At 53.3% G+C, this 52,191-nt stretch carries 73 protein-coding genes, 1 tRNA gene, 1 rRNA gene and 3 other annotated features (1 of these 78 running past the window's edge); of the genes, 62 read left to right on the top strand and 13 right to left on the bottom strand.

From position 1 onward, the window contains the following. The 3 genes in view from L384_RS17090 to L384_RS17100 are tightly spaced (at most 30 nt apart) and all read right to left on the bottom strand, a layout consistent with a single transcriptional unit that may run on beyond the window. Positions 1–422, bottom strand: partial view of a phosphoribulokinase gene (locus L384_RS17090; protein WP_003861663.1) — the 5' portion only. 448 nt of this gene lie to the left of the window's left edge; the window shows 422 of its 870 coding nt (coding positions 1–422); its start codon is at positions 420–422; its stop codon lies beyond the left edge, outside the window. Between the two features lie 30 nt (positions 423–452). Continuing rightward, complete coding sequence (locus tag L384_RS17095; RefSeq protein WP_003861664.1) at positions 453–671, bottom strand: YheU family protein; 219 nt, start codon at positions 669–671, stop codon at positions 453–455. Further along, positions 671–1,690, bottom strand: a complete 1,020-nt coding sequence (locus L384_RS17100) for a hydrolase (protein WP_017693875.1) — start codon at positions 1,688–1,690, stop codon at positions 671–673. Before L384_RS17100 ends, L384_RS17095 begins: the two co-directional genes overlap by 1 nt. A gap of 228 nt (positions 1,691–1,918) precedes the next feature. Here L384_RS17100 and mdcA point away from each other — a divergent pair, with 228 nt between their 5' ends. The 8 genes from mdcA to mdcH all read left to right on the top strand — a co-directional run bounded on the left by mdcA (position 1,919) and on the right by mdcH (position 8,965). After that, a complete protein-coding gene (gene mdcA, locus L384_RS17105; RefSeq protein ID WP_003861669.1) occupies positions 1,919–3,574 on the top strand; it encodes a malonate decarboxylase subunit alpha in 1,656 nt (551 codons plus the stop codon). Beyond that, on the top strand, positions 3,574–4,431 hold the full coding sequence (locus L384_RS17110) for a triphosphoribosyl-dephospho-CoA synthase (RefSeq protein ID WP_003861671.1): 858 nt from the start codon (positions 3,574–3,576) through the stop codon (positions 4,429–4,431). The genes mdcA and L384_RS17110 overlap by 1 nt, the downstream gene beginning before the upstream one ends. A gap of 9 nt (positions 4,432–4,440) precedes the next feature. Then, complete coding sequence (gene mdcC / locus L384_RS17115; protein ID WP_000411786.1) at positions 4,441–4,740, top strand: malonate decarboxylase acyl carrier protein; 300 nt, start codon at positions 4,441–4,443, stop codon at positions 4,738–4,740. Next, positions 4,733–5,566 carry a biotin-independent malonate decarboxylase subunit beta gene (locus tag L384_RS17120; RefSeq protein WP_023323818.1) on the top strand — a complete coding sequence of 278 codons (834 nt, stop codon included), beginning with the start codon at positions 4,733–4,735 and terminating at the stop codon, positions 5,564–5,566. The genes mdcC and L384_RS17120 overlap by 8 nt, the downstream gene beginning before the upstream one ends. Continuing rightward, the gene (mdcE, locus tag L384_RS17125; protein ID WP_032610140.1) at positions 5,566–6,366 is read left to right on the top strand and encodes a biotin-independent malonate decarboxylase subunit gamma; all 801 of its coding nucleotides are present in this window, start codon (positions 5,566–5,568) and stop codon (positions 6,364–6,366) included. Before L384_RS17120 ends, mdcE begins: the two co-directional genes overlap by 1 nt. Before the next feature lie 123 nt (positions 6,367–6,489). Beyond that, positions 6,490–7,449, top strand: coding sequence for an AEC family transporter (locus L384_RS17130; RefSeq protein ID WP_023323816.1), 960 nt, complete (start codon positions 6,490–6,492; stop codon positions 7,447–7,449). Between the two features lie 2 nt (positions 7,450–7,451). Continuing rightward, positions 7,452–8,069, top strand: a complete 618-nt coding sequence (locus L384_RS17135) for a malonate decarboxylase holo-ACP synthase (RefSeq protein WP_023314937.1) — start codon at positions 7,452–7,454, stop codon at positions 8,067–8,069. Then, positions 8,069–8,965: a malonate decarboxylase subunit epsilon gene (mdcH, locus tag L384_RS17140; RefSeq protein WP_003861680.1), complete on the top strand. Its 897-nt coding sequence runs from the start codon at positions 8,069–8,071 to the stop codon at positions 8,963–8,965. The genes L384_RS17135 and mdcH overlap by 1 nt, the downstream gene beginning before the upstream one ends. A gap of 39 nt (positions 8,966–9,004) precedes the next feature. On the opposite strand, the gene L384_RS17145 is transcribed toward mdcH, so the two are convergent. Next, entirely contained in the window at positions 9,005–9,937 is a 933-nt protein-coding gene (locus tag L384_RS17145) for a LysR substrate-binding domain-containing protein (protein ID WP_023323815.1), read from the bottom strand. Positions 9,938–9,952: 15 nt separating this feature from the next. Beyond that, complete coding sequence (locus L384_RS17150) at positions 9,953–11,857, bottom strand: ABC transporter ATP-binding protein (RefSeq protein ID WP_003861684.1); 1,905 nt, start codon at positions 11,855–11,857, stop codon at positions 9,953–9,955. Positions 11,858–11,986: 129 nt separating this feature from the next. Here L384_RS17150 and kefG point away from each other — a divergent pair, with 129 nt between their 5' ends. From kefG to slyD, 4 genes are all read left to right on the top strand, one after another. After that, on the top strand, positions 11,987–12,541 hold the full coding sequence (kefG, locus tag L384_RS17155; RefSeq protein WP_059288194.1) for a glutathione-regulated potassium-efflux system ancillary protein KefG: 555 nt from the start codon (positions 11,987–11,989) through the stop codon (positions 12,539–12,541). Then, positions 12,541–14,346 (top strand): glutathione-regulated potassium-efflux system protein KefB, encoded by a 1,806-nt coding sequence (kefB, locus tag L384_RS17160; RefSeq protein WP_003861688.1) that lies wholly within the window; start codon positions 12,541–12,543, stop codon positions 14,344–14,346. The genes kefG and kefB overlap by 1 nt, the downstream gene beginning before the upstream one ends. A 13-nt stretch (positions 14,347–14,359) precedes the next feature. Further along, positions 14,360–14,560, top strand: a complete 201-nt coding sequence (locus tag L384_RS17165; protein ID WP_003861689.1) for a YheV family putative zinc ribbon protein — start codon at positions 14,360–14,362, stop codon at positions 14,558–14,560. 94 nt (positions 14,561–14,654) lie between these two features. Further along, entirely contained in the window at positions 14,655–15,245 is a 591-nt protein-coding gene (slyD, locus tag L384_RS17170; protein ID WP_003861691.1) for a peptidylprolyl isomerase, read from the top strand. 51 nt (positions 15,246–15,296) lie between these two features. Here slyD and L384_RS17175 read toward each other — a convergent pair whose 3' ends face one another. Next, a complete protein-coding gene (locus L384_RS17175) occupies positions 15,297–15,515 on the bottom strand; it encodes a protein SlyX (protein WP_003861693.1) in 219 nt (72 codons plus the stop codon). A 238-nt stretch (positions 15,516–15,753) separates the two neighbouring features. On the opposite strand from L384_RS17175, the gene fkpA reads away from it, so the two are divergent. The 11 genes from fkpA to bfr all read left to right on the top strand — a co-directional run bounded on the left by fkpA (position 15,754) and on the right by bfr (position 23,955). Beyond that, on the top strand, positions 15,754–16,572 hold the full coding sequence (gene fkpA, locus L384_RS17180; RefSeq protein WP_003861695.1) for an FKBP-type peptidyl-prolyl cis-trans isomerase: 819 nt from the start codon (positions 15,754–15,756) through the stop codon (positions 16,570–16,572). A 167-nt stretch (positions 16,573–16,739) separates the two neighbouring features. Further along, positions 16,740–17,462 carry a helix-turn-helix transcriptional regulator gene (locus L384_RS17185; RefSeq protein WP_003861697.1) on the top strand — a complete coding sequence of 241 codons (723 nt, stop codon included), beginning with the start codon at positions 16,740–16,742 and terminating at the stop codon, positions 17,460–17,462. Next, entirely contained in the window at positions 17,462–17,848 is a 387-nt protein-coding gene (gene tusD, locus L384_RS17190; RefSeq protein ID WP_023323814.1) for a sulfurtransferase complex subunit TusD, read from the top strand. The genes L384_RS17185 and tusD overlap by 1 nt, the downstream gene beginning before the upstream one ends. After that, on the top strand, positions 17,848–18,207 hold the full coding sequence (gene tusC / locus L384_RS17195; protein ID WP_023323813.1) for a sulfurtransferase complex subunit TusC: 360 nt from the start codon (positions 17,848–17,850) through the stop codon (positions 18,205–18,207). The genes tusD and tusC overlap by 1 nt, the downstream gene beginning before the upstream one ends. Positions 18,208–18,214: 7 nt before the next feature. Beyond that, positions 18,215–18,502, top strand: coding sequence for a sulfurtransferase complex subunit TusB (gene tusB / locus L384_RS17200; protein ID WP_015571409.1), 288 nt, complete (start codon positions 18,215–18,217; stop codon positions 18,500–18,502). A gap of 124 nt (positions 18,503–18,626) precedes the next feature. Next, positions 18,627–19,001 carry a 30S ribosomal protein S12 gene (rpsL, locus tag L384_RS17205; RefSeq protein ID WP_000246815.1) on the top strand — a complete coding sequence of 125 codons (375 nt, stop codon included), beginning with the start codon at positions 18,627–18,629 and terminating at the stop codon, positions 18,999–19,001. A gap of 96 nt (positions 19,002–19,097) precedes the next feature. After that, a complete protein-coding gene (gene rpsG / locus L384_RS17210) occupies positions 19,098–19,568 on the top strand; it encodes a 30S ribosomal protein S7 (protein ID WP_003861706.1) in 471 nt (156 codons plus the stop codon). 96 nt (positions 19,569–19,664) lie between these two features. Beyond that, positions 19,665–21,779, top strand: a complete 2,115-nt coding sequence (gene fusA / locus L384_RS17215; RefSeq protein ID WP_022651946.1) for an elongation factor G — start codon at positions 19,665–19,667, stop codon at positions 21,777–21,779. A 69-nt stretch (positions 21,780–21,848) separates the two neighbouring features. After that, the gene (tuf, locus tag L384_RS17220; protein WP_022651945.1) at positions 21,849–23,033 is read left to right on the top strand and encodes an elongation factor Tu; all 1,185 of its coding nucleotides are present in this window, start codon (positions 21,849–21,851) and stop codon (positions 23,031–23,033) included. 178 nt (positions 23,034–23,211) lie between these two features. Next, complete coding sequence (bfd, locus tag L384_RS17225; RefSeq protein WP_003863268.1) at positions 23,212–23,406, top strand: bacterioferritin-associated ferredoxin; 195 nt, start codon at positions 23,212–23,214, stop codon at positions 23,404–23,406. A 72-nt stretch (positions 23,407–23,478) separates the two neighbouring features. Then, a complete protein-coding gene (bfr, locus tag L384_RS17230; protein WP_003863270.1) occupies positions 23,479–23,955 on the top strand; it encodes a bacterioferritin in 477 nt (158 codons plus the stop codon). On the opposite strand, the gene L384_RS17235 is transcribed toward bfr, so the two are convergent. Beyond that, positions 23,939–24,412 carry a prepilin peptidase gene (locus tag L384_RS17235; protein ID WP_023323812.1) on the bottom strand — a complete coding sequence of 158 codons (474 nt, stop codon included), beginning with the start codon at positions 24,410–24,412 and terminating at the stop codon, positions 23,939–23,941. The genes bfr and L384_RS17235 overlap by 17 nt on opposite strands. A gap of 380 nt (positions 24,413–24,792) precedes the next feature. Here L384_RS17235 and rpsJ point away from each other — a divergent pair, with 380 nt between their 5' ends. The 31 genes from rpsJ to L384_RS17380 all read left to right on the top strand — a co-directional run bounded on the left by rpsJ (position 24,793) and on the right by L384_RS17380 (position 39,622). Next, the gene (gene rpsJ, locus L384_RS17240) at positions 24,793–25,104 is read left to right on the top strand and encodes a 30S ribosomal protein S10 (protein WP_001181005.1); all 312 of its coding nucleotides are present in this window, start codon (positions 24,793–24,795) and stop codon (positions 25,102–25,104) included. Between the two features lie 32 nt (positions 25,105–25,136). Next, complete coding sequence (gene rplC / locus L384_RS17245; RefSeq protein WP_003863274.1) at positions 25,137–25,766, top strand: 50S ribosomal protein L3; 630 nt, start codon at positions 25,137–25,139, stop codon at positions 25,764–25,766. Between the two features lie 10 nt (positions 25,767–25,776). Next, a complete protein-coding gene (rplD, locus tag L384_RS17250) occupies positions 25,777–26,382 on the top strand; it encodes a 50S ribosomal protein L4 (protein WP_000424395.1) in 606 nt (201 codons plus the stop codon). Beyond that, complete coding sequence (rplW, locus tag L384_RS17255) at positions 26,379–26,681, top strand: 50S ribosomal protein L23 (protein ID WP_000617546.1); 303 nt, start codon at positions 26,379–26,381, stop codon at positions 26,679–26,681. The genes rplD and rplW overlap by 4 nt, the downstream gene beginning before the upstream one ends. A gap of 17 nt (positions 26,682–26,698) precedes the next feature. Then, positions 26,699–27,520, top strand: a complete 822-nt coding sequence (gene rplB, locus L384_RS17260) for a 50S ribosomal protein L2 (protein ID WP_000301859.1) — start codon at positions 26,699–26,701, stop codon at positions 27,518–27,520. A 16-nt stretch (positions 27,521–27,536) separates the two neighbouring features. Continuing rightward, positions 27,537–27,815 carry a 30S ribosomal protein S19 gene (gene rpsS, locus L384_RS17265; protein WP_001138117.1) on the top strand — a complete coding sequence of 93 codons (279 nt, stop codon included), beginning with the start codon at positions 27,537–27,539 and terminating at the stop codon, positions 27,813–27,815. Between the two features lie 14 nt (positions 27,816–27,829). Beyond that, on the top strand, positions 27,830–28,162 hold the full coding sequence (rplV, locus tag L384_RS17270; RefSeq protein WP_002919773.1) for a 50S ribosomal protein L22: 333 nt from the start codon (positions 27,830–27,832) through the stop codon (positions 28,160–28,162). Between the two features lie 17 nt (positions 28,163–28,179). Then, positions 28,180–28,881, top strand: coding sequence for a 30S ribosomal protein S3 (gene rpsC, locus L384_RS17275; protein WP_000529945.1), 702 nt, complete (start codon positions 28,180–28,182; stop codon positions 28,879–28,881). Positions 28,882–28,893: 12 nt separating this feature from the next. Then, positions 28,894–29,304, top strand: coding sequence for a 50S ribosomal protein L16 (gene rplP, locus L384_RS17280; RefSeq protein WP_002919759.1), 411 nt, complete (start codon positions 28,894–28,896; stop codon positions 29,302–29,304). Further along, positions 29,304–29,495, top strand: coding sequence for a 50S ribosomal protein L29 (gene rpmC / locus L384_RS17285; protein WP_003863282.1), 192 nt, complete (start codon positions 29,304–29,306; stop codon positions 29,493–29,495). Before rplP ends, rpmC begins: the two co-directional genes overlap by 1 nt. Then, positions 29,495–29,749, top strand: coding sequence for a 30S ribosomal protein S17 (gene rpsQ / locus L384_RS17290; RefSeq protein ID WP_002438707.1), 255 nt, complete (start codon positions 29,495–29,497; stop codon positions 29,747–29,749). Before rpmC ends, rpsQ begins: the two co-directional genes overlap by 1 nt. Before the next feature lie 166 nt (positions 29,750–29,915). Then, positions 29,916–30,287 carry a 50S ribosomal protein L14 gene (gene rplN, locus L384_RS17295; protein WP_002919748.1) on the top strand — a complete coding sequence of 124 codons (372 nt, stop codon included), beginning with the start codon at positions 29,916–29,918 and terminating at the stop codon, positions 30,285–30,287. Positions 30,288–30,297: 10 nt separating this feature from the next. Then, a complete protein-coding gene (gene rplX / locus L384_RS17300) occupies positions 30,298–30,612 on the top strand; it encodes a 50S ribosomal protein L24 (protein ID WP_003863287.1) in 315 nt (104 codons plus the stop codon). A 14-nt stretch (positions 30,613–30,626) separates the two neighbouring features. After that, a complete protein-coding gene (gene rplE, locus L384_RS17305) occupies positions 30,627–31,166 on the top strand; it encodes a 50S ribosomal protein L5 (protein ID WP_003863290.1) in 540 nt (179 codons plus the stop codon). 14 nt (positions 31,167–31,180) lie between these two features. Then, the gene (gene rpsN / locus L384_RS17310; protein ID WP_003863291.1) at positions 31,181–31,486 is read left to right on the top strand and encodes a 30S ribosomal protein S14; all 306 of its coding nucleotides are present in this window, start codon (positions 31,181–31,183) and stop codon (positions 31,484–31,486) included. Positions 31,487–31,516: 30 nt separating this feature from the next. Beyond that, positions 31,517–31,909 (top strand): 30S ribosomal protein S8, encoded by a 393-nt coding sequence (rpsH, locus tag L384_RS17315; protein ID WP_006178918.1) that lies wholly within the window; start codon positions 31,517–31,519, stop codon positions 31,907–31,909. Positions 31,910–31,921: 12 nt separating this feature from the next. After that, positions 31,922–32,455 (top strand): 50S ribosomal protein L6, encoded by a 534-nt coding sequence (gene rplF, locus L384_RS17320; RefSeq protein WP_003863296.1) that lies wholly within the window; start codon positions 31,922–31,924, stop codon positions 32,453–32,455. A gap of 9 nt (positions 32,456–32,464) precedes the next feature. Then, complete coding sequence (gene rplR, locus L384_RS17325; protein WP_003863297.1) at positions 32,465–32,818, top strand: 50S ribosomal protein L18; 354 nt, start codon at positions 32,465–32,467, stop codon at positions 32,816–32,818. Positions 32,819–32,832: 14 nt separating this feature from the next. Further along, on the top strand, positions 32,833–33,333 hold the full coding sequence (gene rpsE, locus L384_RS17330; RefSeq protein ID WP_003863299.1) for a 30S ribosomal protein S5: 501 nt from the start codon (positions 32,833–32,835) through the stop codon (positions 33,331–33,333). A 6-nt stretch (positions 33,334–33,339) separates the two neighbouring features. Continuing rightward, a complete protein-coding gene (gene rpmD / locus L384_RS17335; protein ID WP_003863301.1) occupies positions 33,340–33,519 on the top strand; it encodes a 50S ribosomal protein L30 in 180 nt (59 codons plus the stop codon). Positions 33,520–33,522: 3 nt separating this feature from the next. After that, the gene (gene rplO / locus L384_RS17340; RefSeq protein WP_003863304.1) at positions 33,523–33,957 is read left to right on the top strand and encodes a 50S ribosomal protein L15; all 435 of its coding nucleotides are present in this window, start codon (positions 33,523–33,525) and stop codon (positions 33,955–33,957) included. A 7-nt stretch (positions 33,958–33,964) separates the two neighbouring features. After that, positions 33,965–35,296, top strand: coding sequence for a preprotein translocase subunit SecY (gene secY / locus L384_RS17345; RefSeq protein WP_003863305.1), 1,332 nt, complete (start codon positions 33,965–33,967; stop codon positions 35,294–35,296). Positions 35,297–35,327: 31 nt separating this feature from the next. Beyond that, positions 35,328–35,444, top strand: coding sequence for a 50S ribosomal protein L36 (gene rpmJ / locus L384_RS0120935; protein WP_000868187.1), 117 nt, complete (start codon positions 35,328–35,330; stop codon positions 35,442–35,444). 146 nt (positions 35,445–35,590) lie between these two features. Further along, the gene (gene rpsM / locus L384_RS17350; RefSeq protein ID WP_003863308.1) at positions 35,591–35,947 is read left to right on the top strand and encodes a 30S ribosomal protein S13; all 357 of its coding nucleotides are present in this window, start codon (positions 35,591–35,593) and stop codon (positions 35,945–35,947) included. A 16-nt stretch (positions 35,948–35,963) separates the two neighbouring features. Beyond that, complete coding sequence (gene rpsK, locus L384_RS0120930; RefSeq protein WP_003863312.1) at positions 35,964–36,353, top strand: 30S ribosomal protein S11; 390 nt, start codon at positions 35,964–35,966, stop codon at positions 36,351–36,353. A gap of 32 nt (positions 36,354–36,385) precedes the next feature. Beyond that, positions 36,386–37,006 (top strand): 30S ribosomal protein S4, encoded by a 621-nt coding sequence (gene rpsD, locus L384_RS17355; protein WP_003863314.1) that lies wholly within the window; start codon positions 36,386–36,388, stop codon positions 37,004–37,006. A gap of 25 nt (positions 37,007–37,031) precedes the next feature. Beyond that, complete coding sequence (gene rpoA, locus L384_RS17360) at positions 37,032–38,021, top strand: DNA-directed RNA polymerase subunit alpha (RefSeq protein ID WP_002919219.1); 990 nt, start codon at positions 37,032–37,034, stop codon at positions 38,019–38,021. Between the two features lie 40 nt (positions 38,022–38,061). Continuing rightward, on the top strand, positions 38,062–38,445 hold the full coding sequence (rplQ, locus tag L384_RS17365; protein WP_001216368.1) for a 50S ribosomal protein L17: 384 nt from the start codon (positions 38,062–38,064) through the stop codon (positions 38,443–38,445). Positions 38,446–38,552: 107 nt separating this feature from the next. Beyond that, positions 38,553–38,921: a DnaJ family domain-containing protein gene (locus L384_RS17370; RefSeq protein WP_023314932.1), complete on the top strand. Its 369-nt coding sequence runs from the start codon at positions 38,553–38,555 to the stop codon at positions 38,919–38,921. 2 nt (positions 38,922–38,923) lie between these two features. Then, positions 38,924–39,349, top strand: a complete 426-nt coding sequence (gene zntR, locus L384_RS17375; protein WP_003863328.1) for a Zn(2+)-responsive transcriptional regulator — start codon at positions 38,924–38,926, stop codon at positions 39,347–39,349. 57 nt (positions 39,350–39,406) lie between these two features. Beyond that, positions 39,407–39,622, top strand: a complete 216-nt coding sequence (locus L384_RS17380) for an alternative ribosome-rescue factor A (RefSeq protein ID WP_003863329.1) — start codon at positions 39,407–39,409, stop codon at positions 39,620–39,622. On the opposite strand, the gene mscL is transcribed toward L384_RS17380, so the two are convergent. From mscL to def, 5 genes are all read right to left on the bottom strand, one after another. Further along, entirely contained in the window at positions 39,623–40,036 is a 414-nt protein-coding gene (gene mscL, locus L384_RS17385; protein ID WP_003863335.1) for a large-conductance mechanosensitive channel protein MscL, read from the bottom strand. A 145-nt stretch (positions 40,037–40,181) separates the two neighbouring features. Beyond that, positions 40,182–41,558, bottom strand: coding sequence for a Trk system potassium transporter TrkA (gene trkA, locus L384_RS17390; RefSeq protein WP_003863337.1), 1,377 nt, complete (start codon positions 41,556–41,558; stop codon positions 40,182–40,184). A 22-nt stretch (positions 41,559–41,580) separates the two neighbouring features. Beyond that, positions 41,581–42,867 (bottom strand): 16S rRNA (cytosine(967)-C(5))-methyltransferase RsmB, encoded by a 1,287-nt coding sequence (gene rsmB / locus L384_RS17395; RefSeq protein WP_032610139.1) that lies wholly within the window; start codon positions 42,865–42,867, stop codon positions 41,581–41,583. 52 nt (positions 42,868–42,919) lie between these two features. Continuing rightward, positions 42,920–43,867, bottom strand: a complete 948-nt coding sequence (gene fmt / locus L384_RS17400; RefSeq protein ID WP_023323811.1) for a methionyl-tRNA formyltransferase — start codon at positions 43,865–43,867, stop codon at positions 42,920–42,922. 24 nt (positions 43,868–43,891) lie between these two features. Continuing rightward, entirely contained in the window at positions 43,892–44,401 is a 510-nt protein-coding gene (gene def / locus L384_RS17405; RefSeq protein WP_006812188.1) for a peptide deformylase, read from the bottom strand. Positions 44,402–44,528: 127 nt separating this feature from the next. Between def and dprA the strand changes: the two genes are divergently transcribed. The 6 genes from dprA to L384_RS17435 are packed head-to-tail and all read left to right on the top strand — an operon-like array spanning position 44,529 to position 48,312. Continuing rightward, positions 44,529–45,653 (top strand): DNA-protecting protein DprA, encoded by a 1,125-nt coding sequence (gene dprA / locus L384_RS17410; protein WP_003863350.1) that lies wholly within the window; start codon positions 44,529–44,531, stop codon positions 45,651–45,653. Next, entirely contained in the window at positions 45,625–46,098 is a 474-nt protein-coding gene (gene smg / locus L384_RS17415) for a DUF494 family protein Smg (protein WP_000460665.1), read from the top strand. The genes dprA and smg overlap by 29 nt, the downstream gene beginning before the upstream one ends. Positions 46,099–46,124: 26 nt before the next feature. Continuing rightward, positions 46,125–46,679, top strand: a complete 555-nt coding sequence (locus tag L384_RS17420; RefSeq protein WP_023323810.1) for a DNA topoisomerase family protein — start codon at positions 46,125–46,127, stop codon at positions 46,677–46,679. Then, positions 46,672–47,244: an L-threonylcarbamoyladenylate synthase type 1 TsaC gene (gene tsaC, locus L384_RS17425; RefSeq protein ID WP_003863353.1), complete on the top strand. Its 573-nt coding sequence runs from the start codon at positions 46,672–46,674 to the stop codon at positions 47,242–47,244. Before L384_RS17420 ends, tsaC begins: the two co-directional genes overlap by 8 nt. 4 nt (positions 47,245–47,248) lie before the next feature. Continuing rightward, positions 47,249–48,067 carry a shikimate dehydrogenase gene (gene aroE, locus L384_RS17430; protein ID WP_023314927.1) on the top strand — a complete coding sequence of 273 codons (819 nt, stop codon included), beginning with the start codon at positions 47,249–47,251 and terminating at the stop codon, positions 48,065–48,067. Then, positions 48,064–48,312 carry a DUF1488 family protein gene (locus L384_RS17435; protein WP_003863356.1) on the top strand — a complete coding sequence of 83 codons (249 nt, stop codon included), beginning with the start codon at positions 48,064–48,066 and terminating at the stop codon, positions 48,310–48,312. The genes aroE and L384_RS17435 overlap by 4 nt, the downstream gene beginning before the upstream one ends. Here L384_RS17435 and L384_RS17440 read toward each other — a convergent pair. Beyond that, entirely contained in the window at positions 48,288–48,842 is a 555-nt protein-coding gene (locus L384_RS17440) for a gamma carbonic anhydrase family protein (RefSeq protein ID WP_003863357.1), read from the bottom strand. The genes L384_RS17435 and L384_RS17440 overlap by 25 nt on opposite strands. Before the next feature lie 477 nt (positions 48,843–49,319). Here L384_RS17440 and L384_RS17445 point away from each other — a divergent pair. Continuing rightward, a 16S ribosomal RNA gene (locus tag L384_RS17445) occupies positions 49,320–50,861 on the top strand. An 84-nt stretch (positions 50,862–50,945) separates the two neighbouring features. Further along, positions 50,946–51,021 (top strand) — tRNA-Glu (locus L384_RS17450). A 196-nt stretch (positions 51,022–51,217) separates the two neighbouring features. Next, positions 51,218–51,727, top strand: a sequence feature (23S ribosomal RNA rRNA prediction is too short). A 61-nt stretch (positions 51,728–51,788) separates the two neighbouring features. After that, positions 51,789–52,009: a sequence feature (23S ribosomal RNA rRNA prediction is too short), on the top strand. Positions 52,010–52,021: 12 nt separating this feature from the next. Then, positions 52,022–52,187: a sequence feature (23S ribosomal RNA rRNA prediction is too short), on the top strand. The last annotated feature ends 4 nt before the right edge of the window (positions 52,188–52,191 follow it).

Below are 52,191 nucleotides of genomic sequence, written 5' to 3'. Positions count from 1 at the left end.
TGCTGAGGCGTCACCACGCCACCGTGCAATCCTTCGTAAAACAGCACGTCAGTCGGTTCCGGCAGCGGCTGCCAGGGCGTGAACGTGCCGGGGACCTGGTTCCAGGGCACGGCTTCATCGTAGGTGTGGAGATACTTGCGGGACTGCCCGGTACCGCTTTGCCCGTATTCACGGAAGGTTTGCTCCAGCAGGCCGAAGTCATTGGCCTCCGGGCCGAAGTAGCTGATGTGTTTACCCAGATCGCGCGCCTTGCGGATGGCCATATCCATCTCCGGGCGCGTGTAGCGGTGAAAGCTGTCGCCTTCTACCTCGGCCGCCCGTAAGTTAAGCTGGGCGAAGATCTTGCGGAAGGCGAGGCTGGTGGTAGTGGTTCCCGCCCCACTCGAACCCGTAACGGCAATAACCGGATGTCTGGCAGACATAGCAACTCCCTGACTGTAAAAGTGTAAAGATCAGCCGTGAAACGCGTTGCGGGGCATGATATTGACCGTCTCATGCAGTTCGGACCATACCAGCACCACGTCGCCGCTTTTAAGCTGGCGCTTAACATCGTTGACCTTTTGTTCAAGCGAACGTTCATGTTCACCATAATCGGTGCCTTCGCGCAAGACAAAGCTTTCAATCAGATTATCGAGCGTTTCGGGAGAGAGATCCTGCCAGGGAATAATCATTATTTACCGTCCAGATAAGCCGTTAACCAGTCGGGTATACGCGTCTCAAGCCACATTTTTGGCCGACGCAGCGTGCCGCCGACAAAGCCGACGTGTCCCCCGAATTGGGTGAGCTGATACTCCACGTTGGCCGGCAGATGATCGGGCGCCGGGATCGAGTGATGATCCATAAACGGATCATCTTTGGCGTGGATAATCAGCGTGGGTTTCGTGATTTGATTCAGTAAAGGCATGGCGCTGCACTGACGGTAATAGTCAATCGCATCGGCAAAACCGTGAATTTTCGAGGTGATCAAATCATCAAACTCGCGCAGGCGCTTCACGCGTTTGAGCTGTTGCAGCGTCACAGGCAGCGTATCCGGATAGGCCTTCAGCTTGCGCGCGGCGTTGGCTTTCAGCAGGTTGAGCAGGTAGCGCTGGTACACTCGCGAAAAGCCCTTTTCCATATGATAGCTGCACTGCTCCAGCATAAACGGCGCAGAGACAATCACCGCCGCATCCAGCGGTACGGCGTCGCTCTCCTTCGCCAGCAGACAGGCCAGCATATTGCCGCCCAGCGAATACCCCACCGCTGCCGTTGGCGCCTCGCCGAAATTGTCTCTTAGCCAGCGCAGGAACCAGGTGCCGTCCTCGGTTTCACCCGAGTGATAAATGCGTTTCTGACGATTAGGCTCGCCGCTGCATCCGCGGAAATGCATCACCACCCCAAGCCAGCCGCGGGCTTTCGCCGCCTCAATGAGTCCGTGTGCGTAAGGGCTGTGCAGGCTGCCTTCCAGACCGTGAAACACCACCAGACGGGGTTTATGTCTGGCCCGATCCGGATCTTCGCTCCAGGCGAGATCCAAAAAGTCGCCATCCGGCAAATCCAGGCGTTGCCAGTGCGGGGTGAACTGTACCTTGCGGCGGATCAGGCGCGGCAGCATGGTTTGCAGGTGAGGGTTAGCCACACCGCGCATGGGCACGAACTCTGCGCTCTCTTCGGCTGCAATGTCGAAGTCTGAGGGAATGATTTGGGTCATAAGGGCGATGCTGATTCTTGTCAGAAATTAACTATACCTTCCGAATTGTACCCCGTTTAGCCCGTTTTTCCGAAACATGAACTGATCCCGATCACAAATATTTACCTTGATTATTACTCTCAGGCTAATGATTTGCCTCTACGCTTAATTGATGCCTTTCTCACCAGAGCGCACACTTTACTCAACGTTAAGCAAATCAGAATGATGTGCTGAATCAGGAGGTTAATAATGTTATCTGGGCAAACACCCACCCGGCAATGGAACACCCGACGCAGTGAGAAAGCGCGTCGTCTGGCGTCCGTACCGGTGCAGGGCAAGGTACTGCCAACCGGCGATCTTGTCGCCATGCTGGAAAAACTGATCGCACCAGGCGACAAAGTCGTTCTGGAAGGCAACAACCAGAAGCAGGCGGATTTCCTTTCCCGTTCACTGGCGGAAGTGAACCCGCAAATCGTGCACGATCTGCATATGATCATGCCGAGCGTGGGCCGCAGCGAACATCTGGACATCTTTGAGAAAGGCATCGCCCGCAAGCTGGACTTCTCCTTCTCCGGTACGCAAAGCCTGCGAATCTCCCAACTGCTGGAGGATGGTCAGCTCGAAATCGGGGCGATTCACACCTACATCGAACTCTACTCACGTTTATACGTCGACCTTTCGCCAAACGTGGCGCTGATTGCCGGTTTTAAAGCGGACCGCAAAGGCAACCTCTATACCGGGGCGAGTACCGAAGATACCCCGGCGCTGGTGGAAGCCGCCGCGTTCCACGACGGCATCGTCATCGCGCAGGTGAACGAGCTGGTGGATGACGAGTGCGACCTTCCGCGTGTGGATATTCCGGGCTCGTGGATTGATTTTGTGGTGGTTGCCGATAAGCCGTTCTTTATCGAACCGCTTTTCACCCGCGACCCACGCCTGATCAAACAGGAACACATCCTGATGGCGATGATGGCGATTAAAGGCATCTACGCCGAACACCAGGTGCAGTCCCTGAACCACGGGATTGGCTTTAACACCGCAGCGATCGAGCTGCTGCTGCCAACTTACGGCGAACAGCTCGGACTCAAAGGCAAAATCTGTAAACACTGGACTTTGAACCCGCATCCAACGCTGATCCCGGCCATCGAAAGCGGCTGGGTGGAGAGCGTCCACTGCTTCGGCGGCGAGCTGGGGATGGAAGAGTACATCCGCGCCCGTCCGGACGTGTTCTTTACCGGTGCTGACGGCTCCATGCGCTCTAACCGCGCCTTCTGTCAGCTGGCTGGTCAGTACGCGGTCGATATGTTTATCGGCTCCACGCTACAGGTTGATGGTTACGCTAACTCCTCAACCGTGACTCGCGGCCGTCTTTCCGGCTTCGGCGGCGCGCCAAACATGGGCCACGATCCGCACGGTCGTCGCCACGCCACACCGGCCTGGCTGAACATGATCACCGAGCCTGACCCGATGCAGCGCGGTAAAAAGCTGGTTGTGCAGATGGTGGAAACCTTCCAGGCGGGCGTGAAGCCAACCTTCGTGGAAAAACTCGACGCTGTTGACGTCGCGAAAGCCTCCGGTATGCCGCTCGCGCCGGTCATGATTTACGGCGATGACGTCACCCACGTGCTGACGGAAGAGGGGATTGCTTACCTCTACCGGGCGAAAGATCTGGAAGAGCGTCGCGCCATGGTCGCCGCCGTGGCGGGTATCACCGATATCGGTCTGGGCGTTGACGCCAAACGCGTGGCGGAACTACGTCAGAGCGGCAAGGTTGTGTATCCGGAAGATATGGGCATTCGTCGTACCGATGCCACTCGCTCTCTGCTGGCTGCGGGCAGCGTGGCTGATCTCGTTGAGTGGTCCGGTGGTCTGTATAACCCACCTGCGAAATTCCGGAGCTGGTAATGAAACTTCTGCCACAGATCCAGGTTGAAGGCGGTGCCGAATGGCTGGCGCGAACCGCCACGCAGTGTCTGATTGACGAAGCACGTTTAAGCCCGAAACCCGGTCTGGTGGACAGCCGGGGGAACGGCGCGCACCACGATTTATCGCTTGCGCTGATGGAGCGCTCCGCTCGCAGCCTGACCCCCACGTTTCAGGCGCTGGCACAGCAGAGCTGGCAGCGTCCGGCGGATATTGCCCTCCGGCAAACCGTTGGCCGCCTGGGTCGCGAAGGTGAACGGCAGATGATGGCCGCTACCGACGGCGTGAACACGCACCGTGGCGCGATCTGGGCGCTGGGATTGCTGGTGAGCGCGGTGGCGATGCTGGGCGGCGATGCCCGTGCGCAAACCGTCGCGAACACCGCCGCTCAGCTGGCGAAGCTGCCGGATGACGTGGCGCCGAAAGTGTTCAGCAAGGGGTTACGCGTCACGCACCGCTACCGTGTACCGGGTGCGCGTGAAGAGGCTCAGCAGGCGTTTCCGCACATCATGCAGCGCGCGCTGCCGCAGCTTCGCCTCAGCCGTCTCAACGGCAGCAGCGAAACGCAGGCCAGACTCGACGCGCTGATGGCGATCATGACCTCGCTCACCGACACCTGCGTGCTGTCGCGCGCCGGCATGGAGGGGCTGGACGCCATGCAGAACGGCGCCCGTGCAGTGCTGAACGCCGGAGGATGCGCAACGCTCGCCGGGCAGCAGGCGCTGGCGCGGTTAGACCGTCAGATGCTGGCGCTTAACGCCTCGCCGGGCGGAGCCGCAGACCTGCTTGCCGCCACGCTGTTTCTTGACCGCGTCGAAACGCCCTATTCAAAGCATTAAGAGGATGTTATGGAAAAAATCACATTGACCGTGCCCGCCAGCCGCGAAGTAAGCGGCAGGGCGCTGGCAGGGGTAGTCGGTTCCGGGGATATGGAGGTGCTTTTCACCGCCGAACCGGGCCAGACCTTAACCATTGATATCACCACTTCCGTCGACAACAGCCGCGGGCGCTGGGAGGCGTTGTTCAACCGCCTGCAAACCGTCAGCAGCCTGCCCGCAGGTAAGCTGACCATCCACGACTTCGGCGCGACGCCGGGCGTGGCACGCATTCGTATCGAACAGGTCTTTGAAGGGGTGAATCATGCGTGATGACAGCAGCTTTATCGAACTAAAAGCGCGCCAGCGTGCACAGGCGCTGCTCGACGACGGCAGCTACCGCGAACTGCTGGATCCGTTTGAAGGCATTATCTCTCCGTGGCTTGGGCCACAGGGGATTGTTCCTCAGGCCGATGACGGCATGGTGGTCGCGAAAGGGACCATCAACGGCCAGCCTGCGGTGGTGGTGGCGATTGAAGGCACCTTCCAGGGCGGCAGCATGGGCGAAGTGTCCGGCGCCAAAATGGCGGCGGCGCTGGAGCTGGCGGCGGAAGATAACCGCAACGGCATTCCGACTCAGGCGGTACTGTGCCTCGAAACCGGTGGCGTACGTTTGCAGGAAGCCAACCTTGGCCTGGCGGCGATTGCCGATATCCACGCCGCGATCGTTGACCTGCGTCGCTATACCCCGGTCGTCGGGATTGTCGCCGGGACCGTAGGCTGCTTCGGCGGGATGTCTATCGCCGCGGCGCTGTGCAGCTACCTGATTGTGACCCGCGAAGCGCGTCTTGGCCTCAACGGTCCGCAGGTTATCGAGCAGGAAGCGGGCATTGAAGAGTATGACTCCCGCGACCGTCCGTTTATCTGGAGCATGACCGGCGGCGAAGTACGCTTTGAAAGCGGGCTGGTGGACGCGCTGGTGGGCGACGGCGTGAACGCGGTGAAAGCCGCGATGAACGAGGCCATCGCCAAAGGCGTACCGGGGAAACATCGCACCGATAACTACGACGATTACCTGAGCCGTCTGACGAATTTCGACACCCGCAAACAGGCCGATGCCGAACAGATTAAAGCGCTTTTTGCCCGGGAGGTGAAATGATGAGTACTTCAATAAGCCGTGGCGAACTCTGGCTGGAAACCCTCGCCCCTAACGCCAAACGTCTGGAAGGGTTATGCCCGTCCGTGCAGGCCGCAGACGGCGAGCTGAACGGTGAAACGGTGCGTTTTGTCGCCGTGGTGCCGGACGCTAACAACCACTTCCCGCGCGCGGCGCAAGGGGAAGTCGGCCTGCTGGAAGGCTGGACGCTGGCAAAAGTGGTCAGCGAAACCGTCGCCGCTGACGCAGATAAAGCCGTGAAGCGCCCGATTGTGGCGGTAATCGACGTCCCAAGCCAGGCCTATGGCCGTCGCGAAGAGGCGTTTGGCATTCACCAGGCGCTGGCCGGCGCCGCTGCCGCCTACGCTAATGCGCGGCTGGCAGGTCATCCGGTGATTGGTCTTATCGTCGGTAAGGCCATGTCCGGCGCGTTTCTGGCGCACGGCTACCAGGCTAACCGTCTGATTGCCTTCAACGATAAAGGCGTGCTGATCCACGCCATGGGCAAAGAGTCTGCGGCGCGCATTACGCTGCGTACCGTTGAGGCGCTGGAAAAACTGGCGGCAACCATCCCGCCAATGGCGTACGACATCAGCAACTACGCCACGCTGGGGCTGCTTTCCGACCTGCTGGATATCAGCAATCCGGATGCCCCTTCCGAAAGCGATCTGACGCGGGTGAAAACCACCCTGCAACAGGCCATCAGTGACGCTCGTCAGGACACCACGTTGAAAAACCGTCTGGGTGCTGACAACCGCCGCAGCTCAGCGCTCGTACGTGAACGTATGCGAGCCAGCTGGTAAGTAAAAAGAGACCTGCCAGATGCATCACCCCGTGGGCGCGCCCGTTGCGTCCACGCGGGAACCTGCATCCTGAAAATAATAAACATCGCGCCAGTGCTTAAACTTTTTTACTACAGGTGATTTATGACTTACGTAATTGTTCATGCTCTTGCACCGATTTTCGTCATCATGCTGCTGGGATTCTGGGCCGGTAAGGCAAAGATGGTCGATAACAAAAATGTTTCCCTGCTGAATATCTTCGTGATGGATTTTGCACTCCCGGCCGCGCTATTCAGCGCCACCGTGCAAACCTCGTGGACCGGCATCGTGGCGCAGTCGCCGCTGATCCTGGTGCTCACCCTGGCGATGTGGATCACCTATGCGGTCATCTACTTCCTCGCGACAAACGTATTTAAAAAATCCCCGCAGGATGCGGCCGTGCTGACGCTTACCGTCGCCCTGCCAAACTACGCGGCGCTTGGCCTGCCGATTCTGGGCAGCGTGCTGGGCGAAGGCTCTTCAACGTCGCTGTCCGTGGCGGTCTCCGTCGCCTGTGGTTCAGTGCTGATGACCCCGTTCTGCCTGCTGATTCTGGAGCGTGAGAAAGCCCGCGCCGAAGGCAATAACTCCGGTTCAACGCTTTCCATGCTGCCGGTGCTGATGTGGCGCTCCATTAAAAAACCGATCGTGATGGGCCCGCTGCTGGGTGTGATCCTGTCCGCTATCGGCATCAAAATGCCGGAGCTGGTGCTGGCGGCGATTAAACCGCTGGGACTGTCTGCGACCGCTGCGGCGCTGTTCCTGACCGGGGTGATCCTCTCCGCGCGTAAACTTCAAATTAACACCATGGTGATCACTTCCACTCTCGCCAAGCTGCTGATCCAGCCAGCGATCGCCTGGGGTATCGTTTTAATCTTCGGTCTGCACGGCTCCGTGGCGATCACCGCCATCCTGATGATTGCGCTGTCTGCGGGCTTCTTCGGCGTGGTGTTCGGTAACCGCTTTGGCGTGCAGTCGCCGGATGCTGAAGCCGTGCTGCTGTTAAGCTCCGTACTGTGTATCCTGTCGCTGCCGCTGTTTATCTCGCTGACTTCAGGAATGTAATCATGACCACAACATTACGCCCACATGACCTCATCTGGCTTACCGCGCGCGACGCCCTGGAAGGGATTACCGAATCCTGGGTGGACGCGGCCTGGCATACCGGGCTACCGGTAGTGGTACGGCGTGATGTTGATAATGAAGGCCGTATTCCCGTTGGCGTGCGCGGATTGCGCCGCGACCAGCGGGCGGCCGGATGGGTGAAGCCTGAGAACGTGTTGCGCGTGGTGTCGCCCGAAGATTTGAGCGTTGCCGCCGACCTGCTGCGTTCGCCGTTTATCACCCAGCCGCCGGTTCAGGTGGCGCTTCAGCTTGCGCAGCAGTCATGGCCGTGGACGTGGGGGATAACCGGCAGTACGGGTTACGCGCTGGCGACCGGCATTCCGGTGATCCACGCCGACAGCGATCTCGATCTGCTGATCCGCGCCCCGCGTACCGTTTCCCCTGAGGCGTTTACTGACTGGCAGGCTCAGCTCAGTCGTGCGTTGTGCCGGGCGGATACACAGGTGGATACGCCCGAGGGCGGATTCGCGCTGGCGGAATGGTTACGCGACGGCAAAACGCTGTTAAAAACGCAATATGGGCCGCGCCTGGTGGCGGATCCATGGCACAGGGAGGAGTAATGAAAATACTGTTTACCTTTCCAGGGCAGGGCACACAGCATGAAGGTATGCTGCAAAACCTGCCGGGAACAGAGCTGGAGCAGGCCCGTGCTGTGCTGGGGGCGGAAGTTGATACCCTGGACAGCGCATCCTCGTTAACCCACACCCGCGCGGTTCAGCTTTCGCTGTTGATTGCAGGCGTGGCTTGGGCGCGCGAGCTGGAACGTCGCGGCGTGTCGCCGGATATCGTCAGCGGGCTGTCCATTGGCGCTTATCCTGCGGCGGTTATCGCCGGTGCGCTGGACTTTACGGACGCGCTGAAGCTGGTGGCGCTACGCGGCGATCTGATGGAGCAGGCGTATCCCCACGGCTACGGCCTGACGGCGATAATGGGGTTGACCCTGCCCCAGGTGGAAAACCTGATTCAGGGGACAGGAACCTATATCGCTAACCTGAACGCCGAAACGCAGATCGTGATTGCCGGAGCCGATGACGGCATGGCGCAGGTAGCCGAACGCGCGCTGGCGAAGGGCGCGAACAAGGCCAAACGGCTGGCGGTAAGCGTACCGTCGCACTGTGAACTGCTGGCGGAACCGGCGCAGAAGCTGGCCGCAGCGTTTGAATCAGTCACGCTTTCACGCCCCCGCTGCGCGTACCTGAGCGGCAGTACCGGGCGCGTGCTTTGGCAGCCAGAGAAAATTGCCGACGACCTGGCGATGAATATGGCGCGAACCGTGCGCTGGCAGGAGGCGGTGATTTCCGCTAACGAGCGCGAAGCACGTCTGGCGATTGAGATGCCGCCAGGGGGTATTCTGACCTGTCTGACGCGGCAGGCGGCGTGGGAAGGCGAATCCATTTCGCTGGAGCGCAGCGGAGTGGACGTGGCGGTGCATCTGGCGGGTCGGCTTCAGCGGTGACTTTTTGCCCGGTAAGCGTAGCGCCACCGGGCAATAACATCAGGCACTATCCTGCAAACTTCTGGCATACATCCGCCCTTCCGCGGCCAGCGCCCGCAGGCTCGGATCCTGCTCGCGGTTGCGGGCAAAGACGATCGCAATCAGCTGCTGCATCTGGTACGGCTGCGCCAGCTTCAGTAGCTGCACCGAATTTTCGTACACTTTCTTCATCCTGCCCGGCATCAGCGTAAACCCGACCCCCGCCTGCACCAGGCTCAGCATCGAGAAGATATCGTTCACGCGCGTCACAATCTCCGGCTCGAAACCGGCGATATGAAACGCTTCCTGAAACCCGGCGTAAGTGGCGAACCCTTCCGCGAGGGCGACAAACTTCTGATCTTTATAATCACGCAGATCGGCGGGGCCGCTGGTATTCAGCGTGGCAGAAGCCGGTGCGGCAAGGAAAATATCGTCATGGAACAGAGGAAGCACTTCGAGGCTGTTACGGTCGATATCGCTTTCGGAAATAGAGATTAAAATCGCATCCAGCGATCCCTCATCCAGCATATGGAGCAGGGTTTCGTTCGAGCCCATCGTCAGATCCATCTCCAGATCCGGACGGCGCAGCTTCATGCCCATTATCAGGCGCGGCACGGTTTCCAGCGTCAGCGAGTAGAGCGTGCCGACGCGCAACCGTCCCTGGCCGATACCGGCGATCTTGCGCGACTCTTCCAGCCCGCGCTCCATCACCTGCATCACCTCCTGACAATACTCCAGCAGCGTCCATGCGGAGGGGAGGGCAATCAGGTTACGCCCTTTGTGAGCAAAGAGCGGGCAGCGGACGTTCTCTTCGAGGGTATGCAGCGCGCGGTGCACGCTGACACCGCTCAGGCCGAGCGTTTCGGCGGTACGTGCGATATTGCCCTTCTCCATGAACGTCATGAAGATGCTGAGCTTACGGAATGTAATCTCGCTCGTGGTATCGAAGCTCATAACCCTCCCGGCGTGTTAGTCGGCTTGCAGCATCGCTTCCAGCTGTTCCTGCGCGTCCAGCCATGCCATTTCGCACTCTTCGAGGCTGGATTTGGTTTTCGCCTGAGTTTGCAGACAGTCCGTCAGCTCCGCTTTGCGGCTCTGATCGTACAGTTCGCTGTCGCCCAGCTTCTCTTCGACGGCAGCAAGCGTGGCGTTGAGCTTTTCCATCTCTTTTTCGAGGCGGGCAATCTCTTTACGCAGCGGTTGCGTCTGGGTGCGCAGCTCCGCTTCACGGCGCTTCTGGTCTTTACGCGCCTGGGCGCTGTTGGCGTTGTCTTTCGCTGACTCTTCCGGCTGGTTTTCCTGCTTCTGCACGTCCGTCAGCCACTGCTGGTAGTCTTCCAGGTCGCCGTCAAACGGTTCGACTTTGCCGCCGTGTACCAGATAGAGATCGTCGGTGGTGGAGCGGATCAGGTGGCGATCGTGCGACACGACAACCAGCGCCCCTTCGAACTCAATCAGCGCTTCGGTCAGCGCCTGACGCATGTCGAGATCGAGGTGGTTGGTTGGTTCATCAAGCAGCAGCAGGTTTGGACGCTGCCAGACGATCAGCGCCAGTACCAGACGCGCTTTTTCACCACCGGAGAAACGCGCTGTATTTTCAGTCACCTTATCGCCCTGGAAGCCAAAGCCGCCGAGGTAGTCGCGCAGCTTCTGCTCCATTTCCTGCGGCGCCAGGCGCGCCAGGTGCTGGATCGGCGATTCATCCGCGCGTAAAAATTCCAGCTGATGCTGGGCGAAGTAGCCAAGCTTGATGCCTTTCGCCAGGCCGATTTCGCCGCTGACCGGGTTAAGCTCGCCCGCCAGCAGCTTGATCAGCGTCGATTTACCGGCGCCGTTACGCCCCAGCAGGCCAATGCGTGAACCTGGCACCAGGTTGAGCTTGATAGAGTCGAGGATAATGCGATCGCCATAGCCCGCGCTCACTTTTTCCATTTTCAGCAGCGGGTTCGGCAGGCTCTCCGGCTCGCGGAAACTGAAGTGGAATGGGTTATCCACATGCGCGGGAGCGATCATCTCCATGCGTTCCAGCATCTTGATGCGGCTCTGCGCCTGCTTGGCTTTTGACGCCTTGGCCTTGAAGCGATCCACAAAGCTTTGCAGGTGCGCCACGCGCTGCTGCTGGCTTTCATACATCGCCTGTTGCTGGGCAAGGCGCGTCGCGCGCTGGCGCTCGAAAGAGCTGTAGTTGCCGGTGTATTCGAACATGCTTTGCTGTTCGATATGAATGATTTTATCCACCACCGGATCGAGGAAGTCGCGGTCGTGGGAGATCAGAATCAGAGTGCCCTGATAGCTCTTGAGCCACTTCTCCAGCCAAATAACCGCATCGAGATCGAGGTGGTTGGTGGGTTCATCGAGCAGCAGGAGGTCGGAGCGGCAGATCAGCGCCTGCGCCAGGTTAAGGCGCATACGCCAGCCGCCGGAGAAATCGCTCACCGGGCGTTCAAGCTGTTCGTTGCTGAAACCCAGGCCGTGCAGCAGGCTGGAGGCGCGGGAGCGAATGGTCCAGGCATCGATGGCGTCCAGCTTGCCGTGGACGGTGGCGATGGCGTGGCCGTCGTTGCGTTCGTTGGCGGCGTTGAGCTCTGCTTCGAGCTTGCGGTATTCACGGTCGCCGTCGATAACATAGTCGAGCGCGGGTTCGCTCAACGCGGGCGTCTCCTGGTTCACCCAGGCGAGCTGCCAGTTGCCCGGGAAGGTAAAGTTACCGCCATCCGCGCTTATCTCGTTTTTCAGCAGTGCCAGCAGGGTGGATTTACCGCAGCCGTTTTTGCCGACCAGCCCCACTTTCTGGCCCGGGTTGATGGTAGCAGTCGCGTTATCCAGCAGGACGCGCACGCCGCGACGAATTTGTAACGAGGAGAAAACAATCATAGAAGCGCCGTATGTTCCGACTATGTTAATTTGTCATTATGATAATGTAAGGTGTGGGCCATTTTCCCCACCGGGCCGCCATGGTAGCCCAAAACGACAACAATACACAAAAACAGAACCGGGAGGGGAATGATGTCTCAGACAGCGAAAGTGCTGCTGCTGTATGCCCATCCGGAATCACAGGACTCGGTGGCGAACCGGGTGCTGCTTAAGCCGGCCACACAGCTCAGTAACGTAACGGTGCACGATCTCTACGCGCACTATCCCGATTTTTTTATCGATATTCCTTACGAGCAGGAACTGCTGCGTCAGCACGACGTGATTGTGTTCCAGCATCCGCTTTATACATACAGCTGTCCGGCATTGCTGAAAGAGTGGCTGGACCGCGTGCTGAGCCGGGGCTTCTCCAGCGGGGTGGGGGGCAACCAGCTGGCGGGAAAGTACTGGCGGAGTGTCATTACCACCGGTGAGCCGGAAAGCGCTTACCGTCACGACGGGCTGAACCGTTACCCCATGAGCGACATTCTGCGGCCGTTTGAGCTGACGGCGGCGATGTGCCGTATGCACTGGATGAGCCCGATTATTATCTACTGGGCACGGCGGCAGGATCCGAAAGCGCTGGCGAGCCATGCCAGGGCCTATGGCGAATGGCTGGCGTCACCGATTCCGGCGGGAGGACGCTAATGGACGGTTCGAATTTACTCCTTGCCGGGGTGCTGTTTTTGTTCGCCGCCGTCGTCGCGGTCCCGCTTGCCGCGCGTCTCGGCATTGGCGCGGTGCTGGGTTATTTGCTGGCGGGGATAGCCATTGGCCCCTGGGGGCTTGGGTTTATCAGCGATGTGGATGAAATTCTCCACTTCTCTGAACTGGGCGTGGTCTTCCTGATGTTCATCATTGGCCTTGAGCTGAACCCCTCCAAGCTGTGGCAGCTGCGGCAATCTATTTTTGGCGTCGGGGCGGCGCAGGTGTTACTCAGCGCGGCCATTCTCGCGGGACTGCTGATGTTGACGCAGTTTTCCTGGCAGGCCGCGGTGATTGGCGGGATCGGTCTTGCGATGTCGTCGACGGCGATGGCGCTTCAGCTGATGCGCGACAAAGGGATGAACCGCAACGAGGCGGGGCAACTGGGCTTTTCGGTGCTGCTGTTCCAGGATTTAGCGGTGATCCCGGCGCTGGCGCTGGTGCCGCTGCTGGCGGGATCCGGAGACGATCATTTCGACTGGATGAAGATCTCCATGAAGGTGCTGGCCTTCGCGGGGATGCTGATCGGCGGACGGTTTTTACTGCGTCCGGTATTCCGGTTTATTGCAGCATCCGGCGTGCGCGAGGTATTCACCGCCGCAACGCTGCTGCTGGTGCTTGGCTCAGCGCTGTTTATGGATGCGCTGGGGCTGTCGATGGCGCTTGGGACGTTTATCGCCGGGGTGCTGCTTGCGGAAAGCGAGTACCGCCACGAGCTGGAGACCGCCATCGATCCGTTTAAGGGGCTGCTGCTAGGGCTGTTCTTTATCTCGGTGGGTATGGCGCTTAATCTTGGCGTGCTCTATACCCATCTGCTGTGGGTTATTGCGAGTGTCGCCGTGCTGGTGGCGGTCAAAACGCTGGTGCTGTATCTCCTCGCGAGGATTTACGGGCTGCGCAGCTCGGAAAGAATGCAGTTTTCCAGCGTGTTAAGCCAGGGGGGAGAATTTGCGTTTGTGCTGTTTTCCACGGCGTCGTCTCAGAAGCTGTTCAAAGATGACCAGATGGCGCTGCTGCTGGTGACGGTCACGCTGTCGATGATGACCACCCCGCTGCTGATGAAGCTGGTGGACAAACTGCTGTCGCGCCGCCTGAATCCCGCAGACGATGAAGACGAAGCGCCGTGGGTGGAAGATGATAAACCGCAGGTGATCGTCGTGGGCTTTGGCCGCTTCGGGCAGGTGATTGGTCGCCTGTTGATGGCAAATAAAATGCGCATTACGGTGCTGGAGCGCGATATCAGCGCCGTCAACCTGATGCGCAAATATGGTTATAAGGTGTACTACGGCGATGCGACGCAGCTTGAGCTGTTGCGCTCGGCGGGCGCAGAGGCTGCGGAGTCCATCGTCATCACCTGCAACGATCCGGAAGACACGATGAAGCTGGTGGAGCTGTGCCAGCAGCATTTCCCGCATCTGCATATTCTGGCGCGTGCGCGTGGACGTGTGGAGGCTCACGAACTTTTGCAGGCGGGTGTGAAACACTTCTCCCGCGAAACCTTCTCCAGCGCGCTGGAGCTGGGACGCAAGGCGCTGGTTTCGCTGGGTATGCATCCTCATCAGGCGCAACGCGCCCAGATGCATTTCCGCAGGCTGGATATGCGAATGCTGCGTGAACTGATGCCCGTGCACAGCGACACGGCGCAGATCTCCCGCGTGCGGGAAGCGCGTCGCGAACTGGAGGAGATCTTCCAGCGTGAGATGCAACAGGAACGACGCCAGCTCGACGGCTGGGATGAATTTGAATAAAGGGTAACGAAAGATGGCTGTACGTAAACGCTTTATCGCGGGCGCAAAATGCCCATCCTGCCAGGCGCAAGATACGCTGGCCATGTGGCGTGAAAATAATATCGATATCGTTGAATGTGTTAAGTGCGGTCACCAGATGCGTGAGGCCGACAAAGAAGCCCGCGATCATGTTCGCAAAGAAGAGCAAGTGATCGGCATTTTTCATCCAGACTAGCGATATGCTCTGAGTTTTTTTAAGCTTAAGGGTACACGGGTGCAGATTTCCGCTACAATCTGCGCCAGCAATTTTCCCACGCTCAGGAGATATCATGAAAGTAGCAAAAGACCTGGTGGTCAGCCTGGCCTATCAGGTACGTACAGAAGACGGTGTGTTGGTTGATGAGTCTCCGGTGAGTGCGCCGCTGGACTACCTGCATGGTCACGGTTCCCTGATTTCCGGCCTGGAAACGGCGCTGGAAGGCCATGAAGTTGGCGACAAATTCGACGTTGCTGTAGGCGCGAACGACGCTTACGGTCAGTATGACGACAACCTGGTTCAGCGCGTTCCTAAAGACGTATTCATGGGCGTTGACGAGTTGCAGGTTGGCATGCGCTTCCTGGCGGAAACTGACCAGGGTCCGGTTCCGGTTGAAATCACTGAAGTTGAAGACGACCACGTTGTGGTTGACGGCAACCACATGCTGGCGGGTCAGAACCTGAAGTTCAACGTAGAAGTTGTTGCGATCCGTGAAGCGACTGAAGAAGAACTGGCTCATGGCCACGTTCACGGTGCGCACGGTCACGACCATGACCACGATCACGGCCATGACGGCTGCTGCGGTGGTCACGGCCACGACCATGGTCATGACCACGGCCACGGTAAAGGTGGTTGCGGTAACGGCGGCTGCGGTTGCCACTGATTCCGTACTCCGGAAAATAAAAAAGCGGGATAATCCCGCTTTTTTTACGCCTCAATAATGAGGTGGTGGCGTCTCTTCTGACTGAGAGGCAATGTTTGACGGCTGCGTGGCCTTCAGCTTTTCAGTCAGCAGGCGCATGTGATCGCGCAGTTTTGCCATTTCAAGCTCATGGGCCGTCACGGTCTGGTTCAGTTCTTCGATGGTGATGTCCTGAAAAGCCAGGCGGCTTTCCAGCTCAGCCAGTCTCGCTTCGATCGTTGTATCCTTCATCATTCACCTCGTTTATCTGTCGTTCGCCATAATGGACCAGCGGCGGCGAAGTTTAGCTGACTTTTTCCTTAAGTACAGTATCCATCTCCCTGACAAGAAACTTATTTAAACAAAAATAGTCTGAAAAGAAGCGACATTCGGGGGAGTCTGTCTGTAGATTTCTTCCACAACGTTTTATAGTACGTCACTCATTTACGTTTAACACTGGGGTGAGAGACCTCAGGTCCTGGAGATATGGATGAAATCACTGTTTAAAGTTACGCTGCTGGCGACCACTATGGCTGTAGCGCTCAATGCGCCGCTGTCTTTCGCTGCTGATACTGCTGCGAAGCCTGCTGCGACTACAGACAGCAAAGCGGCATTCAAAAATGACGACCAGAAATCCGCCTACGCACTTGGCGCGTCTCTGGGTCGTTACATGGAAAACTCTCTGAAAGAACAAGAGAAACTGGGCATCAAACTGGACAAAAACCAGCTGATCGCAGGGGTCCAGGATGCGTTCGCAGACAAGAGCAAACTGTCTGACCAGGAAATCGAGCAGACTCTGCAAGCGTTTGAAGCGCGCGTGAAAGGCGCCGCTCAGACCAAGATGGAAGCAGATGCTAAAGATAACGAAGCGAAAGGCAAAGCCTACCGCGACAAGTTCGCTAAAGAGAAAGGCGTTAAAACGTCTTCTACTGGCCTGATCTATAAGGTTGAGAAAGAAGGTACTGGCGACGCGCCTAAAGACAGCGACACCGTTGTGGTGAACTACAAAGGTACGCTGATCGACGGTAAAGAGTTCGATAACTCTTATACCCGTGGTGAGCCTCTCTCCTTCCGTCTGGATGGTGTGATCCCGGGCTGGACCGAAGGCCTGAAGAACATCAAGAAAGGCGGTAAAATCAAGCTGGTCATCCCACCGGATCTGGCTTACGGCAAAACCGGCGTTCCGGGTATCCCGGCTAACTCCACGCTGGTATTTGATGTAGAACTGCTGGACATCAAACCGGCGCCGAAAGCGGATGCGAAAACAGACGCACCGGCTGACGACAAAGCCGCAGCAGCTAAGAAGTAATGCTGAAAAAAACCGCCGCCTTTACAGGCGGCGGTTTTTTTATTGTGGGGCAGATATAATTAACACTGGAAAGCGTTATACACGCTGTATTAATTTAGTTGTCCGTGTAGATAATGAGCCTGCCCTGAAAACCTAACGACAGGCTCCTGAAAAGGAGTGTTTTTTTCATGTCCAGGTCGCTTTTAACCAACGAAACCAGTGAACTTGATTTGCTGGATCAACGTCCATTTGACCAGACCGACTTCGATATTCTGAAATCCTACGAAGCGGTAGTGGACGGGTTAGCGATGCTCATTGGTTCCCACTGCGAAATCGTATTGCATTCCCTGCAAGATCTTAAGTGTTCCGCTATCCGCATTGCGAATGGTGAGCACACTGGCCGTAAAATTGGTTCGCCAATCACCGACCTTGCATTGCGTATGTTGCATGACATGACCGGCGCGGACAGCAGCGTCTCAAAATGCTATTTCACCCGCGCCAAAAGCGGCGTGCTGATGAAATCAGAAACGATCGCGATTCGAAACCGCGAACACCGGGTAATCGGTTTGCTGTGCATCAACATGAACCTTGATGTGCCATTCTCGCAAATCATGAGCACCTTCATCCCGCCAGAAACGCCGGACGTGGGCTCATCGGTGAACTTTGCTTCTTCGGTTGAGGATCTCGTGACCCAGACGCTGGAGTTCACCATTGAAGAGGTGAATGCCGATCGCAACGTATCCAACAACGCCAAGAATCGTCAGATCGTCCTGAACCTCTATGAGAAAGGGATTTTTGATATCAAAGATGCCATCAACCAGGTGGCCGATCGCCTGAATATCTCCAAACACACGGTTTACCTCTATATTCGCCAGTTCAAAAGCGGCGACTTTCTGGGACAAGACAAGTAATGCGTTTTGCGTTAATGGTGACGGGCCCGGCGTACGGTACCCAGCAGGCCAGCAGCGCGCTACAGTTTGCCCATGCGCTGCTTGATGCCGGTCATGAACTGGCAAGCGTCTTCTTCTATCGTGAAGGGGTCTATAACGCGAACCAGTTTACGTCCCCGGCGAGCGATGAGTTTGACCTTGTGCGCGCCTGGCAAAAATTAAACGAAACGCAGGGCGTTGACCTGCATATCTGCGTCGCGGCGGCACTGCGTCGCGGCGTGACGGATGCGACCGAAGCCGAACGCCTTGGTCTGGCGGGGGTTAACCTGCAACCGGGCTTTTCCCTCAGTGGTCTAGGTGCCCTGGCACAGGCGGCGTTGACCTGCGACAGAGTGGTGCAATTTTGATGAAGCGCGTAGCGTTTGTTTTTACTTCTGCGCCGCATGGCAGCGCTTCAGGCCGGGAAGGGCTGGATGCATTGCTCGCGACATCGGCATTAACCGAAGATATCGGGGTCTTCTTTTTAGGCGATGGCGTATTCCAGCTTCTGGCAGGCCAACAACCGCAGGCCATTCTTGCGCGCGACTACATTGCGACCTTTAAAGTTCTGCCGCTCTATGACATTGAAACCTTCTATGTGTGCGCCGACTCGCTGGCCGCGCGTGGGTTAAACGAGATAACACCGTTCGTGCTGGACGTGACGATCCTGACATCTGCTGCGCTGCGCGAACAACTCTCTCACTACGATACCGTTCTGACTTTCTGAGGCTGTCATGCTCCATACCCTGAGCCGTTCACCGTGGCAATGTGATATCGACACGTTACTGAGCATGCTGCGCGAAGGTGATGATCTGCTGCTGATTCAGGATGGCGTGCTCGCGGCGCTTGAAGGCAGCCGTTTTGTTGAAATCCTCGCGAATGCCCCCATTACAGTCTCTGCGCTGAAAGAGGATCTGGATGCGCGGGGTCTTTCTGGTCAAATTTCAGCCAAAATTGACGTGGTTGGCTATACTGATTTCGTCAATCTTACTGTGACGCACGCCAGTCAAATGAACTGGTGATTTGAGATCGCTGTATATTTCTTGACACCTTTTCGACGTAGCCCTAAAATTTCGCGTCCTCATATTGTATGAGGTCGTTTTATTACGTGTTTACGAAGCAAAAGCTAAAACCAGGAGCTATTTAATGGCAACAGTTAACCAGCTGGTACGCAAACCACGTGCACGCAAAGTTGCAAAAAGCAACGTGCCTGCGCTGGAAGCCTGCCCGCAGAAACGTGGCGTATGTACTCGTGTATATACCACCACTCCTAAAAAACCAAACTCCGCACTGCGTAAAGTATGCCGTGTGCGTTTGACTAACGGTTTTGAAGTGACTTCCTACATCGGTGGTGAAGGTCACAACCTTCAGGAGCACTCCGTGATCCTGATCCGTGGCGGTCGTGTTAAAGACCTTCCGGGTGTTCGTTACCACACCGTTCGTGGTGCGCTGGACTGCTCAGGTGTTAAAGACCGTAAGCAGGCTCGCTCCAAGTACGGCGTGAAGCGTCCTAAGGCTTAATGGTTCTCCGTTAAGTAAGGCCAAACTGATTTATCTTAATGTCAAACTAAACTCGTAGAGTTTTGGACAATCCTGAATTAACAACGGAGTAATCCCATGCCACGTCGTCGCGTCATTGGTCAGCGTAAAATTCTTCCAGATCCGAAATTCGGATCAGAACTGCTGGCAAAATTTGTAAATATCCTGATGGTAGATGGTAAAAAATCTACCGCAGAAGCAATCGTATACAGCGCGCTGGAGACCCTGGCTCAGCGTTCTGGTAAAAATGAACTGGAAGCCTTCGAAGTCGCTCTCGACAACGTGCGCCCGACTGTAGAAGTTAAGTCTCGCCGCGTTGGTGGTTCTACTTATCAGGTTCCAGTTGAAGTTCGTCCGGTTCGTCGTAATGCTCTGGCAATGCGTTGGATCGTTGAAGCTGCTCGTAAACGCGGTGATAAATCCATGGCTCTGCGTCTGGCGAACGAACTTTCTGATGCTGCGGAAAACAAAGGTACCGCAGTTAAGAAACGTGAAGACGTTCACCGTATGGCAGAAGCCAACAAGGCGTTCGCACACTACCGTTGGTAATCCCTTCGGAGTCGTAGTCACCAGGCGGGCGCTTCAGAGAAGCCGCCCGCTCTGGGTAACTTAACTGAACGCCTAAAGATATAAACGAGGAATCAAATGGCTCGTACAACACCCATCGCACGCTACCGTAACATCGGTATCAGTGCGCACATCGACGCCGGTAAAACCACTACTACCGAACGTATTCTGTTCTACACCGGTGTAAACCATAAAATCGGTGAAGTTCATGACGGCGCAGCCACCATGGACTGGATGGAACAGGAGCAGGAGCGTGGTATTACTATCACCTCCGCAGCGACTACTGCATTCTGGTCAGGTATGGCTAAGCAGTACGAACCGCATCGCGTAAACATCATCGACACCCCAGGGCACGTTGACTTCACCATCGAAGTAGAACGTTCCATGCGTGTTCTTGACGGCGCGGTAATGGTTTATTGCGCAGTTGGTGGTGTTCAGCCACAGTCTGAAACCGTATGGCGTCAGGCAAACAAATATAAAGTTCCACGCATCGCGTTCGTTAACAAAATGGACCGTATGGGTGCTAACTTCCTGAAAGTTGTTGGCCAGATCAAAACCCGTCTGGGCGCGAACCCTGTTCCGCTTCAGCTGGCAATTGGTGCTGAAGAAGGCTTCACCGGCGTTATCGACCTGGTGAAAATGAAAGCCATCAACTGGAACGAAGCAGATGCGGGCGTTACCTTCGAATACGAAGATATCCCGGCAGAGATGCAGGACCTGGCTGACGAATGGCACCAGAACCTGATCGAATCCGCAGCAGAAGCTTCTGAAGAGCTGATGGAAAAATACCTGGGTGGTGAAGAACTGTCTGAGCAAGAGATCAAATCTGCTCTGCGTCAGCGCGTTCTGAACAACGAAATCATCCTGGTAACCTGTGGTTCTGCGTTCAAGAACAAAGGTGTTCAGGCGATGCTGGATGCGGTAGTTGACTACCTGCCATCCCCGATTGACGTTCCTGCGATCAACGGCATCCTGGACGACGGTAAAGATACTCCGGCTGAGCGTCACGCAAGTGATGAAGAGCCATTCTCTGCACTGGCGTTCAAAATTGCTACCGACCCATTCGTGGGTAACCTGACCTTCTTCCGCGTTTACTCTGGTGTGGTTAACTCCGGTGACACCATCCTGAACTCCGTGAAAGCGGCGCGTGAACGTTTTGGCCGTATCGTACAGATGCACGCTAACAAACGTGAAGAGATCAAAGAAGTTCGTGCGGGCGACATCGCTGCTGCTATCGGTCTGAAAGACGTGACCACTGGTGACACTCTGTGTGATCCGGATCACCCGATCATTCTGGAGCGTATGGAATTCCCTGAGCCGGTAATCTCCATCGCAGTTGAACCAAAAACCAAAGCTGACCAGGAAAAAATGGGTCTGGCTCTGGGCCGTCTGGCGAAAGAAGACCCATCATTCCGTGTATGGACTGATGAAGAATCTAACCAGACCATCATCGCTGGTATGGGTGAACTGCACCTGGACATCATCGTTGACCGTATGAAGCGTGAATTCAACGTTGAAGCGAACGTGGGTAAACCTCAGGTTGCTTACCGCGAAGCGATTCGCGCGAAAGTTACCGACGTTGAAGGTAAACACGCTAAGCAGTCTGGTGGTCGCGGTCAGTACGGTCACGTTGTGATCGACATGTACCCACTGGAGCCGGGCTCTAACCCGAAAGGTTACGAGTTCATCAACGACATCAAAGGTGGTGTAATTCCTGGCGAATACATCCCTGCCGTTGATAAAGGCATCCAGGAGCAGCTGAAAGCTGGTCCTCTGGCTGGTTACCCGGTTGTAGATATGGGTGTTCGTCTGCACTTCGGTTCTTACCACGACGTTGACTCCTCTGAACTGGCGTTTAAACTGGCTGCGTCTATTGCCTTTAAAGAAGGCTTTAAGAAAGCAAAACCAGTTCTGCTTGAGCCGATCATGAAGGTTGAAGTAGAAACTCCTGAAGAGAACACCGGTGACGTTATCGGTGACTTGAGCCGTCGTCGCGGTATGCTGCGTGGTCAGGAATCCGAAGTAACTGGCGTTAAGATCCACGCTGAAGTTCCGCTGTCTGAAATGTTCGGATATGCAACTCAGCTGCGTTCACTGACCAAAGGTCGTGCATCATACACTATGGAATTCCTGAAGTATGATGATGCGCCGAACAACGTTGCTCAGGCCGTTATCGAAGCCCGTGGTAAGTAATCCACAGGATTAAAACCTAAGTCCCGTGCTCTCTCCGAAGGGGAGAGCACTATAGTAAGGAATATAGCCGTGTCTAAAGAAAAATTTGAACGTACAAAACCGCACGTCAACGTTGGTACTATCGGCCACGTTGACCATGGTAAAACTACCCTGACTGCTGCAATCACTACCGTACTGGCTAAAACCTACGGCGGTGCTGCTCGTGCTTTCGATCAGATCGATAACGCACCAGAAGAAAAAGCTCGTGGTATCACCATCAACACTTCTCACGTTGAGTATGACACCCCGACTCGCCACTACGCACACGTAGACTGCCCAGGCCACGCCGACTATGTTAAAAACATGATCACCGGTGCTGCGCAGATGGACGGCGCGATCCTGGTTGTTGCTGCGACTGACGGCCCTATGCCTCAGACTCGTGAGCACATCCTGCTGGGTCGTCAGGTAGGCGTTCCTTACATCATCGTGTTCCTGAACAAGTGCGACATGGTTGATGACGAAGAGCTGCTGGAACTGGTAGAGATGGAAGTTCGTGAACTGCTGTCTCAGTACGATTTCCCAGGCGACGACACTCCAATCGTTCGTGGTTCCGCGCTGAAAGCGCTGGAAGGCGAAGCAGAGTGGGAAGAGAAAATCATCGAACTGGCTGGCTACCTGGATTCTTACATCCCAGAACCAGAGCGTGCGATTGACAAGCCATTCCTGCTGCCAATCGAAGACGTATTCTCCATCTCCGGTCGTGGTACCGTTGTTACCGGTCGTGTAGAGCGCGGTATCATCAAAGTTGGTGAAGAAGTTGAAATCGTTGGTATCAAAGAGACTGCGAAGTCTACCTGTACTGGCGTTGAAATGTTCCGCAAACTGCTGGACGAAGGCCGTGCTGGTGAGAACGTTGGTGTTCTGCTGCGTGGTATCAAACGTGAAGAAATCGAACGTGGTCAGGTTCTGGCGAAGCCAGGCTCAATCAAGCCACACACCAAGTTCGAATCTGAAGTGTACATTCTGTCCAAAGACGAAGGCGGCCGTCATACTCCGTTCTTCAAAGGCTACCGTCCACAGTTCTACTTCCGTACAACTGACGTGACCGGTACCATCGAACTGCCAGAAGGCGTAGAGATGGTAATGCCAGGCGACAACATCAAGATGGTTGTGACTCTGATCCACCCAATCGCGATGGACGACGGTCTGCGTTTCGCAATCCGTGAAGGCGGCCGTACCGTTGGCGCGGGCGTTGTTGCTAAAGTTCTGGGCTAATTAATTATCCCTGAAATATAAAGGACGCTTCGGCGTCCTTTTTTGTTTTCTACCGTAAAGTCGCTGTCATAAAAATTCGCATTTTTTGTTTTCTCCCGCCACGTATTCCGGCGCCTGTGCTATTGTAATCATAACCATTCTCACTTACACTTTGCGCATATTTTGAACGGGAGTCTTTATGTACGTTTGTTTATGTAATGGTGTAAGCGACAAAAAAATTCGTCAGGCCGTTCGCCAGTTTCAACCACAATCTTTCCAGCAGCTTCGCAAGTTTGTTCCGGTGGGAAATCAATGCGGTAAATGCGTTCGCGCAGCGCGTGAGATCATGCAGGACGAACTGATGCAGATCCCGGAATTCAAAGAGATCGCGTAAGCCTCTATCTTTTTTTTGACATCCCCGTAGCCCGATCTACGCTTCAATGAGTGGAAGCGGAGGGACTATATAATGAAAGGTGATGTTAAAATCATAAGTTATCTCAATAAATTATTGGGAAATGAGCTTGTCGCAATCAATCAGTATTTTCTCCATGCAAGAATGTTCAAAAACTGGGGACTGACTCGCCTCAACGATGTTGAATACCATGAGTCCATTGATGAAATGAAACACGCCGATAAATACATTGAGCGTATTTTATTCCTCGAAGGCATTCCTAACCTACAGGATCTCGGAAAACTGGGCATCGGAGAAGATGTCGAAGAGATGCTGCGTTCTGATCTCCGGCTGGAGCTGGAGGGTGCAAAAGACCTGCGTGAAGCCATTGCCTATGCGGACAGCGTACATGACTACGTCAGCCGCGATATGATGATCCAGATCCTGGCCGATGAAGAAGGGCACATCGACTGGCTTGAGACCGAACTGGATCTCATTAGCAAAATTGGCCTACAGAACTACCTTCAGTCTCAGATCAAAGTGGAAAGTTAATCAGGCTTTCCCAGCCAACGCATAAACCCGCTGCCGCCAGAAATGGCCCAAAAGGCAGTGGGTTTTTTAATGCCTGCTTATCAGGAGTAAACAACGAGAAAGCAACCAGATACAGCAGAGCCATTAACGCGGCTACGAGTGCCAGTACTGGCAGTACACACCAGCCATGCCATGCCCCCAGCGCCGCCAGATATTTTATGTCGCCATATCCCATACCTTCACGTCGGCAGATGAGGCGATATCCCCAATAGATAACGGCGAATCCGGCGTATCCTGCCAGCGCACCCACCACCGCGCTCGGCAAAAAATCAGGATGGAGGCACAGCTGGTAAAGCAGGCCGGTCCATAGCAGCGGGCAAAGAAATTTGTCGGGAAGAAGCCCCGTGCGAATATCGGTGCGAACAAGCAAGGCCGATAACGCAAAATAGATCACCAGAAAGGGGAGGGACAGTAGCATAGCGAGAGCCTCAAAACGGTTTGAGCGCATACTCGTAATAATCTGCATGTCCGGCAATGTGCAAAAACAGCAATTGCGTAGCGGCTTCAGACAAAGAGTTGAGAAGGGATACTTTGCATAAAAAAATGCGAGGCCTTACGCAGAGTACGTCTTTAGCGCTTAATTTCTAAACGGCACTTGCGTCTTCCCCAGATTTACGTATAATGCGCGGGCTTGTCGTAATTGACGGCGGGTTCAATCTGAACCAGAGTAGCTCACTTTGTTACTCAACAATGCTCCCAATTGGGGAGCTACGTAAGAACGGTTACACTCTCCCATCAATCGTAATGGGTTTGAGGAGTAATCATTTTCGTTTATAAAATAATTGGAGCTCTGGTCTCATGCAGAACCAAAGAATCCGTATCCGCCTTAAAGCGTTTGATCATCGTCTGATCGATCAATCAACCGCGGAAATCGTCGAGACTGCTAAGCGCACTGGTGCGCAAGTCCGTGGTCCGATCCCGCTGCCGACCCGCAAAGAGCGCTTTACCGTTCTGATCTCTCCGCACGTTAACAAAGATGCGCGTGATCAGTACGAAATCCGCACTCACAAGCGTCTGGTTGACATCGTTGAGCCAACTGAGAAAACCGTTGATGCTCTGATGCGTCTGGATCTGGCTGCCGGTGTAGACGTGCAGATCAGCCTGGGTTAATCAGGTCATCGAGCGATTGAGAGGTTGAAACAATGATTGGTTTAGTCGGTAAAAAAGTGGGTATGACCCGCATCTTCACTGAAGATGGCGTTTCTATCCCAGTAACCGTAATCGAAGTTGAAGCAAACCGCGTTACTCAGGTTAAAGATCTGGCTAACGATGGCTACCGCGCTATTCAGGTTACCACTGGTGCTAAAAAAGCTAACCGTGTAACCAAACCAGAAGCGGGTCACTTCGCTAAAGCTGGCGTTGAAGCTGGCCGTGGTCTGTGGGAATTCCGTCTTGCTGAAGGCGAAGAGTTCACCGTAGGTCAGGACATTAGCGTTGAGCTGTTTGCTGACGTTAAAAAAGTTGACGTAACCGGTACCTCTAAAGGTAAAGGTTTTGCTGGTACCGTTAAGCGCTGGAACTTCCGTACCCAGGACGCTACTCACGGTAACTCCTTGTCTCACCGCGTTCCGGGTTCTATCGGTCAGAACCAGACTCCGGGCAAAGTGTTCAAAGGCAAGAAAATGGCAGGTCAGCTGGGCAACGAACGTGTAACCGTTCAGAGCCTGGACGTAGTACGTGTTGACGCTGAGCGCAACCTGCTGCTGGTTAAAGGTGCGGTCCCGGGTGCAACCGGTAGCGACCTGATCGTTAAACCAGCTGTGAAGGCGTAAGGGGATAGCAATGGAATTAGTATTGAAAGACGCGCAGAGCGCGCTGACTGTTTCCGAAACTACCTTCGGTCGTGATTTCAACGAAGCGCTGGTTCACCAGGTTGTTGTTGCTTATGCAGCTGGTGCTCGTCAGGGTACTCGTGCTCAGAAGACTCGTGCTGAAGTAACTGGTTCAGGCAAAAAGCCATGGCGCCAGAAAGGTACCGGCCGTGCGCGTTCAGGTTCTATCAAGAGCCCGATCTGGCGTTCAGGTGGCGTGACCTTCGCTGCGCGTCCACAGGACCACAGTCAAAAAGTTAACAAAAAGATGTACCGCGGCGCGCTGAAAAGCATTCTGTCCGAACTGGTACGTCAGGATCGTCTGATCGTTGTCGAGAAGTTCTCTGTTGAAGCGCCTAAAACTAAGCTGCTGGCACAGAAACTGAAAGACATGGCTCTGGAAGATGTGCTGATCATCACCGGTGAGCTGGACGAGAACCTGTTCCTGGCCGCGCGTAACCTGCACAAGGTTGACGTACGCGACGCGACTGGTATCGACCCGGTTAGCCTGATCGCCTTCGACAAAGTCGTAATGACTGCTGATGCTGTTAAGCAAGTTGAGGAGATGCTGGCATGATTCGTGAAGAACGTCTGCTGAAGGTGCTGCGCGCACCGCACGTTTCTGAAAAAGCGTCTACTGCGATGGAAAAAACAAACACCATCGTTCTCAAAGTTGCTAAAGACGCGACCAAAGCAGAGATCAAAGCTGCTGTGCAGAAACTGTTTGAAGTCGAAGTCGAAGTCGTTAACACCCTGGTAGTTAAAGGGAAAGTTAAACGTCACGGACAGCGTATCGGTCGTCGTAGCGACTGGAAAAAAGCTTACGTCACCCTGAAAGAAGGCCAGAACCTGGACTTCGTTGGCGGCGCTGAGTAAGTCGGAGGAGTAATACAATGGCAGTTGTTAAATGTAAACCGACATCTCCGGGTCGTCGCCACGTAGTTAAAGTGGTTAACCCTGAGCTGCACAAGGGCAAACCTTTTGCTCCGTTGCTGGAAAAAAACAGCAAATCCGGTGGTCGTAACAACAATGGCCGTATCACCACTCGTCACATCGGTGGTGGCCACAAGCAGGCTTATCGTATTGTTGACTTCAAACGCAACAAAGACGGTATCCCAGCAGTTGTTGAGCGTCTTGAGTACGATCCGAACCGTTCCGCGAACATCGCGCTGGTTCTGTACAAAGATGGCGAACGCCGTTACATCCTGGCCCCTAAAGGCCTGAAAGCTGGCGACCAGATTCAGTCTGGCGTTGATGCTGCAATCAAAGCAGGCAACACCCTGCCGATGCGCAATATCCCGGTTGGTTCTACCGTTCATAACGTAGAAATGAAACCAGGTAAAGGCGGTCAGCTGGCGCGTTCCGCGGGTACTTACGTTCAGATCGTTGCGCGTGACGGTGCTTATGTCACCCTGCGTCTGCGTTCTGGTGAAATGCGTAAAGTCGAAGCAGACTGCCGCGCTACTCTGGGCGAAGTTGGCAATGCTGAGCATATGCTGCGCGTTCTGGGTAAAGCTGGTGCTGCACGCTGGCGTGGTGTTCGTCCTACCGTTCGCGGTACTGCGATGAACCCAGTCGACCACCCACATGGTGGTGGTGAAGGTCGTAACTTTGGTAAGCACCCGGTAACTCCGTGGGGCGTTCAGACCAAAGGTAAGAAGACCCGCAGCAACAAGCGTACTGATAAATTTATCGTACGTCGCCGTAGCAAATAATTTTAGAGGATAAGCCATGCCACGTTCTCTCAAGAAAGGTCCTTTTATTGACCTGCACTTGCTGAAGAAGGTAGAGAAAGCGGTGGAAAGCGGAGACAAGAAGCCCCTGCGCACTTGGTCCCGTCGTTCAACGATCTTTCCTAACATGATCGGTTTGACCATCGCTGTCCATAATGGTCGTCAGCACGTTCCAGTCTTTGTTACCGACGAAATGGTTGGTCACAAACTGGGTGAATTCGCACCGACTCGTACTTATCGCGGCCACGCTGCTGATAAAAAAGCGAAGAAGAAATAAGGTAGGAGGAAGAGATGGAAACTTTAGCTCAACATCGCCATGCTCGTTCTTCTGCACAGAAGGTTCGCCTTGTTGCTGACCTGATTCGCGGTAAGAAAGTGTCGCAGGCCCTGGACATCCTGACCTATACCAACAAGAAAGCTGCGGTATTGGTCAAGAAAGTACTGGAATCTGCCATTGCTAACGCTGAACACAACGATGGCGCTGACATCGACGATCTGAAAGTCGCGAAAATTTTCGTAGATGAAGGCCCAAGCATGAAGCGCATTATGCCGCGTGCGAAAGGTCGTGCAGATCGCATCCTGAAGCGCACCAGCCACATTACTGTGGTTGTGTCCGATCGCTGAGACTCTGGAGACTAGCAATGGGTCAGAAAGTACATCCTAATGGTATTCGCCTGGGTATTGTAAAACCATGGAACTCTACCTGGTTTGCGAACACCAAAGAATTCGCTGACAACCTGGACAGCGATTTTAAAGTACGTCAGTACCTGACTAAGGAACTGGCTAAAGCGTCTGTATCTCGTATCGTTATCGAGCGTCCAGCTAAGAGCATCCGTGTGACTATTCACACTGCTCGCCCTGGCATCGTTATCGGTAAGAAAGGCGAAGACGTAGAAAAACTGCGCAAGGTCGTAGCGGATATCGCTGGCGTTCCTGCACAGATCAATATCGCTGAAGTTCGTAAGCCTGAACTGGACGCTAAATTGGTTGCTGACAGCATCACTTCTCAGCTGGAACGTCGTGTTATGTTCCGTCGTGCTATGAAGCGTGCTGTACAGAACGCAATGCGTCTGGGCGCTAAAGGTATCAAAGTTGAAGTTAGCGGCCGTCTGGGCGGCGCGGAAATCGCACGTACCGAATGGTACCGCGAAGGTCGCGTACCGCTGCACACTCTGCGTGCTGACATCGACTACAACACCTCTGAAGCGCACACCACTTACGGTGTAATCGGCGTTAAGGTATGGATCTTCAAAGGTGAGATCCTGGGTGGTATGGCTGCTGTTGAACAACCGGAAAAACCGGCTGCTCAACCTAAAAAGCAGCAGCGTAAAGGCCGTAAATAAGGAGCGTCGCTGATGTTACAACCAAAGCGTACAAAATTCCGTAAAGTGCACAAAGGCCGCAACCGTGGTCTGGCGCAGGGTACGGATGTTAGCTTCGGCACTTTCGGTCTGAAAGCTGTTGGCCGTGGTCGTCTGACTGCACGTCAGATCGAAGCAGCACGTCGTGCAATGACCCGTGCAGTTAAGCGTCAAGGTAAGATCTGGATCCGTGTATTCCCGGACAAACCGATCACCGAGAAGCCACTGGAAGTTCGTATGGGTAAAGGTAAAGGTAACGTGGAGTACTGGGTTGCCTTGATCCAACCGGGCAAAGTCCTTTATGAAATGGACGGTGTTCCGGAAGAGCTGGCCCGTGAAGCCTTCGGCCTGGCAGCAGCGAAACTGCCTATCAAAACCACCTTTGTAACTAAGACGGTGATGTAATGAAAGCAAAAGAGCTGCGTGAAAAAAGCGTTGAAGAGCTGAACGCTGAGCTGCTGAACCTGCTGCGTGAGCAGTTCAACCTGCGTATGCAGGCTGCAAGTGGCCAGCTGCAACAGACTCACCTGCTGAAGCAAGTGCGTCGCAATGTTGCGCGCGTTAAGACTTTACTGACTCAGAAGGCGGGTGCGTAATGACCGATAAAATCCGTACTCTGCAAGGTCGTGTTGTTAGCGATAAAATGGAGAAATCCATTGTTGTAGCTATCGAACGTTTTGTGAAACACCCGATCTACGGTAAATTCATCAAGCGTACGACCAAACTGCACGTACATGACGAGAACAACGAATGTGGTATCGGCGACAAGGTTGAAATCCGTGAATGCCGTCCACTGTCCAAGACTAAGTCCTGGACGCTGGTTCGCGTTGTAGAGAAAGCGGTTCTGTAATAGAGTACGCATTCTCAATACGAATAAACGGCTCAGCGATGAGCCGTTTATTTTTTCTACCCATATTGCAGAAGCGGTGTTATAATGCCGCGCCCTCGATATGGGGCTTTTTAACGGCTCTGATTTTAGAGTCTCAGGTAGTAGTTGACATTAGCGGAGCACTAAAATGATCCAAGAACAGACTATGCTGAACGTCGCCGACAACTCCGGTGCACGTCGCGTAATGTGTATCAAGGTTCTGGGTGGCTCGCACCGTCGCTACGCAGGCGTAGGCGACATCATCAAGATCACCATCAAGGAAGCAATTCCACGTGGTAAGGTCAAAAAAGGTGATGTGCTGAAGGCGGTAGTGGTGCGCACCAAGAAGGGTGTTCGTCGCCCTGACGGTTCTGTCATTCGCTTCGATGGTAATGCATGCGTTATTTTAAACAATAACAGCGAGCAGCCTATCGGCACGCGTATCTTTGGGCCGGTAACTCGTGAACTTCGTACTGAGAAGTTCATGAAAATTATCTCTCTGGCACCAGAAGTACTCTAAGGAGCGAATCATGGCAGCGAAAATCCGTCGTGATGACGAAGTTATCGTGTTAACCGGTAAAGATAAAGGTAAACGCGGTAAAGTAAAAAATGTTCTGTCTTCCGGCAAACTCGTCGTTGAAGGTATCAACCTGGTTAAGAAACATCAGAAGCCGGTTCCGGCCCTGAACCAACCAGGCGGCATCGTTGAAAAAGAAGCTGCTATTCAGGTTTCTAACGTTGCAATCTTCAATGCGGCTACCGGTAAGGCTGACCGTGTAGGCTTTAGATTCGAAGACGGTAAAAAAGTCCGTTTCTTCAAGTCTAACAGCGAAACTATCAAGTAATTTGGAGTAGTACGATGGCGAAACTGCATGATTACTACAAAGACGAAGTAGTTAACAAACTCATGACTGAGTTTAACTACAATTCTGTCATGCAAGTCCCTCGGGTCGAGAAGATCACCCTGAACATGGGTGTTGGTGAAGCGATCGCTGACAAGAAACTGCTGGATAACGCAGCAGCTGACCTGACAGCAATCTCCGGTCAAAAACCGCTGATCACCAAAGCACGCAAATCTGTTGCAGGCTTCAAAATCCGTCAGGGCTATCCGATCGGCTGTAAAGTAACTCTGCGTGGCGAACGCATGTGGGAGTTCCTTGAGCGCCTGATCACTATTGCTGTTCCACGTATCCGTGACTTCCGTGGCTTGTCCGCTAAGTCTTTCGACGGTCGTGGTAACTACAGCATGGGTGTCCGTGAGCAGATCATCTTCCCAGAAATCGACTACGATAAAGTCGACCGCGTGCGTGGTTTGGATATTACCATTACCACTACTGCGAAATCTGATGAAGAAGGCCGTGCTCTGCTGGCTGCCTTTGACTTCCCGTTCCGCAAGTAAGGTAGGGTTACTGAATGGCTAAGCAATCAATGAAAGCACGCGAAGTAAAGCGCGTAGCTTTAGCTGATAAATTCTTCGCTAAACGCGCTGAACTGAAAGCGATCATTTCTGATGTGAACGCTTCCGACGAAGATCGTTGGAATGCGGTTCTCAAGCTGCAGTCTCTGCCGCGTGATTCCAGCCCGTCTCGTCAGCGTAACCGCTGTCGTCAAACAGGTCGTCCACATGGTTATGTGGGCAAGTTTGGGTTGAGCCGTATCAAACTGCGTGAAGCCGCCATGCGCGGTGAAGTACCAGGCTTGAAAAAGGCTAGCTGGTAATTACCAATTGAATCACGGGAGTAAAGACAGATGAGCATGCAAGATCCGATCGCGGATATGCTGACCCGTATCCGTAACGGTCAGGCCGCGAACAAAGTTGCGGTCACCATGCCTTCCGCCAAGCTGAAAGTGGCAATTGCCAACGTGCTGAAGGAAGAAGGTTTTATCGAAGATTTTAAAGTTGAAGGCGACACCAAGCCGGAACTGGAACTTACTCTCAAGTATTTCCAGGGTAAAGCTGTTGTAGAAAGCATTCAGCGTGTCAGCCGCCCAGGCCTGCGCATCTATAAGAAAAAAGATGAGCTGCCAAAAGTAATGGCTGGTCTTGGTATCGCAGTTGTTTCTACCTCTAAAGGTGTTATGACTGATCGTGCAGCGCGCCAGGCTGGTCTTGGTGGCGAAATTATCTGCTACGTAGCCTAATCGGAGGAAAGAATGTCTCGTGTTGCTAAAGCACCGGTCGTTATTCCTGCCGGCGTTGATGTAAAAATCGACGGTCAGGTTATTACGATCAAAGGTAAAAACGGCGAGCTGACTCGTACCCTCAACAAAGCTGTTGAAGTTAAACATGCAGATAACGCTCTGACCTTCGGTCCACGTGATGGTTTCGTGGATGGATGGGCTCAGGCTGGTACCGCGCGTGCCCTGCTGAACTCAATGGTTGTTGGTGTTACCGAAGGCTTCACTAAAAAGCTTCAGCTGGTTGGTGTAGGTTATCGTGCAGCTATCAAAGGGAATGCAGTAGGCCTGTCTCTGGGCTTCTCACACCCTGTTGAGCATCCGCTGCCGGCCGGTATCACTGCAGAATGCCCGACTCAGACTGAAATCGTGCTGAAAGGCGCTGATAAACAGCTGATCGGTCAGGTTGCAGCAGATCTGCGCGCCTACCGTCGTCCTGAGCCTTATAAAGGCAAGGGTGTTCGTTACGCCGACGAAGTCGTGCGTACCAAAGAGGCTAAGAAGAAGTAAGGTAACACTATGGATAAGAAATCTGCTCGTATCCGTCGTGCGACCCGCGCACGCCGCAAGCTCAAAGAGCTGGGTGCAACTCGCCTGGTGGTACATCGTACCCCGCGTCATATTTACGCACAGGTAATTGCACCGAACGGTTCTGAAGTTCTGGTAGCTGCTTCTACTGTAGAAAAAGCTATCTCAGAACAATTGAAGTATACCGGTAACAAAGACGCCGCAGCAGCTGTAGGTAAAGCTGTCGCTGAACGCGCTCTGGAAAAAGGCATCAGCAATGTTTCCTTTGACCGTTCCGGGTTCCAATATCATGGTCGTGTCCAGGCACTGGCAGATGCTGCCCGTGAAGCTGGCCTTCAGTTCTAAGGTAGAGGTGTAAGATGGCTCACATCGAAAAACAGGCTGGCGAACTGCAGGAAAAGCTGATCGCGGTAAACCGCGTATCTAAAACCGTTAAAGGTGGTCGTATTTTCTCCTTCACAGCTCTGACTGTAGTGGGTGATGGCAACGGTCGCGTTGGTTTTGGTTACGGTAAAGCGCGTGAAGTTCCAGCAGCGATCCAGAAAGCGATGGAAAAAGCCCGTCGCAATATGATTAACGTCGCGCTGAACAACGGTACCCTGCAACACCCAGTTAAAGGTGTTCACACGGGTTCTCGTGTATTCATGCAGCCAGCTTCCGAAGGTACCGGTATCATCGCCGGTGGTGCAATGCGCGCCGTTCTGGAAGTTGCTGGAGTTCATAACGTTCTGGCTAAAGCATATGGTTCCACCAACCCGATCAACGTGGTTCGTGCAACTATTGATGGCCTGGAAAATATGAATTCTCCAGAAATGGTCGCTGCCAAGCGTGGTAAATCCGTTGAAGAAATTCTGGGGTAATTGACCATGGCAAAGACTATTAAAATCACTCAAACCCGCAGTGCAATCGGTCGTCTGCCGAAACACAAGGCAACGCTGCTTGGCCTGGGTCTGCGTCGTATTGGTCATACCGTTGAGCGCGAGGATACTCCTGCTGTTCGTGGTATGGTCAACGCGGTTTACTTCATGGTTAAAGTTGAGGAGTAAGAGATGCGTTTAAATACTCTGTCTCCGGCCGAAGGCTCTAAAAAGGCGGGTAAACGCCTGGGTCGTGGTATCGGTTCTGGCCTCGGCAAAACCGGTGGTCGTGGTCACAAAGGTCAGAACTCTCGTTCTGGCGGTGGCGTACGTCGCGGTTTCGAGGGTGGCCAGATGCCACTGTACCGTCGTCTGCCGAAGTTCGGCTTCACCTCTCGCAAAGCAGCGATCACAGCGGAAATCCGTCTGTCTGACCTGGCGAAAGTTGAAGGCGGCGTTGTAGACCTTAACACGCTGAAAGCAGCAAACATTATCGGTATCCAGATCGAGTTCGCGAAAGTGATCCTGGCTGGTGAAGTTTCTACTCCGGTAACTGTTCGTGGCCTGCGTGTTACTAAAGGTGCTCGTGCTGCTATCGAAGCTGCTGGCGGTAAAATTGAGGAATAAGTAGCAGATGGCTAAGCAACCGGGATTAGATTTTCAAAGTGCCAAAGGTGGATTTGGCGAGCTGAAACGCAGACTGCTGTTTGTAATCGGCGCGCTGATTGTGTTCCGTATTGGCTCTTTTATTCCGATCCCTGGTATTGATGCCGCTGTACTTGCCAAACTGCTTGAGCAACAGCGAGGCACCATCATTGAAATGTTCAACATGTTCTCTGGTGGTGCTCTCAGCCGTGCTTCTATTTTCGCACTGGGTATTATGCCGTACATTTCGGCATCAATTATTATCCAGCTGCTGACGGTCGTTCATCCGGCCCTGGCAGAGTTGAAGAAAGAAGGGGAGTCTGGACGTCGTAAGATTAGCCAGTACACCCGTTACGGCACTCTGGTGCTGGCAATATTCCAGTCGATCGGTATTGCTACCGGTCTTCCGAATATGCCTGGTATGCAGGGCCTGGTATTAAACCCAGGCTTTGCATTCTATTTCACCGCTGTTGTAAGTCTGGTCACAGGGACCATGTTCCTGATGTGGCTCGGCGAACAGATTACTGAACGAGGTATCGGTAACGGTATCTCAATCATTATCTTCGCCGGTATCGTTGCGGGTCTCCCGCCGGCCATCGCCCATACTATCGAGCAAGCGCGTCAAGGCGACCTGCACTTCCTCCTGTTGCTGTTGGTTGCAGTATTAGTATTTGCAGTGACGTTCTTTGTTGTCTTCGTTGAACGTGGTCAACGCCGCATTGTGGTGAACTACGCTAAACGTCAGCAGGGTCGTCGTGTCTATGCTGCACAGAGCACACATTTACCGCTGAAAGTGAATATGGCGGGGGTTATCCCGGCTATCTTCGCTTCCAGTATTATTCTGTTCCCGGCAACCATCGCGTCATGGTTCGGGGGCGGTACTGGTTGGAACTGGCTGACAACAATTTCGCTGTATTTGCAGCCTGGGCAACCACTTTATGTGTTACTCTATGCGTCTGCGATCATCTTCTTCTGTTTCTTCTACACGGCGTTGGTCTTCAACCCGCGTGAAACAGCAGATAACCTGAAGAAGTCCGGTGCATTTGTACCAGGAATTCGTCCGGGAGAGCAAACGGCGAAGTATATCGATAAAGTAATGACTCGCCTGACTTTGGTTGGTGCGCTTTATATTACTTTTATCTGCCTGATCCCGGAGTTCATGCGTGATGCAATGAAAGTACCGTTCTACTTCGGTGGGACCTCACTGCTTATCGTTGTTGTCGTGATTATGGACTTTATGGCTCAAGTGCAAACTCTGATGATGTCCAGTCAGTATGAGTCTGCATTGAAGAAGGCGAACCTGAAAGGCTACGGCCGCTAACTGGTCGCCTGAGAAGTTACGGAGAGTAAAAATGAAAGTTCGTGCTTCCGTCAAGAAATTATGCCGTAACTGCAAAATCGTTAAGCGTGATGGTGTCATCCGTGTGATTTGCAGTGCCGAGCCGAAGCATAAACAGCGCCAAGGCTGATTATTTCGCATATTTTTCTTGCAAAGTTGGGTTGAGCTGGCTAGATTAGCCAGCCAATCTTTTGTATGTCTGTACGTTTCCATTTGAGTATCCTGAAAACGGGCTTTTCAGCATGGTGCGTACATATTAAATAGTAGGAGTGCATAGTGGCCCGTATAGCAGGCATTAACATTCCTGATCAGAAACATGCTGTGATCGCATTAACTTCGATCTACGGCGTCGGCAAGACCCGTTCTAAAGCCATTCTGGCTGCAGCGGGTATCGCTGAAGATGTTAAGATCAGTGAGCTGTCTGAAGAACAAATCGACACGCTGCGTGACGAAGTTGCCAAATTTGTCGTTGAAGGTGATCTGCGCCGTGAAATCAGCATGAGCATCAAGCGCCTGATGGATCTTGGTTGCTATCGCGGTTTGCGTCATCGTCGTGGTCTGCCAGTACGCGGTCAGCGTACTAAGACCAACGCACGTACCCGTAAGGGTCCGCGCAAACCGATCAAGAAATAATCGGGGTGATTGAATAATGGCAAAGGCACCAGTTCGTGCACGTAAACGTGTAAGAAAACAAGTCTCTGACGGCGTGGCTCATATCCATGCTTCTTTCAACAACACCATCGTTACTATTACTGATCGTCAGGGTAACGCATTGGGTTGGGCAACAGCCGGTGGTTCCGGTTTCCGTGGTTCTCGCAAATCCACTCCGTTCGCAGCTCAGGTTGCAGCAGAGCGTTGCGCTGAAGCCGTAAAAGAATACGGCATCAAGAATCTGGAAGTTATGGTTAAAGGTCCGGGTCCGGGTCGTGAATCTACTGTTCGCGCTCTGAACGCCGCTGGTTTCCGCATCACGAATATTACTGATGTGACTCCGATCCCTCATAACGGTTGTCGTCCGCCGAAAAAACGTCGCGTATAACGCTCGTTTTTTAGGTTAGTTGGAGATAGAAAATGGCAAGATATTTGGGTCCTAAGCTCAAGCTGAGCCGTCGTGAGGGCACCGACTTATTCCTTAAGTCTGGCGTTCGCGCGATCGATACCAAGTGTAAAATTGAACAAGCTCCTGGCCAGCACGGTGCGCGTAAACCGCGTCTGTCTGACTATGGTGTGCAGTTGCGTGAAAAGCAAAAAGTTCGCCGTATCTACGGTGTGCTGGAGCGTCAGTTCCGTAACTACTATAAAGAAGCAGCACGTCTGAAAGGCAACACAGGTGAAAACCTGCTGGCTCTGCTGGAAGGTCGTCTGGACAACGTTGTATACCGTATGGGCTTCGGCGCGACTCGTGCTGAATCACGCCAGCTGGTTAGCCATAAAGCAATCATGGTAAACGGTCGTGTTGTTAACATCGCTTCTTATCAGGTTAAAGCGAATGACGTTGTTAGCATTCGTGAGAAAGCGAAAAAGCAATCTCGCGTGAAAGCCGCTCTGGAGCTGGCTGAGCAGCGTGAAAAGCCAACCTGGCTGGAAGTTGATGCTGGCAAGATGGAAGGTACGTTCAAGCGTCAGCCGGAACGTTCTGATCTGTCTGCGGACATTAACGAACACCTGATCGTCGAGCTTTACTCCAAGTAAAGCTTAGTACCAAAGAGAGGACACAATGCAGGGTTCTGTGACAGAGTTTCTAAAACCGCGCCTGGTAGATATCGAGCAAGTGAGTTCGACGCACGCCAAGGTGACCCTTGAGCCTTTAGAGCGTGGCTTTGGCCATACTCTGGGTAACGCACTGCGCCGTATTCTGCTCTCATCGATGCCGGGTTGCGCGGTGACCGAGGTTGAGATTGATGGTGTACTTCATGAGTACAGCACCAAAGAAGGCGTTCAGGAAGATATCCTTGAAATCCTGCTCAACCTGAAAGGGCTGGCGGTGAGAGTTCAGGGTAAAGATGAAGTTATTCTTACTCTGAATAAATCTGGCATTGGCCCTGTGACTGCAGCCGACATCACCCACGACGGTGATGTTGAAATCGTCAAGCCGCAGCACGTGATCTGCCACCTGACCGATGAGAACGCAGCTATTAGCATGCGTATCAAAGTTCAGCGCGGTCGTGGTTATGTGCCGGCTTCTGCCCGAATTCATTCGGAAGAAGATGAGCGCCCAATCGGCCGTCTGCTGGTCGACGCATGCTACAGCCCTGTAGAGCGTATTGCCTACAATGTTGAAGCAGCGCGTGTAGAACAGCGTACCGACCTGGACAAGCTGGTCATCGAAATGGAAACCAATGGCACAATCGATCCTGAAGAGGCGATTCGTCGTGCGGCAACCATCCTGGCAGAACAACTGGAAGCTTTCGTTGACTTACGTGATGTACGTCAGCCGGAAGTGAAAGAAGAGAAACCAGAATTCGATCCGATCCTGCTGCGCCCTGTTGACGATCTGGAATTGACTGTCCGCTCTGCTAACTGCCTCAAGGCAGAAGCTATCCACTATATCGGTGATCTGGTACAGCGTACCGAGGTTGAGTTGCTGAAAACGCCGAACCTGGGTAAAAAATCTCTTACCGAGATTAAAGACGTGCTGGCTTCACGTGGTCTGTCTCTGGGCATGCGCCTGGAAAACTGGCCACCGGCAAGCATTGCTGACGAGTAACCGGATCACAGGTTAAGGTTTTACTGAGAAGGATAAGGTCATGCGCCATCGTAAGAGTGGTCGTCAACTGAACCGCAACAGCAGCCATCGCCAGGCTATGTTCCGCAACATGGCAGGTTCACTGGTTCGTCATGAAATCATCAAGACGACCCTGCCTAAAGCGAAAGAGCTGCGTCGCGTAGTTGAGCCGCTGATTACTCTTGCCAAGACTGACAGCGTTGCTAATCGTCGTCTGGCATTCGCCCGTACTCGTGATAACGAGATCGTGGCAAAACTGTTTAACGAACTGGGCCCGCGTTTCGCGAGCCGTGCCGGTGGTTACACTCGCATTCTCAAGTGTGGCTTCCGTGCAGGCGACAACGCGCCGATGGCTTACATCGAGCTGGTTGATCGTTCAGAGAAAGCAGAAGCTGCTGCAGAGTAATCTGTAGTAACGTAAAAAAACCCGCCTCGGCGGGTTTTTTTATATCCGCAGAATCTCCACTTATCTACAATGTCTGTATCTTTTCTGCTCACCCCCTGGAGTTCATTATGTGGTTGCTCGATCAGTGGGCTGAACGCCATATTTGCGATGCCCAAAACAAAGGCGAGTTCGAAAATCTTCCCGGCAGCGGTGAGCCGCTGATTCTGGACGATGATTCACATATTCCCCCTGAATTACGGGCCGGTTATCGCTTACTGAAAAACGCAGGTTGTTTACCGCCTGAGCTTCAGCAACGTAATGAAGCCGTTGAGCTTGCCGATCTGCTTAAAGGCATTCATAAGAATGACCCGCGGTACTCTGAAATCAGTCGTCGGTTGGCGCTCATAGAGCTAAAACTGCGCCAGACGGGAATGAATACTGACTTTTTGCATGGTGAGTACAGTGAAAGGTTAATACAAAAAATAAACAAGGAGTAGCCATGTACCGCATAGGTGAACTTGCGAAGCTTGCTAACGTAACGCCGGATACTATCCGCTACTACGAAAAGCAGCAGATGATCGATCATGAGGTCAGAACGGAAGGTGGATTTCGCCTTTATACGGATAACGACCTGCAACGCCTTCGTTTTATCCGCTATGCACGGCAACTCGGCTTCACGCTGGAGTCGATCCGTGAACTGCTGTCGATCCGTATCGATCCTGAACATCATACGTGTCAGGAATCTAAAAGCATCGTTCAGGCCCGGCTGGATGAAGTTGAAGGACGTATTCAGGAGCTGCAAGCCATGCAGCGATCTCTGCAAAGGTTAAATGACGCGTGCTGCGGTACCGCTCATAGCAGTGTTTATTGCTCAATACTGGAAGCTCTTGAACAGGGCGCCAGTAGTGAAACTCAGGGTTGTTGATTTTTTATCAGCCAGGGACTAGACTCCCGCCGACATTAACTATGCTCAGGAGAAATGATGAGCCGCTATCAGCATACTAAGGGACACATTAAGGATAACGCCATTGAGGCATTGCTTCACGACCCACTTTTCAGACAGCGAGTTGAGAAGAACAAGAAAGGAAAAGGGAGTTATTTACGTAAAGGTAAACATGCACAACGGGGTAACTGGGAGGCCAGTGGCAAGCAAGCTAATCGCTTTTTTACCACTGGCCTTTCTGTTTCTGTCGCCTGATTAAACGCGGTTATTCTGCTCTTTTAACAGATCGCGAATTTCAGTCAGTAAGACTTCTTCTTTAGTTGGTGCTGGCGGGGCAGCAGCCGGTTCTTCTTTTTTACGGTTAAGTCTGTTGATAAGTTTGATCGCCATGAAAATGGCAAATGCCACGATCACGAAATCAAATACGTTCTGAATGAATACGCCGTAGTGCATTACAACCGCAGGGATATCGCCCTGAGCTTCCCGAAGGGTGAAGGCGAATTGTTTGAAATCAATGCCTCCAATCAACAGTCCTAACGGCGGCATAATAATGTCGGCGACTAATGATGAAACGATCTTACCGAACGCCGCACCAATAATGACACCCACAGCCAAATCCACTACATTCCCGCGCATCGCAAATTCGCGAAACTCTTTAATAAAACTCATTATGTTCTCCTTGTGCCAGCTGACGCCTATAAGTTTAACAAATGATTAGCTAATTGCCATTGGGGATAAATAATCGTTATGAAAATAAAAGGCATGAAAATTAGAAGGTTAATATGTGGGTGCTCTCGTCTGAGCACCCAAATCATTACAGGAAGAATGGACTTGGCTGGAATAAACGCTCGACGTCGGTAATAAATTTTTTATCGGTCAGGAACATAATAACGTGGTCACCCTGCTCGATACGTAAATTATCATTGGCGATCATGACATCGTTACCTCGCACTACGGCGCCGATAATGGTGCCTGGTGGAAGTTTAATTTCGTCGATCGCGCGACCAACAACGCGCGACGTCGTTTCATCCCCGTGAGCGACGGCTTCAATGGCTTCAGCAACACCACGACGCAGAGACGACACGCCGACAATATCCGCTTTACGCACATGGCTTAGCAGGGCAGAGATGGTGGCTTGCTGGGGTGAAATAGCAATATCAATTACGCTACCCTGTACCAGGTCGACATAAGCCTTACGCTGGATAAGCACCATTACTTTTTTCGCCCCCATACGTTTAGCGAGCATGGCGGACATAATATTCGCTTCGTCGTCGTTGGTGACGGCAATAAAAAGATCAACCTGATCGATATGCTCTTCGGCCAGCAATTCCTGATCCGAAGCATCGCCATAAAACACGATAGTATTCTGAAGTTTTTCAGCCAGCTCCGACGCGCGCTGTTGATCTCGTTCGATCAGCTTCACGCTGTAGTCTTTTTCCAGCCGTCTCGCCAGACCTGCGCCAATATTACCGCCGCCAACCAGCATAATACGTTTATACGGTTTTTCGAGACGCTGAAGTTCACTCATCACCGCACGGATATGCTGAGAAGCCGCAATAAAGAAGACTTCATCCCCGGCTTCGACAATGGTGGAACCTTGCGGACGAATAGGTCTGTCGTGACGGAAAATCGCCGCAACACGCGTATCGATATGTGGCATATGCTCGCGCATTGTCGACAGGGCATTACCAATCAGCGGGCCGCCGTAATAAGCCTTCACGACCGCCAGGCTTACTTTCCCTTCAGCAAAGTTCACAACCTGCAACGCGCCCGGGTACTCAATCAGACGATAAATACTGTCGATAACCAACTGCTCAGGGGCAATAAGATGGTCGATAGGTACTGCTTCGGAATTAAACAGCTTTTCCGCATCCCGGACATAGTCCGGGGAGCGAATGCGGGCGATGCGGTTCGGTGTGTTGAACAGCGAGTAGGCCACCTGGCATGCAACCATGTTGGTTTCATCAGAACTGGTTACTGCAACCAGCATGTCGGCATCGTCCGCGCCCGCCTCACGAAGCACTCGAGGATGAGAGCCGTGCCCCTGCACAACACGAAGATCAAACTTGTCCTGCAAAACGCGCAGGCGATCGCCATTGGTATCCACAATGGTGATATCGTTGTTTTCGCCCACGAGATTTTCCGCCAGCGTTCCGCCAACTTGCCCTGCGCCCAGAATGATAATTTTCATCTTTCGTGACCTGTTCTCAACATCACTCTTTGATTAGCTTAGCGTAAAAGAAGCCATCACCCTCTTCTGCGCCCGGCAGGTTTTGCAGACCCGGGTGCTCAGGTGTTCCCGTATCATGCAGCGTCGCGTCCGGGGTGCGCTTCAGGAAAGCCGCAATTTGCTGACTGTTTTCTTCCGGAAGAACAGAGCAGGTTGCATACACCAGGGTTCCGCCGGGTTTGAGATGCGGCCAGATGGCATCCAGAATTTCGGATTGCAACTGGGCAAGCTCCTTGATATCACGATCGCGACGCAGCCATTTGATATCGGGATGACGACGAATTACGCCGGTTGCAGAGCAGGGGGCGTCCAGCAAAATACGATCGAACCGGGTATCACCACACCAGTCTGCGGGTTTACGTCCATCGCCTTGCTTAACCTGTGCTTTCATACCCAGACGCTTGAGGTTGTCATAGACGCGTGAAAGACGCTGCTCATCAACATCCACGGCCATCACGCAGGCCTGCGGCGCCACTTCCAGAATGTGCGTTGTTTTTCCCCCTGGCGCTGCACAAAGATCAAGGATCTGCTCCCCGTCTTTCGGTTCAAGCCAGGCCATGCACCCCTGAGCGGATGCGTCCTGTACCGTTACCCAGCCCTCTTCAAAACCGGGTAATGCATGTACCGGTGCAGGGGAGGCTAAACGAACCGCATCAGGATAAGCCGCGTGTGTGAAGCCGCTCATTCCGGTCTCTTCCAGCAGGGCCAGCCATGCGTCGCGGGTATGATGGTTACGATTGACGCGTAACCACATCGGCGGACGTTGGTTATTGGCATCCACAATGTCTTGCCATTGCTGTGGGTAGGCTTTTTTAAGGCGATTCAGCAGCCATTCTGGATGCAGGAAGCGCGCTTCGCTTTGCGCAAATTCTGCCAGCAGTTCGTCCTGCTGACGCTGGAACTGACGCAGCACGCCGTTAATCAATCCTTTCAGCTGGGGACGTTTAATCGCAACGGCACCTTCCACTGTCTCAGCCAGCGCAGCATGAGGTGGAATGCGGGTATGAAGAAGCTGGTAGAAACCGACCATGATCAAATAATGCACGGTACGTTGCTTGCCGCTCATCGGGCGTGACATCAGCTTATTAATTAACCATTCAAGCTGAGAGAGGGTACGCAGCACGCCAAAGCACAGCTCCTGAAGCAGCGCTTTATCTTTATCGGAAACCTTTTGTTGCAGTGGAGGCAGGACATTACTCAGTGACTGGCCCTGCTCAATAACCTGCTCAACGGCCTGAGCCGCCATAGTGCGTAGATTTTGTCTTTTCATAACCGTAAAAATAAAAATGCCCGGAAACACCGGGCCTTAAGAGTAAATTTGTTCAGGCAAGACGATTGCCAGGGATGAACCATTCACGACGGGAATTTAATAGATCCTGCGCGCTCATTGCCTTTTTACCGGCCGGTTGCAGCGATTCAAGATTCAGGATCCCTTCTCCGGTCGCAACCTGGATACCGTTTTTGCTGGCGTCGATAATCGTACCGGGCTCTGCTGATGTATTGCCGTTAATAACTGAAGCTTTCCAGACTTTCACTGGCTGCTCATCAATCATCAACCAGCTCATCGGCCACGGATTAAAGGCGCGGATGCAGCGTTCGAGTTGAGCTGCTGACAGGGACCAGTCGATCCGGGCTTCTTCTTTACTCAGTTTTTCAGCATAGGTCACCTGTGCCTCATCCTGCACTTCAGATGTCGCTGTATTGTCAGCAAGCTGTTGCAACGTCTCAATCAGCCCCTGCGGACCGAGATCCGCCAGCTTGTCATACAGCGTGGCGCTGGTATCTTCTGCGGTAATGGGACACGCCAGTTTATACAGCATGTCGCCCGTGTCTAAACCTACGTCCATCTTCATGATTGTCACGCCAGTTTCAGCATCGCCTGCCCACAGAGCGCGCTGAATAGGGGCTGCACCGCGCCAGCGTGGGAGCAAAGAACCATGAACGTTAACACAGCCCAGGCGGGGCATATCGAGTACCGCTTTTGGCAGAATGAGGCCGTAAGCCACAACTACCATCACGTCAGCGTTCAGGTCTGCCACTAACTGCTGGTTTTCCTCAGGTCGTAATGACGCTGGCTGGAATACCGGTAAACCATGCGTTTCTGCCAGCACTTTAACCGGGCCAGGCATCAGTTTTTTACCGCGGCCAGCCGGACGATCCGGCTGAGTAAATACGCCAACAATCTGATGACCAGACGATATCAGCGCGTCGAGATGACGCGCTGCAAAATCAGGGGTACCCGCGAAGATTATACGTAGTGATGTAGACACGTTATTCCTTGTATCCGGGGGGCGTTAAGCGCGAGAACGCAAACGATCCAGTTTCTCAACTTTCTGACGAATACGCTGTTGCTTCAGAGGTGAGAGGTAATCGATAAACAGTTTACCGACCAGGTGATCCATCTCATGCTGAATGCAAATCGCCAGCAGATCGTCGGCTTCCAGCTCAAACGGATTGCCGTCACGATCCAGTGCGCGAATTTTAACTTTTTCGGCACGTGGCACCAAAGCGCGCTGTTCAGGGATAGACAGACAGCCTTCCTCAATGCCTGTTTCGCCGCTTTTTTCAAGCAGCTCAGGGTTGATCAGCACCAGACGCTCATCGCGATTTTCAGAAACGTCGATCACGATAATACGCTTGTGAATGTCTACCTGGGTCGCCGCCAGGCCAATGCCTTCTTCAGCGTACATGGTATCGAACATATCATCGACGATACGCTGAATTTCTGCATTCACTTCTTTAACCGGTTCCGCGACGATGCGAAGACGCTCGTCAGGAATATGTAACACTTGCAAAACTGCCATAAATTTCCAGAGTCGTGTTCAGGAGTTGATAAGAATATTACTTCTATTCTAGACAAATCCCCGGTCGATTGACAGCATCAGTGACCAATCGCAAAGATTGCTGAGGCTGCTTATGGCAGGGAAAAGGATGACGTCCACAGAGATATGGTTACGGCTTATAAACATCGGGTCGTTATACGGTGACGCGATGCTGGAGATTGCGCAGAGGCTGCTTCGCCAGGCAACCGTCGATGCTGAAGCTGTCAACGCGGCAGGGCTTTCGCCCAAACATGCCGTAAAGTTTTTTTCGTTCAGCGAGAGTGAGCTTGAACGTAGTCTGGAATGGCTGGAACACACCGACAACCACCTTCTCACGGCGGATGATCCTCGTTTTCCGCCATTGTTGCGTTCTATACCTGATTTTCCCGGAGCGCTCTTTGTGCGAGGCCGCGTCGACGTGCTTAATAGCATGCAGCTTGCGGTTGTGGGCAGCCGTGCGCCCTCGTGGTACGGCGAGCGTTGGGGGAAAATGCTCAGTGAACAGCTGTCCCAATGTGGCTTTACGATCACCAGTGGCCTGGCTTGCGGCATCGACGGTGTGGCACATCATGCGGCGTTGTCAGCGAAAGGGCGAAGTGTCGCCGTGCTTGGCAATGGTCTTTTTAGTCTCTATCCGCGTCGTCATCACATTCTGGCTGAGCAACTTATCGCTTCTGAGGGGGCGATAGTATCTGAGTTTTCACTTTCGACATCGCCCAGACCGGGTAACTTTCCACGGCGTAACCGGATCATCAGCGGGTTAAGCCAGGGCGTGCTGGTGGTCGAAGCTGCGATTCGAAGTGGATCGCTGGTTACCGCAAGGTGCGCACTGGAGCAGGGGCGTGAAGTTTTTGCGCTGCCCGGCCCGTTGGGGAACCCTGGCTGCGAAGGCCCTCACTGGCTGATAAAACAGGGAGCGACGCTGGTGACCTGTAAAGAGGATATCCTGGAAAATTTGCAGTATGGATTGCATTGGTTGCAGGATGATCTCCAAAAGCGACATATTTCATCGGATCAGGAGGCCGTAGCATTGCCATTTCCCAAGCTCCTGGCTAACGTAGGAGATGAGGTAACACCTGTTGACGTTGTCGCTGAACGTGCCGGCCAACCTGTGCCAGTAACGGTAGCACAGCTACTCGAACTGGAGTTAGCAGGGTGGATCGCAGCTGTACCCGGCGGCTATGTCCGATTAAGGAGGGCATGCCATGTTCGACGTACTGATGTATTTGTTTGAGACTTACATCCACAACGAAGCAGAAATGCAGGTGGATCAGGACAAATTAACACGGGATCTGACCGACGCAGGTTTTGAGCGGGAAGATATTTATAATGCGTTGATGTGGCTGGATAAGTTGGCTGATTATCAGGACGGCCTCGCCGAACCGATGCAGCTTGCTTCTGACCCATTGTCTGTGCGCATCTATACAGCTGAAGAGTGTGAAAGGCTGGATGCCAGCTGCCGGGGATTCATTTTATTCCTCGAGCAGATTCAGGTGCTAAACCTCGAAACGAGAGAGATGGTGATAGAGCGCGTCATGGCGCTGGATACTGCTGAATTTGAACTGGAAGATCTGAAATGGGTGATCCTGATGGTGCTGTTCAACATTCCAGGCTGTGAAAATGCCTATCAGCAAATGGAAGAATTACTCTTTGAAGTGAATGAAGGTATGCTGCATTAATTCTATGTGCAGCAACAAGAGTTGTTATGGCCAAATCAGCACTCTTCACGGTGCATAAAAACGAGCCCTGCCCACAGTGTGGGGCTGAACTTGTTATTCGGTCCGGGAAACACGGTCCGTTTCTCGGTTGTTCACACTATCCGGAATGTGATTATGTCCGTTCCCTGAAGAGCCAGGCGGACGGACATATCGTCAAAATTCTGGAGGGACAGCTTTGTCCGCTCTGCGGCGGCGAACTGGCGCTGCGGCAGGGGCGGTTCGGGATGTTTATCGGATGCAGCCGCTACCCGGAATGTGATCATACGGAACAAATTGATAAACCAGATGAAACGGCAATTGCCTGCCCTCAGTGCCAGCGTGGTCAATTGGTGCAGCGCCGCTCTCGTTATGGCAAGACCTTCCATTCGTGCGATCGCTATCCTGAATGCCAGTTCGTTATCAATTTCAAACCAGTAGCGGGCGTCTGCCATAATTGCGATTATCCGTTACTTATAGAAAAGAAAACCGCGCAAGGCTTGAAACGCTTTTGCGCCAGTAAACAATGTGGAAAGCCGGTTTCGGCGGATCAAATCAGTGAATAATAACCTGCCATCAGGCTCCATCGCGCAGGCGGTGGAAATCCTGAAAAAAGAAGAAGTCATCGCCTATCCAACAGAAGCCGTTTTCGGGGTCGGGTGCGATCCTGACAGCGAAGTCGCCGTTAACCGTCTGCTGGCGCTAAAACAACGGCCTGTCGAAAAAGGATTGATTTTGATCGCTGCGAACTACGCGCAGCTTAAGCCTTATATTGATGATTCCATGCTGACGCCTGCACAGCGGGAAACCATTTTCTCTGCGTGGCCTGGTCCCGTGACGTTTGTTTTTCCTGCACAACCGACAACGCCGCGCTGGTTAACCGGGCGTTTCGATTCACTTGCGGTACGCGTTACCGACCATCCGCTGGTGGTGGAGTTATGCCAGGCATTTGGTAAACCTCTGGTTTCAACCAGCGCCAACCTGACCGGGCTTCCCCCCTGTCGGACAACCGAAGAAGTTCTGGCGCAGTTCGGGAGTGATTTCCCGGTAGCCGTCGGTGAAACCGGTGGCCGTCTTAACCCGTCAGAAATTCGCGATGCCTTGACCGGCGAACGTTTTCGCCAGGGATAATGTGATGGAAACCTATGCTGTTTTTGGTAACCCGATCGCGCACAGCAAGTCGCCTCTGATCCATCAGCTGTTTGCAGAGCAATTGCAGATAGATCACCCATATGGTCGGGTTCTTGCGCCTGTTGATGCATTTTTACCGACGCTAAATAGCTTTTTTGTTGCGGGCGGTAAAGGTGCGAACGTTACGGTGCCTTTTAAAGAAGAGGCTTTCGGGCGTGCGGATGAGCTGACCGAGCGTGCGTCGCTCGCTGGTGCCGTCAATACTCTTAAGCGGCTCGAAGATGGTCGCCTTCTGGGCGATAACACCGATGGCATAGGTTTACTCAGCGATCTGGAGCGACTGTCGTTTATTAAACCAGGCTTTCGGATCCTGCTGATCGGTGCGGGTGGCGCGTCGCGCGGCGTATTGCTTCCTCTTCTTTCGCTGGATTGTGCGGTGACAATCACCAACCGTACTTTCTCCAGAGCAGAAGAACTGGCGGCGTTGTTCGCACACACAGGCAGCGTAGCTGCGGTAGCACTTGAGGATCTCGCGGGTCACGAATTTGATCTTGTGATTAATGCCACCTCAAGCGGTATTAATGGAGAGATCCCGGCGATTCCTGCATCCCTGGTTCATTCCCACATCTACGCCTATGACATGTTTTATCAAAAAGGGAAAACGCCATTTCTGACCTGGTGCGAACAACAGGGGGCAAAACATGTGGCTGATGGTCTGGGCATGCTGGTGGGGCAGGCGGCTCATGCGGTGCTACTCTGGCATGGCGTGTTACCTGCTGTAGAACCGGTGATCGAAAAGCTGAAACAGGAACTGATGGCATGAATCAGGCGATTCATTTTCCCGACAGAGAAATCTGGGATGAAAACAAGCAAGCGGTGTGTTTCCCGGTGCTGGTGCATGGAATGCAGCTCACCTGTGCGATTAAAGGGGAGACGTTGCTTCAGCGCTTTGGTGGTTCAGATCCGTTAGCGGTCTTTTGTGAAAATCGCTGGGATCTGGAAGAGGAAGCCAGCGATTTGATCCGCGTACAGCAGGAAGACGATCAGGGCTGGGTCTGGTTATCCTGATCCAGATAGTCATTCTTCCATTTAACGTAATTGTTCGCTGAGTATTTCAATCCTTCGATCTCCGCCTCCTTTAGGGGGCGGATCTGTTTAACCGGACTGCCTAAATAGAGATAGCCACTTTCCAGGCGTTTGTTTTGCGGAACTAGGCTTCCTGCGCCAATCATTACGTCATCTTCTACTATGACGCCATCCAGCAAAATCGATCCCATCCCAACGAGAACCCTGTTACCGATTGTGCAGCCGTGGAGCATTACTTTATGACCGACGGTAACATCTTCCCCAATGATGAGCGGATTGCCCTCAGGGTTATATGATGACTTATGAGTCACATGCAGCACGCTGCCGTCCTGAATATTGGTGCGTGCACCGATTGCAACATAGTTAACATCGCCCCGGATCGCGACGAGTGGCCAGATGCTGACATCATCGGCCATGCGAACATCACCAATGACCACGCTGCTGGCATCGATCATCACGCGATCGCCTTTTTGGGGGAACAGATCTTTATAAGGACGTAATACTGCAAACATATCTACCTCGATACAGATGAGCGCTATTAAAGAAGACTTTGATCGTATTCCTGGATCGAGGCAAGGCAAAATGCGTCAATTTTTAAGCGGATCGGGTGGGTTTTCAGCGAAAAGCACGGAAAATCATCAGTTGGAAAAAAAGATCTAAAAAATACTTGTGCTAAAAACTGGGATCCCTATAATGCGCCTCCATCGACACGGCGGATGTGAATCACTTCACAAACAACCCGGTCGGTTGAAGAGAAAAAATCCTGAAAATCAGGGTTGACTCTGAAAGAGGAAAGCGTAATATACGCCACCTCGCGACAGAGCGCTGAAGCGCGTCGCAACTGCTCTTTAACAATTTATCAGACAATCTGTGTGGGCACTCAAAGTGACATGGATTCTTAACGTCCTCGGACGATAAATGAATACCAAGTCTCAACGAGTGAACACGTAATTCATTACGAAGTTTAATTCATTGAGCATCAAACTTTTAAATTGAAGAGTTTGATCATGGCTCAGATTGAACGCTGGCGGCAGGCCTAACACATGCAAGTCGAACGGTAACAGGAAGCAGCTTGCTGCTTCGCTGACGAGTGGCGGACGGGTGAGTAATGTCTGGGAAACTGCCTGATGGAGGGGGATAACTACTGGAAACGGTAGCTAATACCGCATAACGTCGCAAGACCAAAGAGGGGGACCTTCGGGCCTCTTGCCATCGGATGTGCCCAGATGGGATTAGCTAGTAGGTGGGGTAACGGCTCACCTAGGCGACGATCCCTAGCTGGTCTGAGAGGATGACCAGCCACACTGGAACTGAGACACGGTCCAGACTCCTACGGGAGGCAGCAGTGGGGAATATTGCACAATGGGCGCAAGCCTGATGCAGCCATGCCGCGTGTATGAAGAAGGCCTTCGGGTTGTAAAGTACTTTCAGCGGGGAGGAAGGCGATAAGGTTAATAACCTTGTCAATTGACGTTACCCGCAGAAGAAGCACCGGCTAACTCCGTGCCAGCAGCCGCGGTAATACGGAGGGTGCAAGCGTTAATCGGAATTACTGGGCGTAAAGCGCACGCAGGCGGTCTGTCAAGTCGGATGTGAAATCCCCGGGCTCAACCTGGGAACTGCATTCGAAACTGGCAGGCTAGAGTCTTGTAGAGGGGGGTAGAATTCCAGGTGTAGCGGTGAAATGCGTAGAGATCTGGAGGAATACCGGTGGCGAAGGCGGCCCCCTGGACAAAGACTGACGCTCAGGTGCGAAAGCGTGGGGAGCAAACAGGATTAGATACCCTGGTAGTCCACGCCGTAAACGATGTCGACTTGGAGGTTGTGCCCTTGAGGCGTGGCTTCCGGAGCTAACGCGTTAAGTCGACCGCCTGGGGAGTACGGCCGCAAGGTTAAAACTCAAATGAATTGACGGGGGCCCGCACAAGCGGTGGAGCATGTGGTTTAATTCGATGCAACGCGAAGAACCTTACCTACTCTTGACATCCAGAGAACTTTCCAGAGATGGATTGGTGCCTTCGGGAACTCTGAGACAGGTGCTGCATGGCTGTCGTCAGCTCGTGTTGTGAAATGTTGGGTTAAGTCCCGCAACGAGCGCAACCCTTATCCTTTGTTGCCAGCGGTTAGGCCGGGAACTCAAAGGAGACTGCCAGTGATAAACTGGAGGAAGGTGGGGATGACGTCAAGTCATCATGGCCCTTACGAGTAGGGCTACACACGTGCTACAATGGCGCATACAAAGAGAAGCGACCTCGCGAGAGCAAGCGGACCTCATAAAGTGCGTCGTAGTCCGGATTGGAGTCTGCAACTCGACTCCATGAAGTCGGAATCGCTAGTAATCGTGGATCAGAATGCCACGGTGAATACGTTCCCGGGCCTTGTACACACCGCCCGTCACACCATGGGAGTGGGTTGCAAAAGAAGTAGGTAGCTTAACCTTCGGGAGGGCGCTTACCACTTTGTGATTCATGACTGGGGTGAAGTCGTAACAAGGTAACCGTAGGGGAACCTGCGGTTGGATCACCTCCTTACCTTAAAGAACCTGCCTTTGTAGTGTCCACACAGATTGTCTGATGAAAAGTAAATAGCAAGGCGTCTTGCGATTGAGACTGTACGTCCCCTTCGTCTAGAGGCCCAGGACACCGCCCTTTCACGGCGGTAACAGGGGTTCGAATCCCCTAGGGGACGCCACTTGCTGGTTCGTGAGTGAAAGTCACCTGCCGTCATATCTCAAAACTGACTTACGAGTCACGTTTGAGATATTTGCTCTTTAATAATCTGGATCAAGCTGAAAATTGAAACGACACACAGCTCATGTGTGTTCGAGTCTCTCAAATTTTCGCAATCGGAAGTGAAACATCTTCGGGTTGTGAGGTTAAGCGACTAAGCGTACACGGTGGATGCCCTGGCAGTCAGAGGCGATGAAGGACGTGCTAATCTGCGAAAAGCGCCGGCGAGGTGATATGAACCTTTGACCCGGCGATGTCCGAATGGGGAAACCCAGTGTGTTTCGACACACTATCGTTAACTGAATACATAGGTTAACGAGGCGAACCGGGGGAACTGAAACATCTAAGTACCCCGAGGAAAAGAAATCAACCGAGATTCCCCCAGTAGCGGCGAGCGAACGGGGAGCAGCCCGGAGTCTGAATCAGCTTGTGTGTTAGTGGAACGGTCTGGAAAGTCCGACGGTACAGGGTGATAGTCCCGTACACGAAAATGCACATGCTGTGAACTCGAAGAGTAGGGCGGGACACGTGGTATCCTGTCTGAATATGGGGGGACCATCCTCCAAGGCTAAATACTCCTGACTGACCGATAGTGAACCAGTACCGTGAGGGAAAGGCGAAAAGAACCCCGGCGAGGGGAGTGAAAAAGAACCTGAAACCGTGTACGTACAAGCAGTGGGAGCACCTTCGGGTGTGACTGCGTACCTTTTGTATAATGGGTCAGCGACTTATATTCTGTAGCAAGGTTAACCGTATAGGGGAGCCGAAGGGAAACCGAGTCTTAACTGGGCGTTAAGTTGCAGGGTATAGACCCGAAACCCGGTGATCTAGCCATGGGCAGGTTGAAGGTTGGGTAACACTAACTGGAGGACCGAACCGACTAATGTTGAAAAATTAGCGGATGACCTGTGGCTGGGGGTGAAAGGCCAATCAAACCGGGAGATAGCTGGTTCTCCCCGAAAGCTATTTAGGTAGCGCCTCGTGAACTCATCTTCGGGGGTAGAGCACTGTTTCGGCTAGGGGGCCATCCCGGCTTACCAACCCGATGCAAACTACGAATACCGAAGAATGTTATCACGGGAGACACACGGCGGGTGCTAACGTCCGTCGTGAAGAGGGAAACAACCCAGAC

This window comes from Enterobacter sp. MGH 38, from assembly GCF_000492855.1.
In the GTDB taxonomy this organism is placed as follows: domain Bacteria; phylum Pseudomonadota; class Gammaproteobacteria; order Enterobacterales; family Enterobacteriaceae; genus Enterobacter; species Enterobacter hormaechei_C.
This window is presented reverse-complemented; position numbering and strand designations above follow the sequence as displayed.

What these genes read in the sequence shown, in the direction of transcription:
- L384_RS17095 (WP_003861664.1), bottom strand. Translation starts at nt 671, where the DNA reads ATGATTATTCCCTGGCAGGATCTCTCTCCCGAAACGCTCGATAATCTG.
- L384_RS17100 (WP_017693875.1), bottom strand. Translation starts at nt 1,690, where the DNA reads ATGACCCAAATCATTCCCTCAGACTTCGACATTGCAGCCGAAGAGAGC.
- mdcA (WP_003861669.1), top strand. Translation starts at nt 1,919, where the DNA reads ATGTTATCTGGGCAAACACCCACCCGGCAATGGAACACCCGACGCAGT.
- L384_RS17110 (WP_003861671.1), top strand. Translation starts at nt 3,574, where the DNA reads ATGAAACTTCTGCCACAGATCCAGGTTGAAGGCGGTGCCGAATGGCTG.
- mdcC (WP_000411786.1), top strand. Translation starts at nt 4,441, where the DNA reads ATGGAAAAAATCACATTGACCGTGCCCGCCAGCCGCGAAGTAAGCGGC.
- L384_RS17120 (WP_023323818.1), top strand. Translation starts at nt 4,733, where the DNA reads ATGCGTGATGACAGCAGCTTTATCGAACTAAAAGCGCGCCAGCGTGCA.
- mdcE (WP_032610140.1), top strand. Translation starts at nt 5,566, where the DNA reads ATGAGTACTTCAATAAGCCGTGGCGAACTCTGGCTGGAAACCCTCGCC.
- L384_RS17130 (WP_023323816.1), top strand. Translation starts at nt 6,490, where the DNA reads ATGACTTACGTAATTGTTCATGCTCTTGCACCGATTTTCGTCATCATG.
- L384_RS17135 (WP_023314937.1), top strand. Translation starts at nt 7,452, where the DNA reads ATGACCACAACATTACGCCCACATGACCTCATCTGGCTTACCGCGCGC.
- mdcH (WP_003861680.1), top strand. Translation starts at nt 8,069, where the DNA reads ATGAAAATACTGTTTACCTTTCCAGGGCAGGGCACACAGCATGAAGGT.
- L384_RS17145 (WP_023323815.1), bottom strand. Translation starts at nt 9,937, where the DNA reads ATGAGCTTCGATACCACGAGCGAGATTACATTCCGTAAGCTCAGCATC.
- L384_RS17150 (WP_003861684.1), bottom strand. Translation starts at nt 11,857, where the DNA reads ATGATTGTTTTCTCCTCGTTACAAATTCGTCGCGGCGTGCGCGTCCTG.
- kefG (WP_059288194.1), top strand. Translation starts at nt 11,987, where the DNA reads ATGATGTCTCAGACAGCGAAAGTGCTGCTGCTGTATGCCCATCCGGAA.
- kefB (WP_003861688.1), top strand. Translation starts at nt 12,541, where the DNA reads ATGGACGGTTCGAATTTACTCCTTGCCGGGGTGCTGTTTTTGTTCGCC.
- L384_RS17165 (WP_003861689.1), top strand. Translation starts at nt 14,360, where the DNA reads ATGGCTGTACGTAAACGCTTTATCGCGGGCGCAAAATGCCCATCCTGC.
- slyD (WP_003861691.1), top strand. Translation starts at nt 14,655, where the DNA reads ATGAAAGTAGCAAAAGACCTGGTGGTCAGCCTGGCCTATCAGGTACGT.
- L384_RS17175 (WP_003861693.1), bottom strand. Translation starts at nt 15,515, where the DNA reads ATGAAGGATACAACGATCGAAGCGAGACTGGCTGAGCTGGAAAGCCGC.
- fkpA (WP_003861695.1), top strand. Translation starts at nt 15,754, where the DNA reads ATGAAATCACTGTTTAAAGTTACGCTGCTGGCGACCACTATGGCTGTA.
- L384_RS17185 (WP_003861697.1), top strand. Translation starts at nt 16,740, where the DNA reads ATGTCCAGGTCGCTTTTAACCAACGAAACCAGTGAACTTGATTTGCTG.
- tusD (WP_023323814.1), top strand. Translation starts at nt 17,462, where the DNA reads ATGCGTTTTGCGTTAATGGTGACGGGCCCGGCGTACGGTACCCAGCAG.
- tusC (WP_023323813.1), top strand. Translation starts at nt 17,848, where the DNA reads ATGAAGCGCGTAGCGTTTGTTTTTACTTCTGCGCCGCATGGCAGCGCT.
- tusB (WP_015571409.1), top strand. Translation starts at nt 18,215, where the DNA reads ATGCTCCATACCCTGAGCCGTTCACCGTGGCAATGTGATATCGACACG.
- rpsL (WP_000246815.1), top strand. Translation starts at nt 18,627, where the DNA reads ATGGCAACAGTTAACCAGCTGGTACGCAAACCACGTGCACGCAAAGTT.
- rpsG (WP_003861706.1), top strand. Translation starts at nt 19,098, where the DNA reads ATGCCACGTCGTCGCGTCATTGGTCAGCGTAAAATTCTTCCAGATCCG.
- fusA (WP_022651946.1), top strand. Translation starts at nt 19,665, where the DNA reads ATGGCTCGTACAACACCCATCGCACGCTACCGTAACATCGGTATCAGT.
- bfd (WP_003863268.1), top strand. Translation starts at nt 23,212, where the DNA reads ATGTACGTTTGTTTATGTAATGGTGTAAGCGACAAAAAAATTCGTCAG.
- bfr (WP_003863270.1), top strand. Translation starts at nt 23,479, where the DNA reads ATGAAAGGTGATGTTAAAATCATAAGTTATCTCAATAAATTATTGGGA.
- L384_RS17235 (WP_023323812.1), bottom strand. Translation starts at nt 24,412, where the DNA reads ATGCTACTGTCCCTCCCCTTTCTGGTGATCTATTTTGCGTTATCGGCC.
- rpsJ (WP_001181005.1), top strand. Translation starts at nt 24,793, where the DNA reads ATGCAGAACCAAAGAATCCGTATCCGCCTTAAAGCGTTTGATCATCGT.
- rplC (WP_003863274.1), top strand. Translation starts at nt 25,137, where the DNA reads ATGATTGGTTTAGTCGGTAAAAAAGTGGGTATGACCCGCATCTTCACT.
- rplD (WP_000424395.1), top strand. Translation starts at nt 25,777, where the DNA reads ATGGAATTAGTATTGAAAGACGCGCAGAGCGCGCTGACTGTTTCCGAA.
- rplW (WP_000617546.1), top strand. Translation starts at nt 26,379, where the DNA reads ATGATTCGTGAAGAACGTCTGCTGAAGGTGCTGCGCGCACCGCACGTT.
- rplB (WP_000301859.1), top strand. Translation starts at nt 26,699, where the DNA reads ATGGCAGTTGTTAAATGTAAACCGACATCTCCGGGTCGTCGCCACGTA.
- rpsS (WP_001138117.1), top strand. Translation starts at nt 27,537, where the DNA reads ATGCCACGTTCTCTCAAGAAAGGTCCTTTTATTGACCTGCACTTGCTG.
- rplV (WP_002919773.1), top strand. Translation starts at nt 27,830, where the DNA reads ATGGAAACTTTAGCTCAACATCGCCATGCTCGTTCTTCTGCACAGAAG.
- rpsC (WP_000529945.1), top strand. Translation starts at nt 28,180, where the DNA reads ATGGGTCAGAAAGTACATCCTAATGGTATTCGCCTGGGTATTGTAAAA.
- rplP (WP_002919759.1), top strand. Translation starts at nt 28,894, where the DNA reads ATGTTACAACCAAAGCGTACAAAATTCCGTAAAGTGCACAAAGGCCGC.
- rpmC (WP_003863282.1), top strand. Translation starts at nt 29,304, where the DNA reads ATGAAAGCAAAAGAGCTGCGTGAAAAAAGCGTTGAAGAGCTGAACGCT.
- rpsQ (WP_002438707.1), top strand. Translation starts at nt 29,495, where the DNA reads ATGACCGATAAAATCCGTACTCTGCAAGGTCGTGTTGTTAGCGATAAA.
- rplN (WP_002919748.1), top strand. Translation starts at nt 29,916, where the DNA reads ATGATCCAAGAACAGACTATGCTGAACGTCGCCGACAACTCCGGTGCA.
- rplX (WP_003863287.1), top strand. Translation starts at nt 30,298, where the DNA reads ATGGCAGCGAAAATCCGTCGTGATGACGAAGTTATCGTGTTAACCGGT.
- rplE (WP_003863290.1), top strand. Translation starts at nt 30,627, where the DNA reads ATGGCGAAACTGCATGATTACTACAAAGACGAAGTAGTTAACAAACTC.
- rpsN (WP_003863291.1), top strand. Translation starts at nt 31,181, where the DNA reads ATGGCTAAGCAATCAATGAAAGCACGCGAAGTAAAGCGCGTAGCTTTA.
- rpsH (WP_006178918.1), top strand. Translation starts at nt 31,517, where the DNA reads ATGAGCATGCAAGATCCGATCGCGGATATGCTGACCCGTATCCGTAAC.
- rplF (WP_003863296.1), top strand. Translation starts at nt 31,922, where the DNA reads ATGTCTCGTGTTGCTAAAGCACCGGTCGTTATTCCTGCCGGCGTTGAT.
- rplR (WP_003863297.1), top strand. Translation starts at nt 32,465, where the DNA reads ATGGATAAGAAATCTGCTCGTATCCGTCGTGCGACCCGCGCACGCCGC.
- rpsE (WP_003863299.1), top strand. Translation starts at nt 32,833, where the DNA reads ATGGCTCACATCGAAAAACAGGCTGGCGAACTGCAGGAAAAGCTGATC.
- rpmD (WP_003863301.1), top strand. Translation starts at nt 33,340, where the DNA reads ATGGCAAAGACTATTAAAATCACTCAAACCCGCAGTGCAATCGGTCGT.
- rplO (WP_003863304.1), top strand. Translation starts at nt 33,523, where the DNA reads ATGCGTTTAAATACTCTGTCTCCGGCCGAAGGCTCTAAAAAGGCGGGT.
- secY (WP_003863305.1), top strand. Translation starts at nt 33,965, where the DNA reads ATGGCTAAGCAACCGGGATTAGATTTTCAAAGTGCCAAAGGTGGATTT.
- rpmJ (WP_000868187.1), top strand. Translation starts at nt 35,328, where the DNA reads ATGAAAGTTCGTGCTTCCGTCAAGAAATTATGCCGTAACTGCAAAATC.
- rpsK (WP_003863312.1), top strand. Translation starts at nt 35,964, where the DNA reads ATGGCAAAGGCACCAGTTCGTGCACGTAAACGTGTAAGAAAACAAGTC.
- rpsD (WP_003863314.1), top strand. Translation starts at nt 36,386, where the DNA reads ATGGCAAGATATTTGGGTCCTAAGCTCAAGCTGAGCCGTCGTGAGGGC.
- rpoA (WP_002919219.1), top strand. Translation starts at nt 37,032, where the DNA reads ATGCAGGGTTCTGTGACAGAGTTTCTAAAACCGCGCCTGGTAGATATC.
- rplQ (WP_001216368.1), top strand. Translation starts at nt 38,062, where the DNA reads ATGCGCCATCGTAAGAGTGGTCGTCAACTGAACCGCAACAGCAGCCAT.
- L384_RS17370 (WP_023314932.1), top strand. Translation starts at nt 38,553, where the DNA reads ATGTGGTTGCTCGATCAGTGGGCTGAACGCCATATTTGCGATGCCCAA.
- zntR (WP_003863328.1), top strand. Translation starts at nt 38,924, where the DNA reads ATGTACCGCATAGGTGAACTTGCGAAGCTTGCTAACGTAACGCCGGAT.
- L384_RS17380 (WP_003863329.1), top strand. Translation starts at nt 39,407, where the DNA reads ATGAGCCGCTATCAGCATACTAAGGGACACATTAAGGATAACGCCATT.
- mscL (WP_003863335.1), bottom strand. Translation starts at nt 40,036, where the DNA reads ATGAGTTTTATTAAAGAGTTTCGCGAATTTGCGATGCGCGGGAATGTA.
- trkA (WP_003863337.1), bottom strand. Translation starts at nt 41,558, where the DNA reads ATGAAAATTATCATTCTGGGCGCAGGGCAAGTTGGCGGAACGCTGGCG.
- rsmB (WP_032610139.1), bottom strand. Translation starts at nt 42,867, where the DNA reads ATGAAAAGACAAAATCTACGCACTATGGCGGCTCAGGCCGTTGAGCAG.
- def (WP_006812188.1), bottom strand. Translation starts at nt 44,401, where the DNA reads ATGGCAGTTTTGCAAGTGTTACATATTCCTGACGAGCGTCTTCGCATC.
- dprA (WP_003863350.1), top strand. Translation starts at nt 44,529, where the DNA reads ATGACGTCCACAGAGATATGGTTACGGCTTATAAACATCGGGTCGTTA.
- smg (WP_000460665.1), top strand. Translation starts at nt 45,625, where the DNA reads ATGTTCGACGTACTGATGTATTTGTTTGAGACTTACATCCACAACGAA.
- L384_RS17420 (WP_023323810.1), top strand. Translation starts at nt 46,125, where the DNA reads ATGGCCAAATCAGCACTCTTCACGGTGCATAAAAACGAGCCCTGCCCA.
- aroE (WP_023314927.1), top strand. Translation starts at nt 47,249, where the DNA reads ATGGAAACCTATGCTGTTTTTGGTAACCCGATCGCGCACAGCAAGTCG.
- L384_RS17435 (WP_003863356.1), top strand. Translation starts at nt 48,064, where the DNA reads ATGAATCAGGCGATTCATTTTCCCGACAGAGAAATCTGGGATGAAAAC.
- L384_RS17440 (WP_003863357.1), bottom strand. Translation starts at nt 48,842, where the DNA reads ATGTTTGCAGTATTACGTCCTTATAAAGATCTGTTCCCCCAAAAAGGC.